The 57,226-nt window shown below is 62.5% G+C and carries 48 protein-coding genes, 3 tRNA genes and 1 pseudogene (1 of these 52 cut by a window edge); 20 read left to right on the top strand and 32 right to left on the bottom strand.

The features are described from left to right. The 10 genes from ccoO to fnr all read left to right on the top strand — a co-directional run. Positions 1-322 carry the 3' portion of a cytochrome-c oxidase, cbb3-type subunit II gene (gene ccoO, locus HF027_RS11860; RefSeq protein ID WP_168015948.1) on the top strand. The gene continues 287 nt to the left of window position 1, outside the view, so only the last 322 of its 609 coding nucleotides appear in the window; the start codon falls outside the window, past its left edge; its stop codon occupies positions 320-322. A gap of 2 nt (positions 323-324) precedes the next feature. Then, entirely contained in the window at positions 325-540 is a 216-nt protein-coding gene (locus HF027_RS11855) for a cbb3-type cytochrome oxidase subunit 3 (RefSeq protein WP_168015946.1), read from the top strand. Further along, the gene (gene ccoP, locus HF027_RS11850) at positions 537-1,460 is read left to right on the top strand and encodes a cytochrome-c oxidase, cbb3-type subunit III (protein WP_168015944.1); all 924 of its coding nucleotides are present in this window, start codon (positions 537-539) and stop codon (positions 1,458-1,460) included. Before HF027_RS11855 ends, ccoP begins: the two co-directional genes overlap by 4 nt. Before the next feature lie 126 nt (positions 1,461-1,586). Further along, on the top strand, positions 1,587-3,029 hold the full coding sequence (gene ccoG, locus HF027_RS11845) for a cytochrome c oxidase accessory protein CcoG (protein ID WP_245184773.1): 1,443 nt from the start codon (positions 1,587-1,589) through the stop codon (positions 3,027-3,029). Then, positions 3,026-3,547: a FixH family protein gene (locus tag HF027_RS11840; protein ID WP_168015942.1), complete on the top strand. Its 522-nt coding sequence runs from the start codon at positions 3,026-3,028 to the stop codon at positions 3,545-3,547. Before ccoG ends, HF027_RS11840 begins: the two co-directional genes overlap by 4 nt. 47 nt (positions 3,548-3,594) lie before the next feature. Beyond that, positions 3,595-6,081, top strand: a complete 2,487-nt coding sequence (locus HF027_RS11835) for a heavy metal translocating P-type ATPase (RefSeq protein WP_168015940.1) — start codon at positions 3,595-3,597, stop codon at positions 6,079-6,081. Next, positions 6,078-6,335, top strand: a complete 258-nt coding sequence (gene ccoS / locus HF027_RS11830; protein ID WP_168015938.1) for a cbb3-type cytochrome oxidase assembly protein CcoS — start codon at positions 6,078-6,080, stop codon at positions 6,333-6,335. Before HF027_RS11835 ends, ccoS begins: the two co-directional genes overlap by 4 nt. Continuing rightward, a complete protein-coding gene (locus tag HF027_RS11825; protein ID WP_168015936.1) occupies positions 6,332-7,063 on the top strand; it encodes a sulfite exporter TauE/SafE family protein in 732 nt (243 codons plus the stop codon). The genes ccoS and HF027_RS11825 overlap by 4 nt, the downstream gene beginning before the upstream one ends. A gap of 70 nt (positions 7,064-7,133) precedes the next feature. Further along, a complete protein-coding gene (hemN, locus tag HF027_RS11820; protein WP_168015934.1) occupies positions 7,134-8,537 on the top strand; it encodes an oxygen-independent coproporphyrinogen III oxidase in 1,404 nt (467 codons plus the stop codon). A gap of 164 nt (positions 8,538-8,701) precedes the next feature. Then, positions 8,702-9,448 carry a fumarate/nitrate reduction transcriptional regulator Fnr gene (gene fnr, locus HF027_RS11815; protein WP_168015932.1) on the top strand — a complete coding sequence of 249 codons (747 nt, stop codon included), beginning with the start codon at positions 8,702-8,704 and terminating at the stop codon, positions 9,446-9,448. A gap of 105 nt (positions 9,449-9,553) precedes the next feature. Here the strand turns inward: fnr and ttcA are convergent, their stop codons facing one another. The 3 genes from ttcA to HF027_RS11800 form a co-directional block, all read right to left on the bottom strand. Further along, positions 9,554-10,468, bottom strand: coding sequence for a tRNA 2-thiocytidine(32) synthetase TtcA (gene ttcA, locus HF027_RS11810; protein WP_168015930.1), 915 nt, complete (start codon positions 10,466-10,468; stop codon positions 9,554-9,556). A 172-nt stretch (positions 10,469-10,640) separates the two neighbouring features. Then, positions 10,641-11,258 (bottom strand): 3'-5' exonuclease, encoded by a 618-nt coding sequence (locus HF027_RS11805; RefSeq protein ID WP_168015928.1) that lies wholly within the window; start codon positions 11,256-11,258, stop codon positions 10,641-10,643. Between the two features lie 14 nt (positions 11,259-11,272). Then, the gene (locus HF027_RS11800; RefSeq protein ID WP_168015926.1) at positions 11,273-13,090 is read right to left on the bottom strand and encodes a putative nucleotidyltransferase substrate binding domain-containing protein; all 1,818 of its coding nucleotides are present in this window, start codon (positions 13,088-13,090) and stop codon (positions 11,273-11,275) included. Positions 13,091-13,757: 667 nt separating this feature from the next. Between HF027_RS11800 and HF027_RS11795 the strand changes: the two genes are divergently transcribed. The 4 genes from HF027_RS11795 (at position 13,758) to HF027_RS11780 (ending at position 20,669) form a co-directional block, all read left to right on the top strand. Continuing rightward, entirely contained in the window at positions 13,758-14,018 is a 261-nt protein-coding gene (locus HF027_RS11795; protein WP_136253629.1) for a DUF4212 domain-containing protein, read from the top strand. Between the two features lie 4 nt (positions 14,019-14,022). After that, on the top strand, positions 14,023-15,819 hold the full coding sequence (locus tag HF027_RS11790) for a sodium:solute symporter family protein (RefSeq protein ID WP_168015924.1): 1,797 nt from the start codon (positions 14,023-14,025) through the stop codon (positions 15,817-15,819). A 94-nt stretch (positions 15,820-15,913) separates the two neighbouring features. Further along, a complete protein-coding gene (locus HF027_RS11785) occupies positions 15,914-16,429 on the top strand; it encodes a hypothetical protein (RefSeq protein ID WP_168015922.1) in 516 nt (171 codons plus the stop codon). A gap of 283 nt (positions 16,430-16,712) precedes the next feature. Next, a complete protein-coding gene (locus HF027_RS11780) occupies positions 16,713-20,669 on the top strand; it encodes a hybrid sensor histidine kinase/response regulator (RefSeq protein WP_168015920.1) in 3,957 nt (1,318 codons plus the stop codon). Positions 20,670-20,825: 156 nt separating this feature from the next. Here HF027_RS11780 and HF027_RS11775 read toward each other — a convergent pair whose 3' ends face one another. The 3 genes from HF027_RS11775 to HF027_RS11765 form a co-directional block, all read right to left on the bottom strand. Next, on the bottom strand, positions 20,826-21,488 hold the full coding sequence (locus HF027_RS11775; protein ID WP_136253633.1) for a response regulator: 663 nt from the start codon (positions 21,486-21,488) through the stop codon (positions 20,826-20,828). Between the two features lie 308 nt (positions 21,489-21,796). Beyond that, the gene (gene acs / locus HF027_RS11770; RefSeq protein WP_168015919.1) at positions 21,797-23,746 is read right to left on the bottom strand and encodes an acetate--CoA ligase; all 1,950 of its coding nucleotides are present in this window, start codon (positions 23,744-23,746) and stop codon (positions 21,797-21,799) included. A gap of 159 nt (positions 23,747-23,905) precedes the next feature. Continuing rightward, positions 23,906-24,478 carry a SprT family zinc-dependent metalloprotease gene (locus HF027_RS11765; RefSeq protein WP_168015918.1) on the bottom strand — a complete coding sequence of 191 codons (573 nt, stop codon included), beginning with the start codon at positions 24,476-24,478 and terminating at the stop codon, positions 23,906-23,908. Positions 24,479-24,558: 80 nt separating this feature from the next. On the opposite strand from HF027_RS11765, the gene HF027_RS11760 reads away from it, so the two are divergent. Beyond that, on the top strand, positions 24,559-25,218 hold the full coding sequence (locus tag HF027_RS11760) for a YecA/YgfB family protein (protein WP_168015917.1): 660 nt from the start codon (positions 24,559-24,561) through the stop codon (positions 25,216-25,218). Between the two features lie 17 nt (positions 25,219-25,235). Here HF027_RS11760 and HF027_RS11755 read toward each other — a convergent pair whose 3' ends face one another. Continuing rightward, the gene (locus HF027_RS11755) at positions 25,236-26,357 is read right to left on the bottom strand and encodes a phospholipase D-like domain-containing protein (RefSeq protein WP_168015916.1); all 1,122 of its coding nucleotides are present in this window, start codon (positions 26,355-26,357) and stop codon (positions 25,236-25,238) included. 226 nt (positions 26,358-26,583) lie between these two features. On the opposite strand from HF027_RS11755, the gene plsB reads away from it, so the two are divergent. After that, positions 26,584-29,097, top strand: a complete 2,514-nt coding sequence (gene plsB, locus HF027_RS11750) for a glycerol-3-phosphate 1-O-acyltransferase PlsB (RefSeq protein WP_168015915.1) — start codon at positions 26,584-26,586, stop codon at positions 29,095-29,097. A 206-nt stretch (positions 29,098-29,303) separates the two neighbouring features. Here plsB and HF027_RS11745 read toward each other — a convergent pair whose 3' ends face one another. From HF027_RS11745 to ampD, 6 genes are all read right to left on the bottom strand, one after another. Continuing rightward, positions 29,304-30,137: a class I SAM-dependent methyltransferase gene (locus tag HF027_RS11745; protein ID WP_168015914.1), complete on the bottom strand. Its 834-nt coding sequence runs from the start codon at positions 30,135-30,137 to the stop codon at positions 29,304-29,306. Continuing rightward, the gene (tsaB, locus tag HF027_RS11740; RefSeq protein ID WP_168015974.1) at positions 30,134-30,838 is read right to left on the bottom strand and encodes a tRNA (adenosine(37)-N6)-threonylcarbamoyltransferase complex dimerization subunit type 1 TsaB; all 705 of its coding nucleotides are present in this window, start codon (positions 30,836-30,838) and stop codon (positions 30,134-30,136) included. The genes HF027_RS11745 and tsaB overlap by 4 nt, the downstream gene beginning before the upstream one ends. A gap of 280 nt (positions 30,839-31,118) precedes the next feature. Further along, positions 31,119-31,775, bottom strand: a complete 657-nt coding sequence (gene adk / locus HF027_RS11735) for an adenylate kinase (protein ID WP_168015913.1) — start codon at positions 31,773-31,775, stop codon at positions 31,119-31,121. Between the two features lie 315 nt (positions 31,776-32,090). After that, entirely contained in the window at positions 32,091-34,127 is a 2,037-nt protein-coding gene (aceF, locus tag HF027_RS11730) for a pyruvate dehydrogenase complex dihydrolipoyllysine-residue acetyltransferase (RefSeq protein ID WP_168015911.1), read from the bottom strand. 126 nt (positions 34,128-34,253) lie between these two features. Further along, the gene (aceE, locus tag HF027_RS11725) at positions 34,254-36,941 is read right to left on the bottom strand and encodes a pyruvate dehydrogenase (acetyl-transferring), homodimeric type (protein ID WP_168015909.1); all 2,688 of its coding nucleotides are present in this window, start codon (positions 36,939-36,941) and stop codon (positions 34,254-34,256) included. 358 nt (positions 36,942-37,299) lie between these two features. After that, positions 37,300-37,875, bottom strand: a complete 576-nt coding sequence (gene ampD / locus HF027_RS11720) for a 1,6-anhydro-N-acetylmuramyl-L-alanine amidase AmpD (RefSeq protein ID WP_168015907.1) — start codon at positions 37,873-37,875, stop codon at positions 37,300-37,302. Between the two features lie 214 nt (positions 37,876-38,089). Here ampD and nadC point away from each other — a divergent pair, with 214 nt between their 5' ends. Continuing rightward, a complete protein-coding gene (gene nadC, locus HF027_RS11715; protein WP_168015905.1) occupies positions 38,090-38,944 on the top strand; it encodes a carboxylating nicotinate-nucleotide diphosphorylase in 855 nt (284 codons plus the stop codon). Between the two features lie 148 nt (positions 38,945-39,092). Here the strand turns inward: nadC and HF027_RS11710 are convergent, their stop codons facing one another. The 4 genes from HF027_RS11710 to HF027_RS11695 form a co-directional block, all read right to left on the bottom strand. Next, the gene (locus HF027_RS11710) at positions 39,093-39,683 is read right to left on the bottom strand and encodes a GNAT family N-acetyltransferase (RefSeq protein WP_168015903.1); all 591 of its coding nucleotides are present in this window, start codon (positions 39,681-39,683) and stop codon (positions 39,093-39,095) included. Continuing rightward, positions 39,670-40,425, bottom strand: coding sequence for an acireductone synthase (gene mtnC, locus HF027_RS11705; protein ID WP_168015901.1), 756 nt, complete (start codon positions 40,423-40,425; stop codon positions 39,670-39,672). The genes HF027_RS11710 and mtnC overlap by 14 nt, the downstream gene beginning before the upstream one ends. Then, positions 40,422-40,994, bottom strand: coding sequence for a 1,2-dihydroxy-3-keto-5-methylthiopentene dioxygenase (locus HF027_RS11700; protein ID WP_168015899.1), 573 nt, complete (start codon positions 40,992-40,994; stop codon positions 40,422-40,424). Before HF027_RS11700 ends, mtnC begins: the two co-directional genes overlap by 4 nt. A gap of 63 nt (positions 40,995-41,057) precedes the next feature. Then, positions 41,058-41,675 carry a methylthioribulose 1-phosphate dehydratase gene (locus HF027_RS11695; protein WP_168015897.1) on the bottom strand — a complete coding sequence of 206 codons (618 nt, stop codon included), beginning with the start codon at positions 41,673-41,675 and terminating at the stop codon, positions 41,058-41,060. A gap of 120 nt (positions 41,676-41,795) precedes the next feature. On the opposite strand from HF027_RS11695, the gene tsaA reads away from it, so the two are divergent. Next, a complete protein-coding gene (gene tsaA / locus HF027_RS11690; protein WP_168015972.1) occupies positions 41,796-42,530 on the top strand; it encodes a tRNA (N6-threonylcarbamoyladenosine(37)-N6)-methyltransferase TrmO in 735 nt (244 codons plus the stop codon). A 202-nt stretch (positions 42,531-42,732) separates the two neighbouring features. Here the strand turns inward: tsaA and purC are convergent, their stop codons facing one another. The 4 genes from purC to dapA form a co-directional block, all read right to left on the bottom strand. Continuing rightward, a complete protein-coding gene (purC, locus tag HF027_RS11685) occupies positions 42,733-43,446 on the bottom strand; it encodes a phosphoribosylaminoimidazolesuccinocarboxamide synthase (protein ID WP_136253649.1) in 714 nt (237 codons plus the stop codon). Between the two features lie 61 nt (positions 43,447-43,507). Continuing rightward, positions 43,508-44,290 (bottom strand): MBL fold metallo-hydrolase, encoded by a 783-nt coding sequence (locus HF027_RS11680; RefSeq protein WP_168015895.1) that lies wholly within the window; start codon positions 44,288-44,290, stop codon positions 43,508-43,510. After that, complete coding sequence (locus HF027_RS11675) at positions 44,290-45,231, bottom strand: outer membrane protein assembly factor BamC (protein ID WP_168015893.1); 942 nt, start codon at positions 45,229-45,231, stop codon at positions 44,290-44,292. Before HF027_RS11675 ends, HF027_RS11680 begins: the two co-directional genes overlap by 1 nt. Before the next feature lie 34 nt (positions 45,232-45,265). After that, positions 45,266-46,150, bottom strand: a complete 885-nt coding sequence (dapA, locus tag HF027_RS11670; protein ID WP_168015891.1) for a 4-hydroxy-tetrahydrodipicolinate synthase — start codon at positions 46,148-46,150, stop codon at positions 45,266-45,268. A gap of 298 nt (positions 46,151-46,448) precedes the next feature. On the opposite strand from dapA, the gene HF027_RS11665 reads away from it, so the two are divergent. Continuing rightward, the gene (locus HF027_RS11665) at positions 46,449-46,922 is read left to right on the top strand and encodes a peroxiredoxin (protein ID WP_168015889.1); all 474 of its coding nucleotides are present in this window, start codon (positions 46,449-46,451) and stop codon (positions 46,920-46,922) included. Between the two features lie 73 nt (positions 46,923-46,995). Here HF027_RS11665 and HF027_RS11660 read toward each other — a convergent pair whose 3' ends face one another. Continuing rightward, positions 46,996-48,096, bottom strand: a complete 1,101-nt coding sequence (locus HF027_RS11660; RefSeq protein ID WP_168015887.1) for an AI-2E family transporter — start codon at positions 48,094-48,096, stop codon at positions 46,996-46,998. Next, positions 48,093-48,344 (bottom strand): sulfurtransferase TusA family protein, encoded by a 252-nt coding sequence (locus HF027_RS11655; RefSeq protein WP_168015885.1) that lies wholly within the window; start codon positions 48,342-48,344, stop codon positions 48,093-48,095. Before HF027_RS11655 ends, HF027_RS11660 begins: the two co-directional genes overlap by 4 nt. A gap of 131 nt (positions 48,345-48,475) precedes the next feature. On the opposite strand from HF027_RS11655, the gene HF027_RS11650 reads away from it, so the two are divergent. Then, on the top strand, positions 48,476-49,933 hold the full coding sequence (locus HF027_RS11650) for a M48 family metalloprotease (protein WP_168015883.1): 1,458 nt from the start codon (positions 48,476-48,478) through the stop codon (positions 49,931-49,933). A 333-nt stretch (positions 49,934-50,266) separates the two neighbouring features. Here HF027_RS11650 and nadA read toward each other — a convergent pair whose 3' ends face one another. The 9 genes and pseudogenes from nadA to HF027_RS15625 form a co-directional block, all read right to left on the bottom strand. Next, positions 50,267-51,295, bottom strand: coding sequence for a quinolinate synthase NadA (nadA, locus tag HF027_RS11645; RefSeq protein ID WP_168015881.1), 1,029 nt, complete (start codon positions 51,293-51,295; stop codon positions 50,267-50,269). Between the two features lie 460 nt (positions 51,296-51,755). Beyond that, positions 51,756-51,831, bottom strand: a tRNA-Lys gene (locus HF027_RS11640). A gap of 38 nt (positions 51,832-51,869) precedes the next feature. Continuing rightward, a tRNA-Lys gene (locus HF027_RS11635) sits at positions 51,870-51,945 on the bottom strand. Between the two features lie 19 nt (positions 51,946-51,964). Further along, positions 51,965-52,040 (bottom strand) — tRNA-Lys (locus HF027_RS11630). 62 nt (positions 52,041-52,102) lie between these two features. Continuing rightward, the gene (rluB, locus tag HF027_RS11625) at positions 52,103-52,960 is read right to left on the bottom strand and encodes a 23S rRNA pseudouridine(2605) synthase RluB (protein ID WP_168015879.1); all 858 of its coding nucleotides are present in this window, start codon (positions 52,958-52,960) and stop codon (positions 52,103-52,105) included. Continuing rightward, positions 52,957-53,931: an SMC-Scp complex subunit ScpB gene (gene scpB / locus HF027_RS11620; RefSeq protein WP_168015877.1), complete on the bottom strand. Its 975-nt coding sequence runs from the start codon at positions 53,929-53,931 to the stop codon at positions 52,957-52,959. Before scpB ends, rluB begins: the two co-directional genes overlap by 4 nt. 9 nt (positions 53,932-53,940) lie before the next feature. Further along, positions 53,941-54,903 carry a segregation and condensation protein A gene (locus HF027_RS11615; RefSeq protein WP_168015875.1) on the bottom strand — a complete coding sequence of 321 codons (963 nt, stop codon included), beginning with the start codon at positions 54,901-54,903 and terminating at the stop codon, positions 53,941-53,943. A gap of 173 nt (positions 54,904-55,076) precedes the next feature. Then, positions 55,077-56,918: a DNA repair helicase RadD gene (gene radD / locus HF027_RS11610; protein ID WP_168015873.1), complete on the bottom strand. Its 1,842-nt coding sequence runs from the start codon at positions 56,916-56,918 to the stop codon at positions 55,077-55,079. 141 nt (positions 56,919-57,059) lie between these two features. Beyond that, positions 57,060-57,226: pseudogene (locus HF027_RS15625) on the bottom strand (IS4 family transposase); the annotation flags it as partial.

Here is a 57,226-nt window from a genome sequence, read left to right as displayed (position 1 = left end):
TTTCCTGTGGGGGTCCAAGCGCACCGGACCTGACCTGGCAAGGGTCGGTGGTCGGTATTCAGACGACTGGCACCGGGCACACCTTTATGACCCGCGCGATGTCGTGCCGGAGTCCAAGATGCCTGCGTATCCCTGGCTGTTCGACAACACACTCGATGGTGAAAGTACCGAAACCAAGATGCGGGCACTGCAGAGCATGGGCGTCCCCTACACCGACGAGCAGATTGAAGGCGCCGGTAGCGAAGTGCGCGGCGAGCAAGAAATCACCGCGCTGGTGGCCTACCTGCAGCAGCTTGGAACCGTACTCAAGGGTGCGCGTTAATCATGGATATGGGCACCTTTCGCGGCATCACCACCTTGCTGATCCTGATCGCCTTTATCGGCATCGTGGTATGGGCCTATTCGAAGCGTCGCCGCCGGGACTTCGACGAGGCGGCCCATCTGCCCTTCGCCGACGAGCAGGAAGACACGCAGCGTGACGACTTTACCTCGCCCGACGAGGTGGATTCCCGACAGGACAGGGGAGACAAGAACACATGAATAACCTATGGGGCGATTCCCTTTCAGGCTTCTGGAGTGGCTGGATCATCGTCATCACGCTGGGCACCATTGCCTTCTGCTGGTGGATCCTGTTCGCCAACCGCAAGACCGACAAGGTCCCAGATGCCGAAGGCAACGTAGACACCACTGGCCACCAGGCCGATGGCATAGAAGAGTACGACAACCCGCTGCCGCGCTGGTGGTTTATGTTGTTCGTCGGCACGATCATCTTCTCGCTCGGCTACCTTGCCCTGTATCCGGGGCTTGGCAACTACGCCGGCCTGCTTGGCTGGACCCAGGAAAACCAGTGGGACAAGGAAGTGGCTCGCGCCGAGGAGCGCTATGCGCCGATCTTTGCCAAGTACAATGACATCCCGGTACCGGAGCTTGCCCAGGATGCCGAGGCGATGCAGGTCGGCGAGCGCATCTACCTCAATAACTGCGCGGTCTGTCACGGCTCCAACGCCCAAGGGGGCTACGGCTTCCCCAATCTGACAGACGACGCCTGGTTATACGGCGGTACGCCAGAAGCCATCAAGACCACCCTGACCAATGGGCGCAATGGCTTGATGCCTGCTTGGCAGCAGCTGGGTGAGACCAACATCAACAATGTGGCCAATTACGTGCTGGCGTTGTCCGGTGCCGACCATGACGCCGAGGCTGCCGCCAAGGGTCAGCCGATCTTCGCCGCCTCCTGTGTCGCCTGCCATGGACCAGAAGGCAAGGGCAACCAGGCACTCGGCGCCCCCGACCTGACCGATGACATCTGGCTCTACCGCCAACCTGGCCAACCGCTTCTCGAGGCCGTCCTGCAGACCTTACGCAACGGACGTAACGGCCACATGCCGGCTCAGGCGCCCTACATCGGTGAAGACAAGGTGCACCTGGTCGCTGCCTACGTCTACAGCCTCTCGAACTAACCCCTCTCGACCGCCAGGTGCGTCTCGCCGTCGCACCGGGCCTTCTTAAGGTTCCCGACCGCTACAATGGCCATGAGCCCGGCATACGCCGGGTCTCCCAGAGCCCCGAGCCGATGCGGTGATGCCATGTCCGACAGGATTCCCACTCAAGATGTAACGACAGACGCTGGCGTCGGTCATCACGACCCCGCGAACGCTACGTCGACCGATATGTACGCCAGCCGCCGTCATATCTACGTACGCGAGATCAAAGGCGTCTTCCAGCGTCTGAGGCGCGTCTCCAACTGGGTGCTGATGGGCCTTTTCTTCGGGCTGCCCTGGCTCTCCTGGAACGGCCAACCGCTGATTCTCTTCGACCTGCCCGCCCGCCAGTTCCATATCTTTGGAGGCACCTTCTACCCGCAGGAGTTTATGCTACTCTCCTGGCTCTTGATCATCTGCGCCTTCGGGCTCTTCTTCATCACCGTCTTCGCTGGCCGTGTATGGTGCGGCTATACCTGCCCACAGAGCGTCTGGACCTGGCTCTACATCTGGGTCGAGAAAGTCACCGAGGGACGCCGCAACCGCCGTATCAAGCTCGATCAGCAGCCCATGAGCCTCGACAAGGCCTGGCGCAAGGGTGCCAAGCACCTGATGTGGCTCGCCATCGCACTGGCAACCGGGCTCACCTTCGTCGGCTATTTTACCCCTATTCAAGGGCTGGTCGCCGACCTGGCACACGTTGAGGTTGGCGGCTGGGCACTGTTCTGGATCGGCTTCTTCACCATCTTCACTTACTTGAACGCCGGCTGGCTGCGTGAGCAGGTGTGCATCTACATGTGCCCCTATGCCCGCTTCCAGTCGGTGATGTTCGACCAGGATACCCTGATCGTCTCCTACGATGCCGCCCGCGGCGAGCCGCGGGGTCCACGCAAGAAGCGCCTTAGCCATGAAGAGGCGCGAGCGGCCGGTCACGGCGACTGTATCGACTGCGACCTATGCGTGCAGGTCTGCCCCACCGGCATCGATATTCGTGATGGCCTGCAATACGAGTGCATCAGCTGCGCGGCCTGCATCGATGCCTGCGACAGCGTCATGGACAAGATGGGCTATCCCCGTGGCCTGATCCGTTATACCACCGAGCATGCCCTGGAAGGCGGCAGGACCCATATCCTGCGCCCACGACTGATCGGCTACCTGGCCGCCCTGATCGTGATGATCGGGCTCTTTGCCTGGGCGGTGAACGACCGCCCTACCCTCGAGTTCGATATCGAGCGCGACCGTAACCAGCTCTACCAGATGACTCAGGACGGGCTGATCAGTAATGCGTATACCCTGACCATTCGCAACCTGGATGATCGCGCGCATACCTATCGCATCAGCATGCAGGGCTTGCCGGGTATTGAACTGATCGGCAACGAAGCGGTTACCATCGGCGCGGGCGAAAGCCGCCTGGTCACTCTGCAGGCCGCCGTCGACGCCGACGTCATCAGCCGACCCAGCCACGAATTACAGGTCATCCTCGAAGCCAGCGACGAGGATATCCGCCAGGCACGCGAAACCCGCTTCATCGGACAGATCAGGAGATGACCTTGACTTCACAATCGCCCCAGCCCTGGTACAAGGAATTCTGGCCCTGGATGATCCTTGGCGTGCTGGCCTCTTCGGTCATTGCCGGCACCACCTTCCTGGTGCTCTCGATCACCAGCTACGATGGCATGGTCGAGGACAACTATTACAAGTCAGGCCTCGCCATCAATCAGGTCATCGCCCAGGATCGCCGCGCCACCGAGATGGACATGGCCGCCGCGGTGCGTGTCGATGATCTCACCGGGGATGTGAACGTTGACCTTAGTGGAGAGGCCCGGCCTGAGCGTCTCCTGCTGACGCTGATCTTCCCCACTCGCGATGATCGTGATCAGCAGTTGATCCTCGAGCATGTCCGCGATGGGCACTATGTCGGCCAGGCGCCCAGACAGCTCGAGTACCGCTGGTACCTGCAGCTGGCCCCCGATGTTGAGTCGCCAGAATGGCGCCTGCAAGGTGAAGCCACCTTCCCAAGCGATAATGCCTTCCAGATGAAGGCTCAGGTGCCCGACGAGGGCTAAATGGCCATGATCGCATCGCGTGTTATTCCAATATTGCCCGCGACCCCATGAGTGTCGAGGCGACGTCACCGGCGGGCGTCGACACCGGCTGCTATCACTGTGGTAACCCAGTGCCTGCCGGTGCGCCCTGGCGGCTGGTACTGGATGGTCAGTCGCACCCGCTGTGCTGCCCGGGTTGCGAGGCGGTGGCCCATGCCATCGTCGAGGGAGGGCTCTCGAGCTACTACCGCTTTCGCACCGAGCTCCCCGAACCACCGGCGAACGATTCCAGCAGCTTATCCGCCCGCGCCGAGACCTGGCAGGTCTTCGACGACCCGGCACTGCAGAGTGAGTTCGTTCACGCCGATGGCGATAGCCTGACCGCGACGCTCGCCGTCGACGGCATCACCTGTGCGGCCTGCGCCTGGCTGATCGAGCACCGCCTGAATGCACTGGATGGCGTCACCGCCAGCGCCGTGAACCTGACCCACCACCGCCTGAGCGTCAGCTGGGACCCACAGCGTACCGCGCTCTCAAGGCTCCTCGCCGAGCTCGCCGCCATCGGCTACCCGGCCCAACCCTACGAGCCCGACCAGGCTCAGCAACGCCTCAAGCAGGAAGAGCGCATGAGCGTGCGCCGGCTGATCGTGGCTGCGGTGGCGATGATGCAGGTCATGATGTTTTCGGTACCGATTTACGTCAGCGACCCGGGCGAGCTGTCCACGGACTTCCTGGCGCTATTTCACTGGCTGTCCTTCGCGCTGGCAACGCCGGTGGTGCTGTTCTCGGCGGCGCCTTTCTTCCGTGGCGCCCTGCGCGACCTTCGAACCCGCACTCTGGGCATGGACGTGCCGGTCTCGCTGGCGATCGGCGGCGCCTATCTGGCCAGTGGCTATGCGGTAATCGCCGGTTACGGCGAGGTCTACTTCGATTCGGTCGCCATGTTCACCTTTTTCCTGCTCTTCGGGCGCTATATCGAGATGCGCGCCCGACGCCGCAGCGGCCACAGTGGCAACGCCCTGAGCGGGGTACTGCCCGCCTCGGCGGTGCGCCTTGAGGCCGACGGCGCCGAGCGCGTCCTGCCCGCCAATCGTCTGGTGGCCGGCGACCGGGTGCTGGTCCGCCCCGGTCACGGCGTGCCCGCCGACGGGGTGATCGAGGACGGCACCTCGAGCCTGGATGAATCGATGCTGACCGGCGAATCCCAGCCGGTCACTCGCCGCACCGGCGACACCATCACCGGCGGTAGCCACAACGTCGACAGCCCACTGGTGGTGCGTGTCACCCATGCCGGGCACGACGCCCGCGCCGCGGCGATTATCGACCTGACCGACCGCGCCTTCGCCAAGCGGCCACGCATCGCCGAGCTTGCCAGCCGCTGGGCACACTTGTTCGTGCTGCGCCTGCTGGTGGTTAGCCTGGGGGTCGCCATTGCCTGGACCTTCATCGACCCCTCCCGGGTACTATGGGTGACGCTATCCGTGCTGGTGGTCACCTGCCCCTGCGCGCTGGCACTGGCCACCCCCACAGCGCTGACGGCGGGCCATGGGCGGCTGAGCCGCCGTGGCTTCCTGATTACCCGTTCCCACGCCCTCGAGGGGCTCGCCCAGGCCGGTCGTGTCGTCTTCGACAAGACCGGCACCCTGACCACCGGCCACATGACGCTGGACGACACACGGCCCCTGGAAAGTCTCGCGCCCGAGCGGGCGCGTGCCATCGCCGCGGCGCTGGAGGCACACTCAGAACACCCCATCGCCCGTGCATTTGTCCCCTACCGAGATGCCACCATCAGTGCCGACGCGCTGGTCAATCGTCCCGGACAAGGGCTGGAGGGCCACCTGGAAGGGGAACGCTGGCGGCTGGGCAAGCCTGACTTCGCGGCCTTCCCCGATACGCCATCGCCGCCGGGGTCCGGGCGCTGGCTCCTGCTGGCTTGCAATGGGAAGCCAAAGGCCTGGTTCGCGCTGAACGACACCGTACGCGACGATGCACTGGCCACCGTGCAGGCCCTCAAGCACCTGGGGCTCACGGTCGAGCTGCTCTCAGGCGACCACGAGACAGCCGTTGCCGACCTCGCCCACCGGCTCGGGATCGACGACTGGCAGGCCGGCGCCAGCCCCGAGAGCAAACTCGCCCATGTCGAGGCCCTTCAGGCGCGCGGCGAGACCGTAGTCATGGTCGGTGACGGCATCAACGATGTACCAGTGCTGGCCGGCGCCGAGGTATCAATCGCCATGAACGGCGCCACCGACCTGGCCCGTACCCGCGCCGATGCCGTATTGCTAAGCCCGCACCTGTCTCGCATTGTCGAGGCGATCGAGGTCAGTCGCGACACGCGGCGCATCATTCGCCAGAATCTCGGCTGGGCACTTTGTTACAACCTGACCGCGCTGCCGCTTGCCACCTGCGGCCTGGTACCACCCTGGCTTGCCGCCATCGGCATGTCGGCAAGCTCGCTGGTGGTCGTCGGCAACGCCCTGCGCCTGGGTCGCGCCCGTAAAAGTGTGCTGGCCGACGCCACGCCACCCGCTCACCCTCAGATAGAGCCCGTATGAGCATTCTCTACCTGCTGATCCCGCTGTCCCTGATCCTGCTGTCACTGGCGGTCTGGGCCTTCTTCTGGGCCGTCAAGAATGATCAGTTCGATGATCTCGAGGGACCGGCGCATCGCATCCTCTTCGACGATGACGAGAACGATCTCTCGCCGGCGGCACGCCAGCGTCGCGCCCAGGACAACGCCGAGCCGCCGCACAACCCGGACGAGCACGACGATGATGAAAGCAACGACCGACAGGGTGGGACGCGATGAGCCCGACCGACCTTGATCTGCCGCCGCTGGCGGCGGCCTTCGTCTTCGGCCTGCTCGGCGGTGCCCACTGCATCGGCATGTGCGGCGGTATCATGAGTGCATTGAGCTTCGCCGTGCCGCCCAGCATGCGCCACCCTGCACGGCTCACGGGCCTGTTGCTCGGTTATAACCTGGGCCGTATCGTAAGCTACATGATCGCCGGCGCCCTGGTGGCCGGGCTCGGCACGCTGATCGGCGGCCTCGCCGGCGGTGTCCGCCTGGCACTCGAGACACTGGCCGCCGTGATGCTGATTCTGATGGCGCTGTATATCGCCAACTGGTGGAAAGGACTGCTCAGGGTAGAAGCGCTGGGGCGTCGCCTATGGCGCCATCTGGAACCCATTGGCCGGCGTCTGATGCCTGTAGTGAGAATGCCCCAGGCCGTGGCCCTGGGGGCAATCTGGGGCTGGCTGCCCTGTGGGCTGGTCTACTCGATGCTGGCCTGGAGTCTGGCCACTGCGGATCCTCTCGAGGGTGCTGCCCTGATGGCAGCCTTCGGACTGGGCACCCTGCCCGCCCTGCTGGCCACCGGCTTCGCCGCTCGCTCGCTCGGCAACCTGATCCGCCACCCGGCAACGCGCACCCTGGCCGCGACGCTGATCATCGCCTTCGCGCTGTGGCAACTGGCCGGTACCTGGCTGCCAAGTGCCGAACACGCCGCCACAGGCGGCCATCTCCACGGAACTTGACCTGGCGCAAGGGGCCATTGGCCCACCGCCACTAGACTGACAACAGTCTCATTCAGTGGAGTGACCAGTGATGTCCAGCCCCGCGTCCGCCCCCTCGTCTTCTCATGCCTGGGACCCGGCGCTGCTCAAGCGCTATGATGTCAACGGGCCGCGCTACACCTCTTACCCGACAGCGCCCGCGTTTCACGAGGGCTTTGGTGCAGACGATTTCGAAGCCGCGCTTGCGCGCAGCAACGCCGCGGCCCGCCCGTTGTCGCTTTACGTGCACGTGCCTTTCTGCCGACGCATCTGCTTCTACTGCGCTTGCAACAAGATCGCCACCAAGAACACCCAGCTCGCCGAGCCCTACCTGAGCCGACTCGATCGCGAGATGATACTGACCAGCCGTCATCTGGATACCTCCCGCGAGGTTACCCAGCTGCACTGGGGCGGCGGCACACCGACCTTCCTGACACTTGCCCAGATGGGTGACCTGATCGATCGACTGGATGCGCGCTTCGGGCTCAGCAGCTCCCCCGAACGCGACTACGCCATCGAGATCGATCCCCGGGAGGCCGACGTGCTGACCCTGCGCCACCTTCAAGCACTGGGCTTCAATCGCCTGAGCCTTGGCGTGCAGGATCTCGACCCGAAAGTGCAACAAGCCATTAACCGCGTCCAGCCACGGGTGCTGACCGAGAGCCTGATCGAGGAAGCTCGCCGACTGGGATTCCACTCCCTGAACCTCGACCTGATCTATGGGTTGCCGCACCAGACGCCAGCGAGCTTCGCTGCCACCCTCGCGCAAGTCATCGAGATGGCTCCGGCGCGGCTCTCGGTGTTCAACTATGCGCATATGCCCAGCCGCTTCGCACCGCAACGGCGCATCAGCGAGGCCGACCTGCCGGGCCCCGACGCCAAGTTGGCCATGCTGCAGGCAAGCATCGAAATGCTGGAAGATGCGGGCTACGTGCATATCGGCATGGATCATTTCGCGCTGCCCGACGATAGCCTGGCCCGCGCCCAGCGCCAGGGCACCATGACCCGTAATTTCCAGGGCTACTCGACGCATGGTGACAGTGATCTGGTGGGCCTGGGCGTATCGGCCATCAGCCGCATGGATGACTGCTACGCACAGAATCCCACCGCGCTCGCCGACTACGAAAGCGCGCTGGATGCAGGCCGGCTGGCCACCCTTAAAGGGGTCCGGCTGAGCCTCGACGACCGCCTGCGCCGCCGTGCCATCGAGCGGTTGATGTGTGACATGGCGCTCGACCTCACCGTGCTGAGCCGCGAATTCGACATCGACGCCGAGTCCTGGCTTGGCGATGCCCTGGTCCGCCTGGCGCCCAGCATCGAGGACGGCCTGATCGAGAAGCACTGCAGCCAGCTTAGCGTGACACCCCGTGGGCGCCTGCTGATCCGCCATCTGGCAATGGCCTTCGATGCCCGACTGCCCAGCCAGAGCGGGCAGCGCTATTCGCGCATTCTATGATCCCAATGTCTTAACAACGCTCATATCCACCTCCCTTCCAGGTCGCTCGCCGCATCGATGTTCGGGGTCTCGGCCCAAAGGACACTTTGCCTCGCCGGCGACCTCTTCCATAATGTGGCATGCGATGGACTAGACTATGAAGGCAAGACGTCAAGGAGAAAGACATGCCCTCGAATGCGCTCGCTCAACGAGGTCGCCTCACTGAAACGCGCTGCCAGACCTGTAGCCTCAGCTCGCTGTGCCTGCCACTGGCGCTTGAAGTCGAGGACATGGAGCGCTTCGATGCCATCATTCGTCGTCGCGCGCCGCTCAAGAAGGGCGAGACTCTGGTACGCCAGGAAACACCCTTCTCAAGCGTCTTTGCGGTTCGTTCCGGTAGCCTCAAGCAGCTCAGCAGTGCCGGCAGCGGTGATGAGCAGCTAACCAATTTTTACCTGCCCAGTGAACTGGTGGGACTGGACGGCATCGACGAGGAATACTACCCCGGCACGGTCGTGGCGCTTGAGACGACCACTGTCTGCGAGATCCCCTTCGATCGCCTGGATAGCCTATCCGAACACCTGCCGGAGCTGCGCGCCCAGATCTATCGCAGCCTCAGCAAGGAGTTGCGCGATGACCGGCGCATGCTACGCCTGCTTTCCCGCAAGACCGCCGATGAGCGGCTGGCAAGCTTTCTGGTCAACTTGTCGTCGCGCTTCCGCCGCCGTGGCTACTCGGCGTACAGCTTCCGGCTGTCGATGTCTCGCGCCGATATCGGCAATTACCTGGGACTCGCCGTGGAAACGGTCAGCCGCATTCTGGGACGCTTTCAGCAGCAGAATCTGGTGGCCGTGTCTGGCCGCGAGGTCAACATCCTCGATCTTGATACCCTCTGCGAGCTTACCAACGACGGCTGCTCAATCAACGACTAGCCGTCGCCGAACGCCCCACACAACGATGCACCATAAAAAACGCCAAGCCCGTGAGCTTGGCGTTTTTTATGTCGATGGGCCCAAGGCGCGTCGCCGTGGCGTCAGTCAGGCCTCGCGGCCAAGGTCGAAGGCATCGATGCGATTCTCGCGGCGCTTCGCCTGCTCGGCTTCCAGCCCCTTGAAGTCGAAGAGGTCACGATCGGCAAGCTGCGAGGGCGCCACATTGGTTACCGCCTTGAACATGCTCTCCAGTCGACCGGGATATTTTACTTCCCACTCGGCCAGCATCTCCTTGACCACCTGGCGCTGCATGTTGGGCTGAGAGCCACACAGGTTGCAGGGAATGATCGGAAATTCCATGCGCTGGGAAAATTCTTCAATGTCCGCCTCGCGGCAATAGGCCAGCGGACGAATCACGATGTTTTTGGCGTCGTCTGAAAGCAGCTTGGGCGGCATCGACTTGAGGCTGCCACCGAAGAACATGTTCAAGAACAGCGTCTCGAGGATATCTTCGCGATGGTGGCCAAGCGCCACCTTGGTCGCGCCGATCTCCTCGGCGAAGCCATACAGCGAGCCACGCCTAAGGCGCGAGCATAGCGCACAGGTGGTCTTGCCCTCCGGGGTCTTCTCCTTGACCACCGAATAGGTGTCACGCTCGAGGATATGGTAATCGACGCCCAGCTTGTCCAGGTATTCCGGGAGCACATGCTCGGGGAAGCCCGGCTGCTTCTGATCAAGATTGACCGCCACCAACGAGAAATTCACCGGCGCATTGCGCTGCAGGCTGCGCAGGATTTCCAACATGGTGTAGGAGTCTTTCCCGCCGGACAGGCAGACCATGACCTTGTCGCCTTCTTCGATCATGCCGTAATCGATGACGGCGTTGCCGACCTGACGCCGCAGGCGCTTCTGCAACTTGTTGAAGGCGCGCTTGTCGTCGGCGGCTGCCGCAGCGCTTGCCACATTGGAAGCAGAGGCATCGGAGACGGAAGAGGAGGTAGTCACGGCAGTATCGGTCATGATCGCAGCAAAAGTGGACGGAAATGAGCCGCCATCTTATCACTGGCACCCGGGGGCCGCGACCAGGCGTGAAAAGAAGCCAGCCTAACGGCCTCTCTACAGCTGACTTGAGGGCTGTAACGTCAGACCACAAGACTCGACTTCTAGGGAGTCGTCGAGCACGCCGGCCATATCACGCCGTGACGCGGCCGGCCTTGTTCAGGCGCACGTACATCAGGGCGGTTGTCACGGCGTCCCCAAGGGCAGTGTGACGGCCCATGACCGGGACCCCCAGGGCCTCGGCCATGGATTCGAAACGCAGGCTGGGTTCCAGCTCCGGGGTGGCGCGCCGCAGCGTCCGCGCATAACGCTGGGCGATATCGACGGTGGCGTTGGGCAAGTCGAAACCGAAGCGGGGGCGCAGCTGACGGTTGAGCATGGCGATATCGAAGGCCACACACCAGCCCACCAGCGGCCGGTTACCCACAAAATCCAGAAACTGCGTGAGAGCATCCTCGACGCTTGCCCCGCCCTCCAGATCGATGCCCCTAAGGCCATGAATGCGTATCGAGTCGCCCGTCAAGCGTGCCGGGCGTGACAGGTGAATATCCAACGATTCGCTGGTCAGCACGCGATCACCGCGCAGCTTGACCGCCGCGATCGACACCAGCTCATCGCGACGCGTATCGAGGCCGGTGGTCTCGCAATCGATGGCCACCATCTCGTCGCCGGTATAGGGATTGAACAGCCAACCGTAGTCGCCATCTGCCTGACGACGGCGGTCGGTCACTCGACGCCACGCTTTTAACATCCTGCCTCCTGCCATCAGTATTCGAGATGAAAGCGCTGAGTCAGGCGCTGCTTGAAGTCCTTGACGATATGTAGCGCCTCGCGGAGCAGGTCACGTTCAAGCGACGACAGCTGCTGCACGACCACACGATTCGGGTCGCGTTCGGCATTGATACCATCCAGATGCTCAAGCTGCTGCTTCAGGCGCAGCTCAGTGAAAAGGGATAGGGCTTCGCCCAGGTCCTCGGCAAAGCTCGCTTCGAGCCGACCATCGGCTACCAGGGCGTCCAGCCTCTCAAGGGTCGAGGTGGCGCGAATGCCACGTTCCAGAGCCATGGTGCGCACACCATGCACGATGGGAAAGATGCCGCCCTTCTTGATGTCGATACCGTGCTGGAGCTTTTTCAGGGAACCGAACAGGCTCAGCGGGGTGGAAAACTGCAGCGCCGCCCGAGCAAAGTAGGTGAGCAGCAGCTCATTGCCGGCACAGGCCTTGAACAACGCATCACGCACCTCGTCTAGCAAGGCAGTATTGCCACCTACCGCATGGGCATCAAGGATGATTGCCAGTTTCATCAGGCTCTCGCCGTCGCGTCGGTCGATCCAGCGAGTAATACGTTTTCGCCAGTCCTTGACCCGCCCGACCCACTCCGGGTTGGAGACCATGATATTGCCCGGGCAGCGCGGATAGCCAAGTGCTACCAGTGTCTCCGTGAACTCGCTCATCTCTTCGTTACAGTCGGGCCAGTCGGCATCATCGGCAAGGATGAGTCCGTTATCCTGGTCGGTCTTGAGAATCTGCTCGCCACGCCCTTCGCTGCCCATGACCATCAGACAGCTCTGGTGCTGCTTCGACGCATCGATCTTAAAGCCCCAGGCCTTATTCATGATGCGGCCATTCAGTGCTGCCAGTAGATCCATGGCAAAACGCAGCTTGACGCCCTGCATCATCAGCGCCTTGACCAGCTCGGGGGTGCGTGCGCTTGCTGCCGCCAGCTCATCGAGACTGTCCGCCTGCTCGACCTGCAGGCTGACCACGTAGCTGCGGCTCGAAAAGTAGCTGAGCACGTCAGTGAGTTCGACGACCCCCACGGCCCGACTGCCCTCGAGCACCACCACCCGCGCGACCTCGTGGCGGGTCATATTGACCAATGCCTCGAACAGATACTGATCGGGCCTGGCACTGACCAGGGAAAAATGGGCGATCTCGGTCACCGGGTCTTGCTGGTCCCGACCATCGATGACCAGCGCATTGAGCAGATCGGTCTTGGTGACCATGCCCAGCCGCGACGCCTGACAGACCAGCAGGCTGTCGGCACGGCTGTCACTGAGTGTGCGAACGGCCGTGGCGATGCTGGTATCGGCCTCGACAAGCAGTGGCGGACGCATGCACTCGGCAATGCGTGCCAACATGAAGCCGGCCATGCTCACGCCGCCCTCGGCTCGCCGCTCGGTCATCAGCCGCGTCTTGTCAGACAGGCGCTGGCGAAAGAATTCGGAGAAGGCGGGATAGCGCTCGCAAAGCCGCTCGAAGAGGTCGCGCGGCATCAGATAGCAAAGACACTCCTGCTCGGCCTTGAAACGATAGCGGCTCTTGCCGTTGAGGATACTGATGGCGCCGAATAAATCTCCCGCCGTGTAGTGGCCAATGCGTGCCGTCGCGGATGGCTCCGAGGTATCAAGCTCGGCCACCTCGCCCTTGTGGATCAGATAGACGTATTCGCCGGGCTGACCCGCGTCGAGTAACACCTCGTCACTATCGTAGTAGGCAAGATCCACGCCTCGCCTCACCAGATCACGCCCCTCGTCATCGAGAAGCGAGAAGGGGGGTTGAGAGAGATCGACATCGACCATGGCGATGACCTCGTATTGCGGCGGCTAGGTCGCCGCGGATGGTTGCACACTACATCGGCCGCATGGCGCGACCTTCGTATTATTCACATCAAGAAAACGGTCGGTGTCTTTGCAGGTGACGACAGTGATAATCGACCTGAATGCATCCGACAACCATCGTTTGACTGTCTTGCAGCATAGCAACAGCGTCTAGTGGACCGACACCTAGACCATCGTACAACCTTTTCTCTTTTAATGATGTGGATCAAAGCCGTGCTATACCATCGTCCTAACCTCGCCAGTAAAAGCCGACTTTAAAAAGCCACAACCCACAATAAGGCATTGAATATGAACAACTTTAGAAAAACCTTTCACAACAGCAGTGAGGCTTGATACCAAAGTCTGGGATTATTTTTTCAGGGTTTTTGACCAGTATCAGTGCTGACGAATGCATTGACCTCAATCCGCATTCCATCGAAGACAACGAAACAACAAACCAGCATCTAATAGAGGCACGGAACGAGAGTCGATGATGAGGTTCATGATGGCAACGCAACACTCAAACGACACGAATCCAGCTCAGGCTGGCAAGGTGTCACCGGGTGATGTGTCATTCATGATTCCGCTGAAACATCGCGCTTGAAATCGGTGCAATAACTTAATTCTGGAATATCCGGAGAGCATGACTATGGCAGATGACAAATCCAATGCTGCTGCTTACTGGTCGGCCAACGTACGTCTGATCACCGGCTGCCTGATCGTCTGGGCACTGGTGTCCTATGGCTGCGCCATCCTGCTGCGTCCGCTGTTGGCGGGCATCCCCGTGGGCGGGACCGACCTGGGCTTCTGGTTCGCTCAGCAAGGCTCGATCCTCACCTTTATCGGCATCATCTTCTTCTATGCATGGAAGATGAATCGCCTCGACAAAAAGTTCGACCTCGGGGAGTAACCGCATGAGTCAATTTGCCATCAACCTGTTATTCGTGGGCGCCTCCTTCGCCCTGTATATCGGGATCGCGATCTGGGCCCGAGCGGGTTCCACCAAGGACTTCTATGTTGCCGGCGGCGGGGTACATCCGATCACCAACGGCATGGCAACGGCCGCAGACTGGATGTCGGCGGCCTCCTTCATTTCCATGGCGGGCCTGCTGGCCTCCGGCGGTTACGCCAACTCTACCTTCCTGATGGGCTGGACCGGCGGCTACGTCATTCTGGCAATGCTGCTGGCGCCTTACCTGCGCAAGTTCGGCAAGTTCACGGTGCCAGACTTCATCGGCGACCGCTTCTACAGCAACACCGCACGCCTGGTGGCGGTCATCTGCCTGATCGTGGCGTCGATCACCTACGTCATCGGCCAGATGACCGGTGCCGGTGTCGCCTTCTCGCGCTTCCTGGAAGTCAGCAACACCTGGGGCATCTGGATTGCCGCCTTCATCGTCTTCCTGTATGCGGTCTTCGGCGGCATGAAGGGCATCACCTACACCCAGGTCGCCCAGTACATCGTGCTGATCATCGCCTACACCATCCCGGCCGTGTTCATCTCTCTTGAACTGACCGGCAACCCCATCCCGGGACTGGGGCTTTTCAGCACCCACACCGAATCCGGTGTGCCGCTGCTTGCCAAACTGGATGACGTGATCAATGCGCTGGGCTTTCGCGACTACACCGCCGACGTCGACAACAAGCTGAACATGGTGCTGTTCACCATGTCGCTGATGGTCGGTACCGCTGGTCTGCCTCATGTCATCATTCGCTTCTTCACCGTCCCCAAGGTCGCCGATGCTCGCTGGTCCGCTGGCTGGGCACTGGTGTTCATCGCTTTGCTCTACCTGACCGCCCCCGCCGTGGGCTCCATGGCGCGCCTTAACCTGATGACCACCGTCTATCCGGACATGGCAGGCCAGGTCGAGAACTATGATGAGGCTGCCACCAGCCCGATCCTCTACGAAGATCGTCCCGAGTGGGTCAGGACCTGGGAAGAAACCGGTCTGATCACCTACACCGACAAGAACAACGATGGCCGCATCCAGGTCTATAACGACAGCAACGAGGCCTTCGCTGATACCGCCGAGCAGCGCGGCTGGGAAGGCAGTGAACTTGACGTCAACAACGATATCCTGGTGCTCGCCAACCCCGAAATCGCCAATCTGCCGAGTTGGGTCATCGGCCTGATCGCCGCGGGTGGTATCGCAGCCGCTCTGTCTACCGCAGCGGGTCTGCTGCTCGCCATCTCCTCGGCGGTCAGCCACGACCTGATCAAGACCATGATCAACCCAAGAATCACCGAGAAGGGTGAAATGCTGGCAGCACGCATCTCGATGGCCGGTGCCATCCTGCTGGCGACCTACCTGGGCCTCAATCCGCCGGGCTTCGCCGCCCAGACGGTGGCACTGGCCTTCGGCATCGCCGGCGCCTCGCTGTTCCCGGTGCTGATGATGGGTATCTTCTCCAAGCGGATGAACAACGTGGGCGCCGTCGCCGGCATGCTTTCGGGCCTGGTTGCCACCCTGCTGTACATCTTCACCTACCTCGGCTGGTTCTTCATTCCGGGCACCAACACCCTGGCCAACACCCCGGATAACTGGATCCTGGGCATCTCACCGCTGTCCTTCGGTGCCGTGGGTGCGATGATCAACTTCGCCGTCGCCTTCAGCGTCTCAAGCGTCACCAAGGCGCCGCCGCAGGAAATCCAGGATCTGGTGGAAAGCGTTCGCTATCCGAAGGGTGCTGGCATGGCGGTGGATCACTAAGTCATAATGCACGCCTGACAGCGCCAACCGGCGCCACGGCATCACCCAATCGGGCTTCCAGCAGGAAGCCCGATTGCTTTGAGGAAACCCGAATATGATGTGGCACCTGATCGCGGCAGTCTTTGCAGGCCTTGGTGCAGCGGGTATCGCCCTGTTGCTGCGCACGCTCAGTGGCAAACGGCTGCCACGCTGGATCGTTCCGGCCTTCGGTGGGCTCGGCATGCTGGCCTACCAGATTCATGCCGAATACACCTGGTTCGAGCACAAACAGCAGCAGTTGCCGGCCTCGGCTCAAGTGGTCAGCAGCGAAAAAGGCAACATGTTCTGGCGGCCATGGACGTATGTGTTCCCGATGACCATGGCCTTTGAGGTCATCGATCAGGAGAACTTGATCAGCCGCCAGATGGACGACCAGCAACTCGTGGAGTTCATCCGCTATCGCTTCGAAAAACAGGCGATAGACCGGGTGACCACCCGCCCCTACCTGATGAACTGCACCACCCGCGAGCAGCTGCCGCTTGATAAGACCAGCGGCGAGCCGCAACTTGACGAACTCGAGCGTCTGGATGCCGGCAATCCGACGTTCAAGGCGGTATGCAACACCCCCTGACGCCGACGGTATCGACGTAAACAGCCACTTGTCATGGACTTTTCCATGGACTTGCCCATGGACTTGCCACCTCCCCTGTCATGCAGGCCTGCGCGGGCCTGCATACAACGCCCTCTTCCAAGCACCCTTAAGCCCCCTTCTAAGCCCCGCATAAGCCTGACGAAGAAACCTCTCAAGCTCTGAGCCTACCGCCTCGCTTGCCTGACGGATTCGATGCCCAGAACCGGCTGCCTTACAGGGCGCCATTGCCCTAGAATGGGCCGACATTCGAGGGAGAGCAGGCATGTTTCAAGGCTGGCTACTGGTTGCCATATCGCTTCTGTATATCGTCGTCCTTTTTGGCATCGCCTGGCGCGGCGACCGACGCGCCAAACAACATGGGCCAAGCCAGCGCCGTCCGTTGATCTACAGCCTGGCACTTGCCATCTACTGTACCTCCTGGACCTTCTATGGCGCGGTAGGCGAGGCCGCGACGTCTGGCTGGTCCTTCGCCAGCATCTTCGTCGGCCCGATCCTCACCTTCCTGCTGTTCTGGCCGGTGCTCTCCAAGATGATCCGTGTCGCCAAGCACCAGAACGTCACCTCGATCGCCGACTTCATCGCCTCCCGCTACGGCAAGACCCAGTCACTGGCCGCTTTCGCCAGCCTGGTCGCGCTGATCGGCACCCTGCCCTACATCGCGCTGCAGCTGAAGGCGGTGGCGGCAGGCTTCCAGGTGCTCACCCATAGCACCGACATGACCCGCGCGCCGCTGTTTGCCGACACGGCCTTCTATGTGGCGGCGGTGATGGCACTGTTCGCGATTCTCTTTGGTACCCGCCATACCGATGCCACTGAGCACCACGAGGGCCTCATTCAGGCCATCGCCTTCGAGTCGCTGGTCAAGCTGGCCGCCTTCCTGATTCTTGGCGCCTATGTCACTTGGGGGCTTTTCGACGGTCTCGGAGACCTGATGGGGCGCGCCAATACGCAGCTCGAGCTGCAGCGCCAGCTCGCCGAGCAGGATTTCGGCAACAGCTTCTGGGCACAGACCTTACTCGCGATGCTGGCGATCTTCTGCCTGCCGCGTCAGTTCCATGTTGCGGTGGTCGAGAGCACGCATCGCGACGATGCTCGTCGTTCCCGCTGGCTCTTCCCCCTTTACCTGGTGGCCTTCGGCCTCTTCGTGCTGCCGTTGGCTGCTGCCGGCCTGACGCTCTTTGCCGGCACCGGCGTCGATCCCGATACCTATGTGCTGGCCATTCCAATGGCCGCCAACAATGTGCCGCTGACACTTTTAACCTTCCTTGGCGGCTTCTCGGCCGCCACCGGCATGGTGATCGTCGCCACCGTGGCGATCTCGATCATGATCTCCAACGAGATCGTCATTCCGCTGCTGTTCCGCCTGCGCTGGTTCGATACCAAGGCAAGAGACTATGGCCGCCTGGTGCTGCGCGCCCGCCGTGTGACTATCGTCATCATTCTGGGGCTGGCCTACGGCTTCTATCAGCTGACCGCCGAGTTCAGCACCCTGGCCTCCACCGGCATGCTGTCGTTTGCCGCCGCCGCCCAGTTCGCCCCGGCACTGCTCGGCGGACTGTACTGGAAGCGCGGCAATCGTCTGGGCGTGATCGTCGGCATGAACCTGGGCTTCGCCGTCTGGGCCTACACCCTGCTGACGCCGGCGCTGATTCAGGCCGGCGTGATCCCCGGTGCCTGGCTCGCCGGTGGCCCCCTGGGTATCGGCTGGCTGTCACCCACCGATCTGTTCGGCCTCAACGTCGGCGACAACTTCACCCATGGCGTCATGCTGTCGCTGGGCCTCAACCTGTTCGGCTATATCTTCGTCTCGCAGATGACCCCTCAGCGTGTGGTCGAGCGTATCCAGGCCTCGCTGTTTGTCGATAGCGTGGAAACCCGCCAGACCCCAGTCAACCGACCCTGGACGGGGGCGACCACGGTGGGCGACCTTAAAGTACTGTGTGAACGCTTCCTGAGTGCCGATCAGGTGCAGCGCGCCTTCGATGACTATGCGCGGCGCAGCGGCAAGAAGCTCGACGATTCACAGCGCGCCTCCATCGACATCATTCAGTTCACCGAGCGCTTCCTGGCCTCGGTACTGGGTGCCTCCTCGGCGCGTATCGTCGTCAACTCGGCACTGCAGGGCCGCGGCATCGGTATCTCGGATGTGATCTCGATCGTCGATGAAGCCTCACAGGTACTCGAATTCAACCGTGCCCTGCTGCAGGCCACCATCGAGAACATCAACCAGGGCATCAGTGTGGTCGACCAGAACCTGCGCCTGGTGGTATGGAACCAGCGCTACCTGGAACTGTTCCGCTTCCCCGACCACCTGATCCGGGTCGGCGCCCCCTTCGACAAGGTGCTGCGCTACAACGCCCATAACGGCGAGTACGGACCGGGCGATCCCGAGGAGCATGTCGAGCTGCTGGTCAATAATATCCGCGAGGGCCAGCCCCACCGCTACGTCCGCTATCGCCAGGACAGCACCGTGCTCGAGGTGCAGGGCACGCCCATGCCGGGGGGTGGTTTCGTTTACACCTATCAGGACATCACCCGTCAGAAGCGGACCGAGGAGGCGCTGATTCGCTCGGAGAACAACATCCGCATCTACACCGACAACGTCCCGGCGCTGATTGCCTACTTCGACAAGGAATACCGCTACCTTTTCACCAACCGTGCTTATGAGCAGGTCTTCGGCATCGATCGCAACGCGGTGATCGGCAAACGCTTTCAGGAAGTAATGCCCCGGCAGGTGTCCGATGAAGGCCTGCCCTGGATGCGGCGAGCGCTGTCCGGCGAGCGGGTCAGCTTCGAGATCTCCCAGCGAGACGACGAGGGCGGAACCCGCTATCTGCTGGTCACCTACACGCCGCACTTCGGCGACAGTGGCACCATCCTCGGTTTCTTCGCGCTCTACCAGGACATCACCGAACGCCGGTTGGCCGAAATCGCTCTCAAGGAAACCAACGAGAATCTCGAGGAACGCGTCCGGGAACGCACCCTGGCACTCTCGGAGGCCAACGCCGCCCTGCGTCAGGAGAACCGGGTACGCGCCGAGGCCGAGCAGGCGCTGCGACAAGCCAAACAGGTGGCCGAGGATGCCAACGCCTCCAAGACCCGCTTCCTGGCGGCGGCGAGCCATGACCTGCTGCAGCCCCTGAATGCCGCGCGCCTGTTCACCTCGGCACTGGCCCAGCAGGACGACGCCGAGGATCTCTCCCGCACCATCGGCCATATCGACAACTCGCTGCAGGCGGCCGAAGAACTGCTCAGCACCCTGCTCGACATCTCCAAGCTCGATGCCGGCGCCCTGACCCCGCGCCGCAGCCACTTCGCGCTGAGCGAGATCTTCCGCCCGCTGCGCGCCGAGTTCGAGGTCATGGCCGAGGAGCGTGGTCTCGACCTGGTGGTGGTACCCACCGGCCAATGGGTCGACAGCGATGCCCAGATGCTTCGACGCATCGTGCAGAACTTCCTCTCGAATGCCCTCCGCTACACCCAGCAGGGACGGGTCCTGCTGGGCTGTCGTCGCCGCGAGGGTGGGCTGACCATCGAGGTCTGGGATACCGGCCCCGGCATTCCCGAGGCCAAGCAGGCCGAGATCTTCCAGGAGTTCCGCCGCCTCGATCAGACCTCACGGCACAAGGAGAGCGAGAAGGGACTGGGTCTCGGACTATCGATTGCGGACCGCATGAGCCGAGTGCTGGATCATCCGATCAAGGTGCGTTCCCGAGAAGGCGTCGGCACCGTGTTCTCGGTTTCCGTGCCGACGGTGACCGCCCAGCAGGAAAGCCCCCAGGAAGCCGAGGCGACGCCGCGTCGCGCCGGCAACAAGCTTGCCGGCACTCGGATCGTTTGTATCGACAATGAGTCGCTGATTCTTGAGGGGATGAAGGCCATGCTGACCGGCTGGGGATGCGAAGTGTTCACCGCCACCTCTATTGGTGGGGCCAAGTCGATTCTGCGTCACCTGGAGCACGACCCGGACGCCATACTCGCCGACTACCACCTGGATAATGAAGTCACCGGCCTGATGGCGCTGGACGCCTTGGCCGAGCGCAGCGAGGGACCGGTGCCCGGCATCGTGATCACCGCCGACCGCACCGAGGAAGTCGCCGAAGAGATCAAGCGTGCAGGCTACCAGCTGCTGCTCAAGCCAGTACGCCCCGCCGCCCTGCGCGCGCTGCTGACCCGCACCCTGCAGGCCAACCGGGCCAGCCAGCGTCATCAGAGCTGATCGTCGACCAATACACCACTAAAAGCTCAGCATTGACCACCAAAAAAGCCCGCCATTTCTGGCGGGCTTCTGGGGTCGGTGCAGTGATGTACCGACGGCTTCATGTCGCATGCCTGAAAGACCCGTTGTGCACAGCGTGGGCCTCTCAGAGGACGATCAGGACTCGACCTTGGGCGGCTCGACTTCGAGCTTCTGGGCGGCGATTACCGCCTGGGTACGGGAATGCACACCTAGCTTGCGCAGAATCGCCGTCACATGTGCCTTGATAGTCGCCTCCGAAACGCTCAGTTCGTAGGCGATCTGCTTGTTGAGCAGGCCTTCGGTGAGCATGTTCAATACACGGAACTGCTGAGGCGTCAAAGAGGCAATGGCCTCGGCGAAGCGTGACTCTTCTTCATTGGCCTCCCCCAGCACGTCGGCAAGCTCGGCAGGCAACCACACTTCCCCGTCGAGAATCTCACCGACCGCCTCGGCGATCAGCGACAGCGACGACGACTTGGGAATGAAACCCGAGGCGCCGTAATCGATGGCGCGGCGCACCACGTAAGGCTCATCACTGCCGGATACCACGGCCACCGGGACATCGGGATTCTGGCCGCGCAGCTGGATCAGTCCGGAGAAGCCATGGGCTCCCGGCATGTGCAGGTCTAAAAGGATCAGGTCGGCGTCCGGGTGGCGGGTTACCACCTCGGTGGTGGCTTCCATGGTATCGGCTTCCACGATCTCGGCCTGAGGCGCCAGCTGCCTCAACGCCTGGGTGAGAGCAGCGCGGAACAGCGGATGGTCGTCGGCGACGATGAATTTCTGGGCAAAGGCCATTGAGATTCCTCCGGATCCTCTTGTCAGCGACCGACGTGCCGGTAGACGCAAGTGAGTTCGCCGTTGTTTTACGGCATGTTACCCCATGGTAGCGGGTATTCCCAAGCATACCGGGAAATTGTCGACATTTACTTGTCATAGCACAAAAAACCGGCCGCAATGGCCGGTAGAAGATGGAGAGGGGCGCCAGGCTAGCGTACCCCCTGGCCCTTCGGAGCCAGCAGGCATCACACCTGCCAGACCCCGACGACGGGGCAGCGCCCCCTCCCTGCTTATATATCCCTTGTTACTTCGTTAACCGAATGCGCTCAGTCGCTCGCACGGTTGGCGATAAGCTCATCGACGACCGATGGGTCAGCAAGCGTTGAGGTATCCCCCAGGCCGTCGGTCTCGTTGGCGGCGATCTTGCGCAGAATGCGGCGCATGATCTTGCCTGAGCGGGTCTTGGGCAGGCCCGGCGCCCACTGGATCACGTCCGGCGAGGCGATCGGCCCGATGTCCTTGCGCACCCACTTGGTCAGTTCCTTCTTGAGATCATCGCTGGGATCGATGCCATCGTTCAGGGTCACATAGATGTAGATGCCCTGACCCTTGATGTCGTGGGGGAAGCCCACCACTGCGGCTTCGGCGACCGCATCGTGAGCCACCAGCGAGGACTCGATCTCGGCGGTACCCATGCGGTGCCCGGAGACGTTGAGCACGTCGTCGACACGGCCGGTGATCCAGTAATAGCCGTCCTCGTCGCGACGACAGCCATCACCGGTGAAGTACATGTTGTCGTAGGTCGAGAAGTAGGTCTGCACGAAGCGCTCGTGGTTGCCCCAGATCGAACGCGCCTGGCCCGGCCAGGAATCGAGAATCACCAGGTTGCCTTCGGTAGCGCCGGCCAGCAGATTGCCTTCGTTGTCGACAAGCGCCGGCTGCACGCCGAAGAAAGGCAGCGTGGCCGAGCCCGGCTTGAGGTCCGTGGCCCCGGGCAGCGGTGAAATCATGATGCCGCCGGTCTCGGTCTGCCACCAGGTGTCGACGATCGGGCAATTGGAGTTGCCGATCACCCGATAGAACCATTCCCAGGCTTCGGGATTGATCGGTTCGCCCACCGAACCGAGCAGGCGCAGGCTGTCACGCTTGCTCGAGTCCATCACATCGTCGCCATGTGCCATCAAGGCACGCACCGCGGTGGGAGCGGTATAGAGAATGCTGACGTTGTGCTTGTCGACGATTTCGCCCATACGACCATGCGTGGGGTAACTCGGCACCCCCTCGAACATCAGGGTCGTGGCGCCGTTAGCCAGCGGTCCATAGACGATGTAGCTGTGGCCAGTGACCCAGCCGACGTCGGCGGTGCACCAGTAGACCTCACCGTCCTGGTAATCGAAGACATACTGGTGGGTCATGGCGGCAAAGGTCAGATAGCCACCAGTGGTATGCTTGAGGCCCTTGGGAGTACCGGTAGAGCCGGACGTGTAGAGAATGAACAGCGGATCCTCGGCGTTCATCTCTTCTGCGGGGCAATCGGTTGACTGGCCATCGACGCGCTCGTGGAACCAGACGTCACGGCCTTCCTTCCAATCGATATCGCCGCCGGTACGCTTGACGACCAGCACCGACTCGGCAACCTCGGCGCCATCGCGCGTCAGGGCCGCATCGACGTTGTCCTTGAGCGGCACCTGCTTGCCGCCACGCACGGACTCGTCGGCGGTGATGATCAACTTCGACTCAGCATCGATGACGCGCTGAGCCAGGGCATCCGGCGAGAAGCCGCCAAATACCACCGAGTGAATGGCACCCAGCCGGGCGCAGGCCAGCATGGCCATCGCGGCCTCGGGGATCATCGGCATGTAAAGGGTGACGACATCGCCCTTCTTCACGCCCATTTCCTTCATGGCATTGGCCAGCTGACAGGTGCGGGCATGCAACTCGCGATAGGTCAGGGTCTTGGAATCGCTCGGGTCGTCGCCTTCCCAGATGATCGCCGGCTGATCGCCACGGGTTTCAAGGTGGCGGTCGAGGCAATTGGTGCTGACGTTAAGGGTGCCGTCCTCGAACCAGCGGATATCCACGTTGTCCCTGGCGAAGGAGACATTCTTGGCTCGGGTCGGCGACTTGATCCAATCGAGTCGCTGGGCTTGGTCGACCCAGAACCCTTCTGGATCATCTACCGACTGCTGATACATGGCCAGGTATTTGGCATTGTCGGCCCAAGCGTTGGCGGCGATATCATCGCGCACCGGATGGACATGTGGCTGTTCGCTCATGTAGGAACCTCGTCCAGAAGAGTGCCAGAAATGGAGTGTCGCCGGCCGCGGTTACCTCTTGCCGCCGACCCGGAAAACCACTCCAGCATATACCTGTGCTCGCGGCTGCGCCTTTTAGACATTGGTAGACACTCAATTCTATTGCATAACAATAGCTTATCAACATCCATCGGATGTCTGAGTGGCGATATAGACCAAGGTCTGGGCACATTGTCGACAACGATACGCCTGGCCACGCAATGCCTGACGATGCCGACGCGTGCTGAAGAAGTGCTCCTGACAGCCACAGGCATAGCGATAGGGCGAAGGGCTCGCCCGGGCCACATCGAAGCGATGCGTAGTGCTGGGTGCAAGCCCGAACAACTGCCGCATGACGGTCTGCCATTCGCGGCCATGGGGACGCAAGCGTGGCCCTTCCTCGAGGTGCCAGACCAGCCAGTGGGCCATTTCATGGGGCACCACCTCGACGAGAAACGCCTGACGGTTCTCGTCGAGAAGCTGTGTGTTGAAACGCAGCCCGCCGCGGCCAAAATGGGCCTGGCCGGCGCTCTTTCCCCGCAGATCGAGCCACACCTTGGGACGAGGCAGGCCAGGATGAACCTCGCGGCACAGTAGCCAGGCTGCTTCGACCCGCCGATGAAGGCACGCCGTTAAGGCCTCGGCGTCCAATGACGCGAGTTCCGAAGGGCTCGGTGTGGGCAAGACAGGGACAGGATGAGATCGGGTGGTCATGGGATGCTAGAATGGCGCGCCATGGCAGGTGCGTAAAGTGCCTCTTATTCTCCCTGGTGAGACCGACGACGAGATCCCCGATGTCCGAGACCCCCGTTCCCACGCCCCTGATCGACGACGAGGCACTCGACCGCCTCGATGACTTCCTCGAGTCCGACCGCGTCGATGCCGACGCGCTGGATGTGATTGGCGCCCACGGCTTCCTGGTGGCCCTGGCCGTCGCCCCCCGCGAGACACCTGCCTCGAGCTGGGTGGGCGAGCTCTTTCACGGCGAGCCGGCGTTCCAGGATAACGCCGAACGCGACGAGATCCTGGGGCTTCTCGAAACCCTCAAGGCCAATGCCATCTCGACCATGGAGCAGGGCGGGCTGCCGGAGCTGCCCTTCGATCTGGAGCTTGGGGGCATCGCCCCGGCAGAGACCCCGGTCGGCGATTGGTGCGCAGCCTTCATGGAAGCGGTATTCCTCGATGAGACGGCCTGGTTCGAGGGCGACGAAGAGAGCGCGGCGACCCTGCTGCTGCCCTTCATGGCACTGTCGGGACTGTTCGACGACGAACCCGACATGGCGGAACTTGCCGGCGACGAGGCACGCCTCGAGTCGTTGGTGCGCCAGCTGCCCGAGTTGGTACTGGATCTCTACCTCAACTATCGGGTGCCACCCGAAACCTCCAAACCGACCCCTCGCAAGAAGAAACCGGCCGGAAAGAGTGGCAAGGGAGGCAAGGGAGGCCGGCGCTAACTCGAGAACGTCGCCTCTCAGCGCAGCCGGGTAAGCAGCGCATCCATGCAGCCCCATAACCATTCGCGCAATCGCTGCAGCCTGGGCCGACTCGCCCAGCGTGTCGCATCGACTTCCTGGCTTGCCAGGAAGTTGCGCTCGAAGAGCGACTGCACGTCTTTAGCGAAGCGCGGGTCCCGTACTTCCTGATTAGCCTCCAGGTTCCATTGCAGGTTCCAGTGGTCGAAGTTGCAGGAGCCGATCGCGCTCCAGTCATCGGCCAGCGAGAACTTGGCGTGGATGAAACTCGGCTGGAACTCGAAGATGCGCACACCGGCGCGCAGCATCCGGCCATAGAAGCGCTGGCCGGCATAGCGCACACCGGGATGATCATGATTCGTCCCCGGCAATAGCAGACGCACATCAACCCCTCGCCGGGCCGCTTTTACGAGGCGATTGCGCAGGGTCAGGGTCGGCACGAAATAGGGCGTGCAAATCCATACCCGATCTTGCGCTGACGCGAGTTGTGCAAGCAGCGAGCGGCGAATGGCCTGGTAGCGATAGCCCTGCCCCCAGACCACGCGCCCGAGCATTCCCTGAGCATCTCGATGTGCCACCGGCGCGACGCGCAGCCGACGAACCAACGCCGCATCGCCCTCGCCACGACTCAACGAGGAATCCCAAAGCTTGGAAAACAGCCGCACCCAATCGGCAACCACCGGCCCCTCGATACGGACGGCCACTTCGTACCAGGCGCCGAGGAAGGCATCTACCGCACCAAAGCCGCCGGTGAAGGCCAGTTTTCCATCGATGACCAGGAGCTTGCGGTGATCACGGGTCAGGTTGTGGGCAAGCGACCGCCAGGCCAGCGGGTTAAAGAATCGCAGCGCCACACCGCGTTCTTCGAGCCGCCGCCTGTCGCTCGCCTCGAGCCCCATGGCGCCGTAGCCATCGAGCAACATCAATACCGTTACCCCGCGCGTCGCGGCCGCTCCCAACGCCTCGATCAGGGAATCGGACAGCCGGCCGGACTCCATCAGGTAAAGCTCGAGGATTACCGACTCGCGCGCCTCCTCAAGGGCCCTGAACATCTCGGGCAGAAATTGTTCCGCTTCCGCCAGCAGCGTAAAGCGATTACCGTCGCGCCAATTCCCTTGCATACCTGCATCCTGTGGTCGGGCGCTGCATCGCGCTTTTTGATGAGTGTCCGTTCATGCGAGCCACCCAAGCGTCACACGCGTGAAACCAGCCTGCACCACTCGCTTGCCCAGGCTGTCTTTGCTTCCCGGAGCGCAAGGCTTGTCTCCCTTGCGGTCACCCCAGGCCCATACAGGCTCCTGTTACGGGCGCTATACTAAGACCCCTAATATTCCATAAGGTAAGGGAATGCCCTGGACCTCTGCCCTATCCCGTCTGTTTCGTCGCCCCCTTCGCTCCCTGCTACGAGGGCTGATCAAGGCCTGGGTCGATGTCCGCCTGATGGAACCTGACCCCGCTTCGCTTGGGCTGTCTTCGACGGCGAGGACAGTCTATGTACTGCCACATCCGGCACTATCGGATCGCTTGCTGCTTGAGACCCTGTGCGCGCGGCATGGGTTGCCTGCCCCCGACCTGCCATTCCCTGATCAGCGATCTTCCCTGCAACACTGGGTCGCTCTGCCGGGACGGCGCCGCAAGCGAGCGGCCCCTTTCCTTGGCTACCTGGAGTGGCTAGAGGCTCATCCCGGAAAAGATATTGAGCTTCTGCCGGTCAGTGTCTTCTGGGGGCGCGCGCCGGGCAAGCGCTTCGGCTTGTGGTCGATGCTTACGGCCGATGGTTGGGCACTGACGGGGCGCCTCAAGCGCGCCCTGGCGGTACTGGTGCATGGGCGAAACGTTGAGGTGCACGTCGGGGCGCCGCTTTCGTTACGCAGGCTGCAGGATACCCGCCCCGACGCCCTCACCAACCGCAAGGTGGCAAGGCTGTTGAGGGTCCACTTCAGGCGCCAGCGCACTCGGGTGCTGGGCCCTGATCTTTCTCATCGGCGCACCCTGATCGACGGCGTGGTGGCAAGCCCTGCGGTGCAACACGCCATCGACGAGACCGCCGCTGCCGAGGGCCTGGCAGCGGCACGCGTCGAGCGTCGCGCCCGGCGGTATGGCCGCGAGATTGCCTCCAATATGTCCTACCCTGTGTTGAGACTGCTCGATGGGCTGCTCGAACGCCTATGGACGCGGCTCTACGACGGTGTCGATGTTCACGGCATCGACGAGGTCAAGGCCCTGGCCGGCGATCACACCCTGGTTTATGTGCCCTGTCACCGCAGTCATATCGACTACCTGCTATTGTCCTACGTGCTCTTTCATGAGGGGCTGATGCCCCCGCATATCGCCGCCGGCCGCAACCTCGACATGCCCGTTATCGGACCGCTGCTACGCCGCGGCGGCGCCTTCTTCCTGCGCCGCAGTTTCAAGGGCAATCCCCTTTACCGAGCGGTATTTCAGGAGTATCTGGACCGACTGCTGTCCCGCGGCCACCCACTCGAGTATTTCATCGAGGGGGGCCGCTCACGCAGTGGCCGCCTGCTCGACCCACGACCCGGCATGCTGGCCATGACGTTGCGCTCCCACGCCCGAGGCGTAACCACCCGCGGCCATTCTGGAAAACTCGCCTTCATACCAGTGGCCATCGGCTATGAACGCATTATGGAGAGCAAGAGCTACCGGGCGGAACTTGCCGGCAAGGCCAAGCGACGCGAGTCGCCGCTGGCTCTGTTCAGAGTGATGGGCCGGCTGCGCCAGCCTTTCGGCCGGGTCAGCGTGACCATCGGCAAGCCCCTGTTGCTGAGCCCCTTCCTCGATGCCGAGACCCCGGAATGGCGCCAGCCAAGCGAGGAACATTGGCAGGCGTCTGCGGTGCCACGACTCGGCGAGGAACTGACGCTACGTATCAATGCTGCCGTGCCCCTCAATGCCGTCAACCTGGTCGCCCTGGTGCTGCTGGCCACGCCGCACCAGGCCATCGAACGCGGCCTGCTCGAACACCAGCTCAGCCTGCTTACCGACCTGAAGAGAGCGGAGGGCACGCCGAACAGCGCCGTAGAAAGCGCCTCAGAAAGCGCTTCGGAAAGCACCACACTTCCCGTCGGCACAGCCGATGAGTGGATCAACCATGCTGAGGCGCTGGGATTCATCCAGCAGCGTGACCAGGCACTAGGCAAACTGGTGTTGGCGAACCCGGAACAAGTGAGCCTGCTGAGCTGGTACCGCAACAATGTGCTGCATCATTTTGCCCTGGCAGGGCTTGTGGCCTTCGCCTTTCGCAATAACTCAAGCTTCAACCTGGAGGAGCTGCATGCCCTGCTGGCACCGGGCTGGCCGGTGCTGGTGCGTGAGCTATACATCACACCGCCGAAGGATCTGGCTGACGCACTCGGCGCCACGCTTTACCAGTTGGCCAACAAGGGGCTGCTGGTCCGTGATGCACAGCAAGAAGAAGCCGACACCTGCGCACCCCGCTGGCAGCGCCCTTCAGCCAGGCTTGCCGCCAACGAACAGCTGCACCTGCTGGGCCGCCAGGTACAGCCCTCGCTGGAGCGGGGCTACCTGCTGCTGGCAAGCCTGCTGCGCTTGCCAAGCGCCAGCCTGACCCGTGAACAGCTCGCCGAGCAAAGCGGTCTGCTGGCCGAGCGGCTGGCCTTGCTGTCAGGCCTGGACACGCCGGAGTTCTTCGATCGACGACTGTTTTCGGGACTGGTGGGGAGTCTGGAGGCCGATGGCTGGATATGGCAGGACGAAGCAGAGCGGCTCTGCTACGGCGCAGCGCTTTCAGAGACCGCCGAGCAGATTAACACCCTCTTCGACCCGGCCTTGCGACACCGCCTGCAACAGCTCGCGGTCCCTGCTGAAAAGACGGGGTGAGCCTCAGCGCCGTCTAGGCTTTGTCCGAAAAGTCGACGAGCGAAGGATAGACAAGGCAAAAATCAGCGAAAAAAGGACCGGGCTCGCGTTCGAGTTTACAGGCCGTAAATGAGTATTTTGACCGGGCTCGCGCACGAGCTGATTTTTAACGCCGTATGGCCGAGCGCAGACACTTTTCAGACATGGCCTAGCCTTCAAAGCCGCGGCTATAGATCGCGCAAGGAGCGATGCACGTACAGGTCATAGCGGCTGGTCTTGCCCTCGATAACGTGATGCGGTGCCGGGCCTTCAATCGGCGGCGCCCTGCGCGGGCGCTTGACCACCACCCGATGGCTGGCGATATCCAGGGCAGCTTCGAGCAAGCGTGGCGCATCCTCATCGTCGCCGGCAAGCTCACGGAAGAGCCGCATCTCCTTCTTCACCAGCGCCGACTTGTCGCGGTGGGGAAACATGGGGTCGAGATGTATCACCTGAGGGGAGAGGCCAGTGTCAGCAATGGCCTTTGCAAGCCCCTGACTGGCATCGGCATGCGCCAGCATGAGTCGCTTTACAATCGGTGCCGTCTCGGCGTCGCGCTGGGCGCGCGCCAAGGCATCCTCGAGCAGCGCATAGATCGCCGGCACCCTTTCGATCATCAACACCTCGGCACCCAGGCTCGCCAGCACGAAGGCGTCGCGACCGAGTCCTGCGGTCGCATCGACAATGCGTGGAGAGGCTCCGCCCTTTCCCGCGCCCAGGCCGCAGGCCTTGGCAATCAGCTGGCCACGTCCACCGCCGAAGCGACGGCGATGAGCCGCCTTGCCGGCCACGAAATCGGCGGCCAACGGCTTGCCATAGCGCCGCTCATCGCCGCCAAGCACCAGCCGGCCCTCGGCTTCCATCAGCGTGAGACGCGGCCCGGGTACATCCAAAAGCGGCAGGCCAAGACGTGTGGCAAGGTCCACGAGACCCTCGCCGCAGACAACCACCGGCGGCTCATCGTCGCCTGACCGTCGCTCCTGCCCTGCCAGGGCCACTTCAGTTTCCTGCGCGTCGCTCATCGACTCTTCTGCCAGGCCACCTGATCACGCAGGTAGACCGGCTGAGCGAGGTGTGGCGCCACGCCGCCGCCTTCTGCCAGGATCTCGGCCGCCAGCAGCACCATGTCCTCGGCCGCTGGCTGCATGTCGGGCAGGTGCTGGCTGACGCCAGCCTGAACCGTTACCGGCAGCGATTCCCACTGCTCCCAGCCGGAGCCCACGCCGACCCAGTCGGCTTCTTCATGCCCGGCCGGCAGGCTCAACCGCTCGGGCGACAACAGTCCTTCCTCCGCGAGCCGGGTCAGCTGGCCGTCATGGCAGCGGTAGGCGGCGGTGTAAAGCTCGCCCATACGGGCATCGATCACCGGCAACACATGGCGCAGATGGTGGCGACGATGCCCCGCCAGCGCCAGCGCCTCCAGGGTCGAAACGCCGATCAGCGGAACCTCGAGACCGAAGGCCAGTCCCTGGGCAACGCCCGCAGCGATGCGCAGGCCGGTGAACGAGCCCGGGCCCTGTCCATAGGCCAGGGCGTCCAGGTCCGCGAGTGTCAGGTCAGCCTCATCGAGGAGCTCGTCGATCATCGGCATCAGCCGCCGCGTGTGTTCGCGGGGCGCCAGCATGAAGCGGGTCAGTAATTGATCGTCATGGCCGTCGCGGCGAATAAGCAGGGCAGCGGAACAGGCGCTCGAGGAGGCATCCAGGGCCAGCAGGGTCGGCATAGCGGTATCGACGTCAGGAGATGTGATACGCATTATACGCCGCGCCCAAGGGTGCGGGGAATGGTGCGTAAAAGAGGACTATCCAGGGACGGAAGTCACGCGGGGAACGCACGTGAAAAGGCAGGGGTGAAGCAAGGAACGGGGAACAAGTACCGAAGGGAATTCAGATGCGTAAATAGGCATACAAAGTGCCAGGGGTAAATAGCAATGCCAGCTGTGTGGTGGCGTCTAAACCATCGAGGGCTCGCCATGGCGAGCCCTCGACAGGTGCCAAAGGCGTTCAGCCTTCCAGGGCGTCGATCACCTGGCGGGTGATGTCATCGACACTGCCCACACCCTCGACCCGGTGATAGACCGGGGCGACTTCGGGTTCTTCCTTGGCCCACTGCTTGTAGTAGTCGACCAGCGGCGCGGTTTGCTCATGATAAACCGACAGGCGGTTACGCACCGTGGACTCCTGATCGTCCTCGCGCTGGATCAGTGCTTCGCCGGTGACGTCGTCCTTGCCGATTTCCTTGGGCGGATTGTATTCGACATGGTAGACCCGGCCAGAGCCCTGATGCACACGACGCCCCGCCAGACGCTTGACGATTTCCTCGTCATCGACGGCGATCTCCAGCACATGGTCGATCTTGACGCCGGCATCCTTCATGGCATCCGCCTGAGGCAGGGTGCGCGGAAAACCGTCGAACAGGAAGCCATTGGCGCAGTCGGGCTGGCTGATGCGCTCCTTGACCAGGGCAATGATGATGTCGTCGGACACCAGGCCACCGGTCGTCATGATTTCCTTGACCTTGACGCCCAGCTCGCTGCCTTCCTTGACGGCGGCGCGCAACATATCGCCGGTAGAGATCTGCGGAATGCCGAAGCGCTCGCAGATGAACTGGGCCTGGGTGCCCTTGCCGGCCCCGGGGGCGCCCAACAGGATCAAACGCATCAGAATGGCTCCTTGAATGACTTAACGTGAGAGAGGATGACGGAAAAGTGTAATGACCGCAGACAATACCGGGGCCACGCCTGTGAAACAAGCGACGCCCGACCAAGGCCGTACGATGTTCAGGGTGATCATCCTCACCGGTTCGGGGGGAATATCCCAATAGAACTTTGGTCTGCTTCGCTTCTTTCCTCGCCCTCACCTCGTTAAACGAGGCCTGGCATCAGCGGCGAAAGGCACAAATAAGGTAAAAAAAACGGCGCCCGCAGGCGCCGTTTCGATGGCCGGCCCTCGGGCCAGCGGGTCATGCCGGATAGATCACAGCAGCAGGCGACGGATATCCGTCAGCATCTGGCCGAGGAAGGCCGTGAAGCGGGCCCCGTCGGCGCCATTGACCGCCCGGTGGTCGAAGGACAGCGACAGCGGCATCATCAAGCGCGGCTGGAAGGCCGCGCCGTCCCATACCGGCTTCATCGACGCCTTGGAGACGCCGAGGATGGCGACCTCCGGCGGGTTGACGATCGGCGTGAAGGCGGTACCGCCAATCGACCCGAGGCTCGAGATGGTGAAGCAGCCACCGGTCATCTCGTCACGCTTGAGCTTCTTGGTCTGGGCCTTCTTGGCCAGCTCGATGGACTCCTTGGCCAGCTCGATCAGCGACTTCTGGTCGGCGTTGCGGATCACCGGCACCATCAGGCCATCCGGCGTATCCACGGCGATGCCGATATGCACGTACTTCTTGTGCACCACGGTCTCGCCGTCGCTCTTCAGGCTGACGTTGAACTGCGGGTACTTCTGCAGCGCCACGGCACAGGCCTTGACCAGGAACGGCAGCGGGGTGAGCTTGGCACCCTGCGCCTCGGCCTCGGCCTTCATCGACTTGCGGAAGGCCTCCAGCTCGGTGATGTCGGCCTCGTCGAACTGGGTGACGTGCGGGATGTTAACCCAGCTGCGATGCAGGTTGGTGGCGCCCATCTTCATCAGGCGACCCATCGGCTTCTCTTCGACCTCGCCGAACTGGCTGAAGTCCTGATCCGGGATCGGCGGAATGCCTGAGCCGCCGGCGGCTGCCGGTGCCGCGGCGGGCGCCGCCTTGCCCTGAGACTGGGACATCACCTGCTTGACGTAGCCGTGCACGTCTTCCTTCAGCACCCGGCCCTTGGGACCGCTCGCCTTGACCCGTGACAGATCGACCCCCATTTCACGCGCCAACATGCGCACCGCGGGACCAGCATGCACGCGCTTGCCGTCACTCGGTTGTGAGCTGGGCTCGGCGTCCTGCTTGGGCGCCGAGGCCTCTTTCTTGGGCGCTGAGGTCTCTTTTGGAGTCGAGGACTCTTTCTTCGCTGCGGAAGACTCCTGCTTCGACGCCGCCTTTTTGGGGGCGGGTTTCGCACCGGCCACCTCGACATAACCGATCAAGTCGCCCTCGGAGACGGTATCGCCTTCCTTCACCGCGAGTTCGACCAGCTTGCCCTTGAAGGGGCTCGGCACGTCCATCGACGCCTTGTCGGACTCAAGCGTGATCAACGCATCTTCTTCGTTGATCTCGTCGCCCTCGGCAACCGCGACCTCGATGATCGGCACGTTCTCGCTACCGCCGATATCGGGAACGCGAATCTCCTTACGCTGAGGTTCGCCTTCACCGGCATCCTGTGAGTCGTCGTCCGCGCTCTGCTCAGACGCGTTGTCGCTGCTGTCATCGGCAGCCGGTTCGGATGCCGACTCGGACTCGCCGTCATCCTCGCCATCTTCACCCGCGATTTCCATGGTACCGATCAGGTCGCCTTCGGAGACGGTGTCGCCTTCCTTGACCGCAAGCGAGACGAGCTTGCCGCTATACGGGCTAGGCACGTCCATCGAGGCCTTGTCGGACTCTAGCGTGATCAGCGCATCTTCTGCATTGACCTCGTCGCCCTCGGCGACGGCCAGCTCGATGATCGGTACATCTTCGCTGCCGCCGATATCCGGCACCTTGATCTCGACAGTGCGCTTGCCGCCCGAGGCTTTCTTGGCCGGCTTGTCATCGCTCTTGGGCGCAGCAGTGTCCTTGCTTGCCGGGGACGCCGGCTTCTCGTCTTCGTCCTTGGAGGCTGTCTTTTCGTCCTCGCCGCCGCCCTCGGCTTCGAGTTCGAGAATATCGTCGCCTTCGGAGACGGTATCGCCTTCCTTGACCAGCAGCTTGACGACCTTGCCGCCCTTGGGCGCCGGGACATCCATGCTGGCCTTATCGGACTCGAGAGTAATCATGGTGTCTTCGGCGGCGATCACATCGCCTACCGACACCGCGATCTCGATGATTTCGACATCGGTGCTGCCACCGATATCGGGAACTTTGATGATTTCGCTACTCAAGGTCGCGCTCCTTTCCTAATCATGCTCGCTGCAGGCGCAAAATGGGTCAGGGAGGGCGAGCCAACGCAGCGTAATTGCCGTGTCATTGTCACTCGCCCGTCGCCTTATCAACCCCTTACGGGCGCTTCAGGAATCCAACGGATTCGGCTTTGTCGGATCGATGCCATACGTCTTCATGGCATCAGCAACGACCTTGCGGTCGATCTCACCACGTTCGGACAGCGCTCTCAGCGCGGCCACGGTGACGTAATAGCGGTCCACCTCGAAGAAGCGACGCAGCTGCTCTCGCGTGTCGGAGCGACCAAAGCCGTCGGTACCCAGGACATGGAAATCAGTGGGCACCCAGGCACGAACCTGGTCAGCGTAGAGCTTCATGTAGTCGGTCGATGCGATCACCGGACCTTCACAGCCATCCAGCTGCTGTGTGATCCACGGCTTCTCGCGCTTGTCGTCCGGCTCGAGGAACTGGCTGCGATCATAGTCGAGCGCTTCGCGACGCAGTTCGTTGAAGCTGGTCACGCTCCAGACATCGGCCACGACGCCATGCTCGTCAGCCAGCATCTCGGCGGCGGCCTCGACTTCGCGCAGGATGGTGCCACTGCCCATCAGCTGAACACGCGGCGCCTTCTTGCTGCTGGCCTTGCCTTCCTGCAGACGATACATGCCACGCACGATGCCTTCTTCACTGCCTTCCACCATCTCGGGATGAGTGTAGTTCTCGTTCATCACCGTAATGTAGTAGAAGCAGCTTTCACGATCCTGATACATCCGCTTCATGCCGTCCTGCAGGATGACCGCGACTTCGTGGCCATAGCAGGGGTCGTAAGAGCGGCAGTTCGGCACGGTCGACATCAGGATATGGCTGTGGCCATCCTGATGCTGCAGGCCCTCACCGTTGATGGTGGTTCGACCGGCGGTACCCCCAATCATGAAGCCACGCGCCTGCTGGTCGCCGGCTGCCCACACCAGGTCGCCGATACGCTGATAGCCGAACATCGAATAGTAGATGTAGAACGGAATCAGCGTCATGTCGTGGTTGGCGTAGGCGGTTGCCGCCGCGATCCAGGCCGCCATGGAGCCGGCCTCGGTGATGCCTTCCTCGAGAATCTGTCCCTTCTTGTCCTCGCGGTAGTACATGATCTGGCCGGCATCGACCGGATCGTACTTCTGGCCACCGGAGGCGTAGATACCCAACTGGCGGAACATGCCTTCCATACCGAAGGTGCGTGCCTCATCAGGGATGATCGGCACCACGCGGGAGCCCAGCTGCTTGTGCTTGACCAGGCCGTTGAGCACACGCACGAACGACATGGTGGTCGACACTTCGCGATCGCCCGATCCCTTGGTCTGGGAGGCGAACATCTTGTCGTCGAGGCCGGGAATCTCGAGAGTTTCGTATTCCGTGCGGCGCTTGGGCAGGAAGCCACCCAGTTTCTCGCGCTGCAGGAACAGATATTTCATCTCCGGTGTATCTTCGTCCGGACGATAGTACGGAACCTCGCCGTTCTCGAGCTGCTTGTCGGTGATCGGCACACCAAAGCGGTCACGGAATTTCTTGAGCGCTTCGTGTTCCATGGACTTGATCTGGTGGGCCTCCATATCGGCCTCACCGCTACCGCCGCCCATGCCATAGCCCTTGACGGTATGCGCGAGGACCACGGTCGGGCGGCCGTCGGCGTTGTTGACCGCCTCATGGTAGGCCGCGTAGACCTTCTGCGGATCGTGACCACCCCGGTTAAGACGGAAGATGTCTTCGTCGGAATAGTCCTCAACCAGCTTGGCCGTTTCTTCGTACTTGCCGAAGAAGTGCTCGCGGGTATAAGCGCCGCCATTGGCCTTGTAGTTCTGGTACTCGCCGTCGACTGCCTCGTCCATGCGCTTTTGCAGCATGTCATGCTTGTCGCGCTCGAACAGCGGATCCCACTGACCGCCCCAGACCACCTTGATGACGTTCCAGCCGGCACCGCGGAACACGCCCTCGAGCTCATCCATGATGCGCGAATTGCCGCGCACCGGACCGTCGAGACGCTGCAGGTTGCAGTTGATCACGAAGATAAGGTTGTCGAGGTTCTCGCGGCTCGCGAGGTGCAGGGCGCCCAGGGATTCCGGCTCATCGCACTCACCGTCGCCGAGGAATGCCCAGACCTTACGGTCACGCATGTCGGTCAGCTCACGGGAGTCCATGTACTTCATGACGTGAGCTTGATAAATCGCCTGGATCGGCCCGAGGCCCATGGAGACGGTCGGGAACTGCCAGTAGTCGGGCATCAGATAGGGGTGAGGATAGGACGGCAGACCACCACCCTCGGCTTCCTGGCGGAAGCTATCCATCTGCTCTTCGGTCAGCCGGCCTTCCATGTAGGAACGTGCATAGATACCCGGCGTCACGTGACCCTGGATATAGATCAGGTCACCCTTGTGCTCGCCATCGTCGGCGCGGAAGAAGTGGTTGAAACCCACTTCATACAGCGTCGCACACGACTGGAAGCTGGCGATATGCCCCCCGAGTCCCTTGTGCTTCTTGTTGGCCCGCAGCACCTGCGCCATGGCATTCCAGCGAATCGCCGAGCGCAATTTGCGCTCGATGAACATGTCGCCGGGGATCTTCGCCTCACGATGCACCGGAATGGTGTTCCGGTGGGGCGTGTTTACAGAGAACGGCGGAATACGGCCATCGCGCCGCAGGCGATCAGCCAGTCGACTCAATAGATACTGAGCACGCTCTTCGCCTTCCCGATCAACGACCGATGCCAAGGACTCCAACCATTCCTTGGTTTCGGTCGGATCGAAATCTTCTCTTGCCTCCAGACTCATAGACGTCTCTCCGAATGAAGATATTGTGTCGGTCTGCCCTCACCCGGGAGGAGGGAGGGGCGTGTGGCGCTCTTCAGTGCGGGCGTGACCTTCTATGGATCACGTCTCCAGAATAATGGCATGTAGTGTCCTTACATAGCGATACTCGCAATGCCCGGAATCTGGCCACGAAGATACCGCAAAGACTAGCCCCTGCCAATTACGACAATTCTGGAAATTATTTCCGTAATAAATATTGCATTGCAACACAAAGGCCTAGCGCACCTGCTACTCAGACCTGGTCGAGAGCTCGACCCTGTAGGTAAACTACAACCAAATTGAGCGACTTTCACACTGTGCCGGGCCCGGTAAGCGTCGTTCAACTGTGCTGGGGTGTGGATAGTTTCGCCAGACACTGGCGAAAATAGGCCCAGTCAAAGGCGGGGCCAGGATCTGTCTTGCGCAGTGGCGCAATACGGGCATGGCTTGTGATGCGCTCGGGCGTGAACAAGGGGTAATGCGCCAGAAGGTCACGGACCACGCCAGCAAGCGTCAAGTACTGAGCGTCGCGATAAGCGGTCTGCTCGTCGCCCTCGAGTTCGATACCGATCGTGAAGTCATTGAGTTGCCCCCGCCAGGCGGCACCATCGAACCAGCAGGAGCGGCCGGCGTGCCAGGCGCGCTGCTCAAAGGGCACGAATTGCACGGCTTCACCATCGCGACGAATCAGTAGATGCGCGGAGACCCTGAGGTCGGCAACCTGCGCGAAGTAGGGATGCGCTGAGGGATCGAGGCAATTGGTGAACAGTTGCTCGATGGCATCGCCGGAAAAAACGCCCGGCGGTAGGCTGATCGAATGCAGCACCAGCGCCGAGACTTCTCCGTCGGGGCGGTCATTGACGTTAGGTGACGCCACCTGACGCGCTGGCGCCCAACACCCTTGCTCGATACTCATGCCATATTCCCCATAAGACGTATCTCCTCATTGTCCTGGATTCAGCCGCCAGCGACGCTCGCCATTGAAGCCTGCCACCGACGTGAATCATGGACACCTGCGATGTGACGCGCCAGGCGTCGATTCCCTATAATAGAAGATCGTCGCATTGATACATCCTACAGGCACCGCTGCCCAGCGCCGGTGCTGCCCACGCCAGGGAGCCCAGGCCGCCATGCATTATCACGAAGCCCTCGCCGAAGAGATCCGCACCAGCGCCGCGCGCTTATTAGCCGAGGACGTCGGCCCCGGCGACATCACCGCTCAGCTGATTCCTGAACGCCAGTGGGCTACCGCCCGAGTGATCACTCGCGAGGACGCCGTACTGTGTGGCGTCGCCTTCGTCGATGAGCTGTTCCGCCGTCTGGACCCTCGGGTATCGCTCAACTGGCAGCATGCCGATGGCGACCGATTGGCCGCCGGCGACACCCTGCTTGAGCTCGAGGGCCCGGCACGCAGCCTGCTGACCGGCGAGCGCGCTGCGCTGAATCTCTTGCAGACGCTCTCCGGCACGGCAACACGTACCCGTGCTTACGTCGATCTGATCGAAGATACCGGCGTGCGCCTTCTGGATACGCGCAAGACCCTCCCTGGCCTTCGCCTCGCACAGAAGTACGCCGTAAGCTGTGGTGGTGGCCACAATCACCGGGTCGGTCTCTATGACGCCTTCTTGATCAAGGAAAATCATATCGCCGCCTCCGGCGGGATCGAAGCGGCCGTCAAGGAAGCCCGCGACATCGCAAAAGACCTGCCGGTCGAGGTCGAAGTCGAGACCTTTGAAGAACTCGATCTGGCATTGGCAGCCGGCGCCGATGTAGTGATGCTCGACAACTTCTCGCTGGAGGATTTGCGCGAGGCCGTGCGCCGAGGCAACGGCCGCGCCACCCTAGAGGCCTCTGGTAACGTCAGCGATGTGACCCTGCGCGACATTGCAGAGACAGGGGTCGACTGCATTTCCAGCGGCGCCCTGACCAAGGACGTCCAGTCGATTGACCTGTCGATGCGCATCCTGGTCACTGAGACCCGCTAAGCCGTGCGCTAATCAAGCGTCGAGCCAGACCCGCTGACAGTGGCCGGCGGTCCGGCTCGACGCCCATGTTCGATTTCCGTGTTCGACGATAGGTCGCACAACGCGACGCCACCAGTCGGGGGGTAAAACGCAGGCGTCGCTTTGCTACTCAGGTTTCGACCAGATCCAGCCGCTTGACCAGGCGGATTCGTTGCAGGTGCTCGCCACCGCGCTCCACCCATTCTTCGCCTTCCTGCTGCCAGCCTCGCTGGAGGAGACGCGGGGCGAGCATCAGGCTCGCCCCAATCCGCATCCGCGACAGCCCCTGTTCCAGAAACACCCGCTGCGCATGCAGCAACAGCGTACTGCCGATGCCCCGGCGAGCCAGGGAAGGCCAGACATAAAGCGTCTCGATATACCCGGCACCATCGATGCTCGGGCCAATTTCCAGAAACCCGACGCAGCGGCCATCACAGGCCGCCACAATGGTCTTGCGAAGCAGCTGACGTGCCGACCAGGCGCTACCCTCACGCGGCAGAACGGATGCCCAGGCACGCCGCTGTTCGACGCTATAGTGTTCGGCGGCCCCCTGCATCACCGCGTGATGGAAGACCTCTGCCTGGTCGGCACCATCATCCGGCACCGCATCGCGATAGACGATGCGCGCCTTACCGGCACGTGGATGGCTATCCGTCGCCTTGCCAGCAGGGCGGCTGCCAGCAGGGCGATCACCATCAGGATAGCGCTCAATGACTGACATCAGACCCTCCTGACCTGTCGCTCACCGCGCCTGAATGATCATTGTCGCGCCCCACAACACCCCCTTTTTCCGGCACCACCTCGTCGAAACGCTCTGCCACCGGATGCTCGCCAGTCACCATCCCAGGCTCACGCACCAGCTGGCAGGTGACAAACCCAGCCCCACTGGCCGCATCGAGTTCGGCGACCACATCCGAGAGGAAGAGGATCTCCCCGGGTGCCATGCCAATCGCCTCGGCGATCCGTGCATAGCTCTCGACCTCGCGCTTGGGTCCGGTAGTGGTATCAAAATAGCCCGAGAACAGCGGCGTGAGATCCCCCACATCACTATGGCCGAACAACAGCCGCTGAGCCTGTACCGAGCCCGAGGAATACACAAAGAGCGCATACCCCTCGGCCTGCCAGCGCGCCAACGCCTCGGCGGCATCCGGGTAGACGTGACCGGTAAAATCACCCGCCTTATAGCCCGCCTCCCAGATCATGCCCTGTAACACCTTGAGCGGCGTGGCCTTGCGGTCCTCCTGACTCCAGTCTTCCAGAATCGTAAACAGCCGTTCCAGATCCGCGGCGGGCTCGCGAGCTTCCTCTCTCACCGCCTCGAGCTGTGCCGCGACCTCAGGTTGTTGATGGTAACGACGCAGGAAATCACCGAGATGGTGGCGGGCATAGGGGAAGAGCACCTCATGAACAAAGGCGATGGACCCGGTCGTGCCCTCGATGTCTGTGACGATGGCGCGAATCATGCCGCATCTCCCCGACCGGTCGGCAAGGCCTCGAAGCGCGGGAAGCGCGAGGCGATAGACTCGCCGGTGAAGTCGGCTACCCAACCCTCGGGGTTGGTGAAAAGTCGAATAGCCGTGAAGTGAGGCTCAGGCCCCATATCGAACCAGTGAGGCGTACCCGCCGGTACCGAGATCAGATCATCCTGGCAACAGCCGACCGCATAGACGCGCGATTCAAGATGCAGGTAGAAGACGCCTTCACCTCGCACGAAGAAGCGTACCTCGTCTTCGCTATGACGATGCTCATCGAGGAACTTGGCGCGCAGTGCCTCCTTATCCGGGTGATCCGGGGTCAGGCCGATCACATCGGCGGTGGCGAAGCCGTCCTCGGCCTTGAGGCGCTCTACCTCTTCATCATAAGCGTTGAGCACTACCTTGGGATCGGCATCGGGGGCCAGGTCAGCCTTGGTGGGCCAGCGCTCGAAGCGTATACCGTGAGCCGCCAGCTCAGACGCGATACGCTCGCCGTCGTGGGTCTGGAGCAGCGGCTGCTCCGGGTCGTGATCGTGGTAGACGTTGAGAAAGCTCATGGCAGTGCTCCATCAGGCAAGGTGATGACGGGCCGCAGCGGGCCGCATCACGGACCGTCCCGCTCAGCGGGCGCGGCGCATCATTAGTTCACAGTCGAAAAGAAAGTCTAGCGCCTCGACCTGGCGTAGGCATCCGGCCATATCACGAGCCCAGGTATAGAGGCCGTGACCACGGATCAGGTAGGCGCGAGTATTCAGGCCTTGCAGTCGCCCCCGTACCACCTCGGCAAGTGCATCGATATCCTGGCTATTATCGACGATCGGTACCTCGAGCAGCGTATCGTGGCGCGTCACGCCCTCAATGGCCTTCTGCAGCTCAAAGCCCTCGAGCGTCAGGGTGTCACCCTCGATCAGACGCGACAACACGGTGGCTGCCCGGGAATGGGTGTGCAGCACCGCCCCGGCCTCGGGGTAGTCCTGGTAGAGCTGACCGTGCAGGCGTGCCTCATCGGAGGGCTTCTGTGGACTGCCCACCGGCGAGACATCGAAATCGGTGACCATGACATCGGCCGGGGTCAGTTGCCCCTTGTGGCGCCCCGACGCGGTCACCGCCATATGCGCGCCGTCCAGACGCAACGAAAAGTTGCCGCCGGTGGCCGGCACCTGACCGGCTCGGTATAGCGTGTCGCCAGCATCAACGATGGTCTGCTGGGCAAGCGCCAGCTGCTCGAGATCAATCACCGCGGTATCTCCCCTGAATATGCCGTCAGCCTACCGAAGCCTCGCCCCGCCGCCAATCCTGCTGGTGACGCCCCTTGGGGCCCCGTGCGCTACCCGGGCAGGCACGGCATAATGGCGCCCATGACTGCTCCCCCTGATTCTCGCGCCGACGCCTTCGCCCTCACGCCCATCGGGCGTATCGAGAGCGACTATCCGGATAAGTTCGGCATTCCCCGCCAGCCGGGACTCGCCCCGGCGGCTCGCGGCCGCCTGGTGCTGCTGCCACCCTATGACGACCCGCTGACGGTGCGCGGCCTCGATGCCTTCAGCCACCTCTGGCTGACCTTTGTCTTTCACCATAGCCCCGAGCGCTGGACGCCGCTGGTGCGCCCACCAAGACTTGGCGGTAATGCCAAGATGGGCGTCTTCGCCAGCCGCAGCACCCACCGGCCCAACCGTCTGGGGCTATCGCTCGTCGAGCTCAAGGGCATCGATACCTCGCAAGGTGGCGTAGTCCTGGAACTGGCCAGCCATGACCTGCTGGACGGCACCCCGGTGCTCGACATCAAGCCCTACCTGCCCTGGGCCGAGGCTCACCCCGACGCCAGCGCCGGCTTCGCGCCAGATGCCCCCCCCCAGTGTGCGGTCGACTTCTCCGTAGAGGCCGAGGCGACCCTGGCCCAGCGAGAAGACGCCGCCTCACTGCGCGCCCTGATCCGTCAGGTGCTGGCCCAGGACCCGCGCCCCGCCTACCGCAAGGGAGCCGAGTCGCGTGTCTACGGGGTGCGCCTGCGCGACGTCGATGTGCGCTTTCGCGCCCTGGTCAATGAGGCAGGCGAGACGCGCCTGGACGTCGTCGAGATCGTGGCGGTATAGCGCTTCGACATGATGAGCTGTCCCGGCGCCAAGGCGTCGCGAGGGCGCTATGAACCCATCCCTGGGCGCTACTTTTGCCATCCCTGGCAAAAGACCCTCGTGCCGCCTGTCCCCGGCGCTCATCGTCCGTGCCGCTGACCACATGCAGAAACGACGAAGGGCCCCGCAAGGCCCTTCGTTAAGCATGGCGCGCTGGCCGTCCTCAGTCGAAGCTGATGCCGATACGACGACCCACTTCCTCATAGGCCTCGATCACGCCGCCCAGGCCCTGACGGAAGCGGTCCTTGTCGAGTTTCTCGCGGGTCTTGGCATCCCACAGGCGGCAGCCGTCCGGCGAGAACTCGTCGCCGAGCACGATCTGGCCCTTGAAGACGCCGAACTCAAGCTTATAGTCGACCAGCAGCATGCCACCCGCCTCGAACAATGCCTTCAAGACGTCATTGACCTTGTAGGTCAGCGCCTTCATTTCCTTAAGCTGCTCGGGAGTGGCCCAGCCGAAGGTCTCGGCCAGCGATTCGTTGATCATCGGGTCATGCTGGGCGTCGTTCTTCAGGAACAGCTCGAAGGTCGACGGCGTCAGCGCCTGGCCTTCCTCGACACCCAGGCGCTTGCACAGGCTACCGGCGGCAATGTTGCGCACCACGCACTCCACGGGGAGCATGTCGAGCTTCTTGACCACACATTCGGTGTCCGAGAGCAGGCCGTCGAAGTGCGTCGGGATGCCGGCTTCCTGAAGCTTGCCCATGATGAAGGCATTGAACTTGTTGTTGACCATGCCCTTGCGCGCCAGGGCTTCCATCCGCTCACCGTCGAAGGCGCTGGTGTCATCGCGGAATTCGAGGATCAAGCGATCCGGGTCGTCAGTGTGGTAGACCGACTTGGCCTTGCCGGCATAGAGCTCTTGACGCTTTTCCATGAGGGGTCTCCGAATCGGGAGGTAACGGATAGGTGCTGAAACGGGTACTTCAGAACGAGTGCTAACGAAGGGTCTGCCAATCCAGGCCCTGATCCTGGGCGGCGACCACCAGCCGTGATTCATCGCCATCGAGCAGCGGTACCAGGGCCTCCAGGGCGAGCTCGGGGCGGTTGTTATGTTCCGACAGATGCGAACAGACGATGCGCTGCAGCCTGTCGAGCCCGACCCCCGCCAGCAGCGTTGCCGCCTGCGGATTGGCTAGGTGGCCCCAGTCGCCGCCGACACGGCGCTTGAGACGCGGCGGATAGGGCCCGTCCGCCAGCAGTTGCCGGTCGTGGTTGCACTCGAGGATCAGGGCATCGCAGCCGGCGAACGCCTGAACCACATGCGCGCTGGGGTGGCCAAGATCGGTCACCACCCCCAGCCGCCGACCATGGGCACTGACGTGAAATTGTACCGGTTCCCGAGCGTCATGGGGCACGGTCACCGGCATGATCTCAAGGCCGCCAATGGCAAACATCGCCTGTGGCGTGATCCACTCGTGGCGAGGCACCTGCTTGAGGCGACCAGATAGCCAGGTGCCCGGGGTCAGGTAGACCGGCAGTGCATGGCGCCGCGCCAGGGCCCCCACCCCACCAATATGATCGCCATGCTCGTGCGTCACCAGCACGGCGGCGAGTTGCCTGGGGTGGAGCCCCAGACGGGCGAGCCGCCGCTCGGTCTCGCGCAGGCCGAAGCCGCAATCGATGAGCAGATGGGTCTCGCCATCGCTGACCAGGGTGGCATTACCCTTGCTGCCGCTGCCCAGCGACGCAAAGTGCAGGGCGCGTGCCGCTGGCGGCATCAGCGCAACAGCGAGGCCAGCCGGCCCAGCAGGTCACGCACGCCATCATCATCAAGCGCCGGCTCGCCGGCGGCAGCCACGGTCAGCCGCGTCTGCCCCTCGGCGGCGGGCACTACCTTGAGCCGTGCTGGGCGTGGCGTCTGGTCGCTAAAGAGCCCACCGATAAGGCCCGCCTGGCGCTTGGCCAGGGGAAGATAGGCGACCTGGAAGTCACCCGCGGCGGCATCCTGACTCACCAGCTGCTGCTCCGGCTGATCAAAGTCGCGCTCGAGCAGATGACTCAGCTCCGCCCACACCTGATCGGGGTCGGCTTCAATCAGCAGCGCACGCTCTCCTTCGTTACCGACGAGACGCACCAGCGATGCTCCGGCCCCTTCACGGCTGGCAAGATTGGAGGCCATGGCGGTCTGCCCACGGGCGCCTAGGTAGTTGGCCAGGGCATCCAGGCAACCGTCGAGCGCACGGTTATTGCGTTCGCAGCGCACCTGACTGGTGTCACCCAGGCCGTCACGAACGGCGATCATGCCATCGGACGTTGTCAGGCGTCGCGACGCATCGTCGCGCTCGGTGACGGTCAGGCGTTGGCGCTCACCGAACTCGACGACATGCGGCCAGACTACCTCCGGCGGGTCATTGACCGTAAGCCAGCGGGCGTCGCCCATACTGCGACGCTCGACATAGTCGCGCACCGCGACCGTCGGCTGGGGCCTTGGCGCAGTAAATTCGTCATCGCTGGCGCGATAGGGCCGATTGGCCTTGGGCACCGGCATCGCCTCACGGGTCTCGTAGAGCTCGCTACCGGCCGGCAGCGTCAACGGCTCGGCGCTCTTGGCCTGCGTGTAGGCCTCACTGCGGTCATCGTAGTAACCGCCACTGGAACAACCAGCCATTGCCAGGGCAATAGCCGCTACCAGCGGCATCCAGTTCGTGGCAGCTTTCATGCATCCACCTTAATTGTCAGCCAGCGAGGGGCTTTCAGTCGTCACTGACGCCAGCCAGCTGCAGCGCCTCGCTGACCGTTGAATGATACTTCTCGGATAGCCAGGTCAACGGCAGGCGAATGCCTTGATCGGCGTAGCCCATATGATTGAGCGCCCACTTGACCGGAATCGGATTGGCCTCGATCCCCAGCTGGGTATGCAGCGGCATCAAGCGGGTGTTGATCTGATGCGCCTTGTCGCTATCGCCGGCGACAGCGGCTGCACACAGCTCGTGCATGGCGCGCGGCACCACATTGGCGGTCACCGAGATATCGCCATGGCCGCCCATCAGCATGAAGTCACAGGCCGTGGCATCGTCGCCCGAGTAGAGCATGAAACCGGAGCCCTTGAGGCGCTCGATCAGATCCTCGGCACGCTCCAGGTTACCGGTGGCATCCTTGATGCCGATGATGTTGTCGACCTCGGCCAGGCGCAGCACGGTCTCGTTATAGATATCCGAGCAGGTGCGGCCGGGCACGTTGTAGAGAATCACCGGCAGATCACTGGCCTCGGCGATGGCCTTGAAGTGCTGGAACAGGCCTTCCTGGGTGGGCTTGTTGTAGTAGGGCGCCACCGTCAGACAGTAATCGGCACCAACTTCCTTGGCGTAGCGGGTAAGCTCCACCGCCTCCGTGGTGTTGTTGGAACCCGTGCCCGCGATAACCGGGATGCGGCCATTGACCTCTTCCACCACGGTGCGAATCACATCGAAGTGCTCGGCAAAGGACATGGTGGTCGGCTCACCGGTGGTGCCGGCGGCGACAATGCCATCGGTACCATGCTCGAGATGGAAGCGCACCAGGCGGCGCAGAGCCTCCCAATCGATCTCTCCGTTTGCCTTCATCGGCGTCGCCAGGGCGACGATACTGCCTTTGATCATTTTCTTTCCTCTACAAACGCCTGCGCATCAGCCGCCGCAGAATAGTGGCGCTAATGAATCAACCGGGATTGGAACCAGGGACTAGATGGTACTCAGGCCGCTAGAGCCTGTACAGAACCCAGCGCAAGGACTTTTCCGCTCGGCCTCGTTGCCTTCAACACGGCCTTTACAGCATCGCCCCAGTGACGTGTAATTCTTGCACAATTTCAAGGGTCGGCCTCCAGTAGGCTCGGCGCCTTGCGATGGCGTCACCACGCCGTTAGACACGACGATTTCAGATACCTCACAGGAGTCTCCCATGAGCGTCAGCATCGGTAACCCCGTCCCCGACTTCACCGCCACCGCGACCGGCGATACCACCGTGACGCTGTCCGAACTGAAGGGCAAGCAGGTGGTGATCTACTTCTATCCCAAGGCCAGCACCCCGGGCTGCACCACCGAAGGCGGCGACTTTCGCGACCGCAAGGAGGCCTTCGATGCCGCCAACACAGTGATACTGGGCGTTTCTCGAGACGGCATCCGGGCTCAGGAAAACTTCAAGGCCAAGCAGGCCTTCAACTTCGAACTGATCTCGGACAAGGACGAAGCCGTCTGCAGGCTATTCGATGTCATCAAGCTGAAGAAGCTTTACGGCAAGGAGCATCTCGGCATAGAACGCAGCACCTTCCTGATCGATACCGAGGGCAATCTCGCCCGCGAATGGCGCGGCGTCAAGGTCAAGGGCCATGTCGACGAGGTACTCGAAGCGGCACAGGCCCTGCACGAGGGTTAACGCCCATTATCTCTGGCCCTTCCCCCCTTTGCTCCCCGTGCCTGCCATGCGGCAAGGGAGCAAAGGGATGGCGTCAGGGGCTCGGCAATTCGTCACTCAGCGGGTTGTCGACGTGCTCTTTGATACCCCGCGGCCAGGCATAGACCATGGCCTTGAGCAGGGTTGCCAGAGGAATCGCGAAGAAGATCCCCCAGAAACCCCAGATGCCGCCGAAGAACAGCACCGCCAGGATGATCGATACCGGGTGCAGGTTGACCGCCTCGGAGAACAGGATCGGCACCAAGACGTTACCGTCCAGCGCCTGAAGCACGCCATAGGCGATGATCACGTAGAGGAACTGTTCGCCGATACCGAAGTGAAACCCTGCGACTGCTGCCACCGGCAGCGTGGCAACCGCCGCGCCAATGAAAGGAATCAGCACAGACAGCCCCACCAGCATGCCCAGTAATGCCGAATACGGCAGGCCGAAATAGGCAAAGATCAGGAAACCGCTACTGCCGACGATCACGATTTCGATGAACTTGCCGCGGACATAGTTGGCGATCTGGGCATCCATTTCATGCCAGATGCGGGTCATCAGGTCACGCTTGCGCGGCAGTAACCATAGCATGAACCCCACCAATCGCTCCCGGTCCTTCAACATGAAGAACACAAGTATCGGCACCAGAACAAGGTAGATGATCAGGTCCATCAGATTGCCAAGCGAGGCAAGCGATAGCGTCAGTGCGCGCTGGCCAAACTGGGTAAGCTCTCGGCCGGCGGCATCGATCCAGCCCTGAATCTGATCCGGCGTGACCAGGTTGGGGTAACGCAGCTGCATCTCGTCGAGGAAACTCTGGCCACTGGCGAACATGCGCGGAATCTCCTGCACCAGGCTGACCAGCTGATTCCAGATCAGCGGCATGACCACCAGCGCCATGGCCAACAGAATGCCGAGAAAGCCCAGGAACACCGCCAGCACTGCCACCAACCCTGGCACACGACGTCGAGTCAGCCAGTTCACCGCTCCTTGCAGCAGAAACGCGATCACCAGCGCCGTGAAGAAGGGCGCCAGCATGCCGCCAAGCAGCACCACCGCGGCAGTACCGGCGATCAGCAGCATGAGCAGGATCACCGCCTCTTCGTCCGAGAAGTAGCGCTCGAGCCAGCCCGAAAACAGTGTCTTCAACGTCATGCCGAGCGTTCCCCCTCGCCCTTTCTCAGCCAATAATGGTATACCTCGCCACGGGTCTCACGGGCGGGCATCTCATGGGCGCTCTGGGCAATAAAGGACTCGAAGTCCCGCCAGGAACCGGCATCGGTCGCGATCACCTCGAGCACCTGCCCGACTGCCAGCTTCGACAGTGACTGCTTGGCCTTGAGCAGCGGCAGCGGGCAGGGCAGGTTACGGGCGTCGAGTACATCGTCTGGTTGCAGGGTCATGCCGTCTCCCGAAACAATGGGGATGAAAATGGGGCCGCCCGACGGCCCTCTGTACACGGCACTTTAGCGGATAGGTAGCGGTCGGAGAAGAAGACCCGCCTCCGCCCGGGCGCTCATGCACAAGGAACATCATGCCATTACTCTGGAAGGCCTGGCGACACGCCACCGCCGCGCTGGTCCTGGCCGGCGCCTTGATCACGACTCAGGCCCAGGCGCTGGAGTTCGATCTGCCGCAGCTTGGCTCAGCCACCAGCGGCGTCAATCCGAGCGAAGAATACCGCCTGGGCCGAACATGGCTCAGGCAGTTTCGTGCCCGGGCGCCACTTTGGCAGGACCCGATCAGTCAGCACTATGTCGATACCCTGATCGCAAGGCTGCTGCCCGAAAGCGGCTTCCTGGGCAGCCAGCCACTGGTCACGCTGGTCGATAGCCGGATGCTCAATGCCTTTGCCGTGCCCGGCGGCGTTGTCGGAGTCAACGCCGGCCTATTTGCCTTCGCCAAGAACGAGGCCGCCCTCGCCTCGGTGCTGGCCCACGAACTGGGCCACCTGTCGCTGCGCCACTACGCTCGCCAGAAGGCCCGGGCCGAGGCAACCCAGCTGCCCACCATGGCCGCAATGCTGGCCGGCATGCTGATCGCTGCCGGCGGCGGCGGCGACGCAGGCATGGCCGCCGCCATGGGCTCCCAGGCGGCTTTCTTCCAGGACCAGCTGGCCTATTCTCGACGCTACGAGCAGGAAGCCGACCGCCAGGGCCTTCAGGTACTTCGTGACGCCGGCTATGACCCTCAGGCGATGGTCGACATGTTTCGCGCCATGCAGCGCCAGGCAGCCCTGCAAGGCGGCAACCCGCCGGAATTTCTGCTCACCCACCCGCTCACCGAATCACGCATCAGCGATATCCAGGCCCGAGCCCAGACACTGGAAACCGACGAGCTGCGCGACCCGGGCCCTCAATACGACATGGTGCGCGCCCGCGCCCTGCTGACCATCCATCAGGGGGCGCCCTCACAAGCCACCAGCCTGCTCGCGCAGGATGACCCTGCTCCGGCAGCCAAGCGCTACCTGGCGGCCTTGATACGCGCCCAGCAAGGCGATCTGGCAGGCGCCCTCTCGACGCTCGACACCCTGGCGAATGAGTGGCCAGACCTGTCACTGATCCCGACCACTGCCGCCGAACTGGCGCTGGATGCCGGTCAACACAGCGAGGCACTCTCGCGCAGCCAGCGACTGCTACGGCTGATGCCGGACTACCTTCCGGCACGCTTGATCAAGGCAGAGGCACTGTTGCAGCAGGATGCGAAGGCCGCCTTCGACACCCTGCGCGCCCTCGCCGAGCGCCACCCCGAAAACCCACAGATATTCACCCTGCTAGCCGAGGCCGCCGGGCGCAGTGGTCGCGAGGCCTGGAGCCATCTTGCCCGCGCCGAACAGCTACAGCTGACCGGAAGCATCACCCAGGCCATACGCCAGCTGGACATCGCCGAAGACGTGGCCAAGCGACGGGGCGACACCGGCATTACCGGGCGCATCGAAGAGCGCCGCAAGGCATTCGAGACCTACCGTGAGGACCTCAAGGACTTCCAGTAGCTGATTCGGCGCGAGACACCTCGGTTGCCGCGATTCTTGCGCGTGTCAGTTACTTGTCAGTTACTAAGGGGAAGGGCTAAGGGCCAAGAGTTAAGGACTAAGGGCCAAGGACTCAGGCACCGTCAGACAACCGCCCGCGCTTTGTACGCATGCCTTATGCCTACACAAAAAAGCGGCCCGTACCGAGGCATCGGTGCGGGCCGCTTTTTTCTTGTATCAACTACCGGTATCGGACCAATCACGGATATCGGATTGGCCACGGGTATAGGGAGCCGCTACAGGGCGATCGGCGGCAGATGAATCCTTCTCGGCGCGCCCGACCAACTCTGGAGGTCAGCTCTGGAAGTTGAGCATCCGCTCCAAGGGCTTCAGCGCCTTCTCGCGCAGATCATCATCTACCTGGATTTCACCGCTCTGCTCGCGCAGGGCAGCAGCCAGATTATCCAGGGCGTTCATGGCCATCCACGGGCAGTGGGCGCAACTCTTGCAGGTCGCTCCCCGTCCGGCCGTCGGCGCCTCGAAGAGGGTCTTGTCCGGCACGGCCTGCTGCATCTTGAAGAAGATGCCACGGTCGGTGGCCACGATCAGCTTGTCGTTAGGCAGCTCCTTCGCCGCCTTGATCAGCTGCGAGGTAGAGCCCGCCACATCGGCGAGTTCCACCACGGGTGCTGGTGACTCGGGATGCACCAGCACCGCGGCCTCCGGGTAGAGTGCCTTGAGATCCTCGACACCCTTGGCCTTGAACTCCTCGTGGACGATGCAGGCACCATCCCAGAGCAGCATGTCGGCGCCGGTCTGCTTCTGGATATAGCCACCCAGGTGCTTGTCCGGGGCCCACAGGATCTTCTCACCCCGGGCCTTCAGATGCTCGATCACATCGACGGCGATCGAGGAGGTCACGACCCAGTCGGCGCGCGCCTTCACCGCCGCTGAGGTATTGGCATACACCACTACCGTGCGATCGGGATGGGCATCACAGAAAGCGGCGAACTCATCAGCCGGGCAGCCAATGTCCAGCGAGCAGGTCGCCTCAAGGGTCGGCATCAGCACGCGTTTTTCCGGCGACAGGATCTTGGCGGTCTCGCCCATGAAGCGCACGCCGGCAACGACCAGCGTCGAGGCCTCATGGCGGGCACCAAAGCGGGCCATTTCAAGCGAATCGGCCACACAGCCACCGGTTTCCTCGGCGAGCTGCTGAATGGCGTCGTCGGTGTAATAATGCGCTACCAGCACGGCATTTCGCTCGTGCAGCAAACGCTTGATTTCGTCGATGCGCGCTTCATCCTCGGCGGGTATCCGCGTCGGGCAGTAAGCGCGGGCCAGATGCTCTCGCACATCGGCTCGGGAAGTCATTATCGTCATCGTGTCTACCACTGTGACTGGCAGGGGCTCCCCCTGCATGGCACCAGATGCATCAACCCATGTGCTCTCTGCACGTGCCGATGCTCCAGAGGGCCTGATGGTGCGGCTCCCGCATCACCTACCCAACGTTCATTTTAGCTTTAATTATGGCGGTTGTCGTCGTTTTCAAGAGCCGTGGCGCCCCAGACCGCCTGCCATACGGCATGACGACAGCGATATCTTCCGCCCCACTCAGCCCTTGATCGCCCTGCCATGCGCCTCGCCTGGAGCCTGACCGCTACCGCGGCCGGTGCCGAACACAACGAATAACTGACATCTATGTCATCGTTGCAGCCGTGGTGAAGCCGTCATGGTCACGGCAGCCATTGGGCCTTGGCCTGAGCACTCCAGGGGCACACCAGACCATCGCCCATAACAAAATGCCCCGACCTCAAGGAGGCCGGGGCATTTTGTCGCAATCTGGTGGGTCGTGTAGGATTCGAACCTACGACCAATTGGTTAAAAGCCAACTGCTCTACCAACTGAGCTAACGACCCGCAGTCACATCCCGAACGGGGACATGCAACGGCGGTAATGGTGGGTCGTGTAGGATTCGAACCTACGACCAATTGGTTAAAAGCCAACTGCTCTACCAACTGAGCTAACGACCCGCCGCCGGGCCGTCGAGTATGGTGGGTCGTGTAGGATTCGAACCTACGACCAATTGGTTAAAAGCCAACTGCTCTACCAACTGAGCTAACGACCCGCTCGACAGGGCGCATAGGTTACTCGTATCACCCTGTCTTGGCAAGCCTTTTTCGTAGCTTTTCAGCGCTTACGTGTGGGTCCCGGCTTGCGCATGCCCTGCACCGGGCGACGCTTGCGCTTGTCGCGACTCCAGCGGTTCTTCTCGTCCGGAGTAAGCTCCGGCACCTTGCGCGACTCGAGGCCAGCCAGCGCCGACAAATCGTCGACCTCGGCCTGGGTCAACTCGGTCCATTCGCCGGCCTTGGCCCGCTTATCCAGGAAGATATTGCCGTAGCGCACCCGCTTGAGGCGACTCACCGTCAGCCCCTGGGACTCCCACAGGCGGCGCACCTCACGGTTGCGGCCTTCCATGATCACCACATGGAACCAGGTGTTGATGCCTTCGCCGCCGAACTCCTGGACGTCGGAGAAGTGCGCGGGACCGTCGTCGAGCATCACGCCCTCGACCATGGTCTTGACGTGCGCCTGGGTGACCTCGCCCATGACCCGCACCGCGTATTCGCGCTCGACCTCGGTGGAGGGATGCATCAGCCGGTTGGCAAGCTCTCCATCGGTGGTGAACAGCAGAAGACCGCTGGTGTTGATATCCAGACGGCCGACGGCCACCCAGCGCTCGCCCTTGAGCCGCGGCAGACGCTCGAAGACGGTACGACGGCCTTCCGGGTCCTTGCGGGTGCACAGCTCACCTTCCGGCTTGTTGTACATGATCACCCGCCGGGTACTTTCCTCGGCGGTCTTCAGGTTGACCGGCCGGTCATCGAGGCTGACCCGGTCACGGGATTCGATGCGATCGCCGAGGCTCGCCACCTGGCCGTTGACCTTGACGCGACCGGCACTGATCGCGGCTTCCATCTCGCGGCGCGAGCCGAAGCCGGCGCGGGCCAGCACTTTCTGCAGTTTTTCGCTTGTGGTGTTCATGACTCTGAGGGTGTCTCATCAGTTGAGTGATCCGTTCCCGCGCGGCCGTCTTCATCGACGGTCGACGCTTGGCGGGCGCGGTCGGCCAGGCGTGCTTCGAGATCAGCGAAGCTAAGCCCGGCCTGCGTGGACGCCTTCCCGGCGTGTGGGTCCGCATCGGTCGTCCCGGCCGTTGCGTGTTCATCTTTGGGCGCCGCGGCGCCCGATTCAGGGGCTTTCTCCCCGTCCTGATGCGCGGGCGATGCGGCCTCGTCGGCGGCGTCGCCAGCGCTTGTCTCTTGAGTGGCGGTGTCTTCGTTGCCTGTCGCCTCGGTACCTGTCTCTTGCGTGCTCACCGCCGCGTCGTCTTGCTCGGCGTCATGCGTCGCAGCGCCGTCGGCTTCACCGCCCTGGGCATGCTGCCCGCCGTCAGCCGCCTGTTCGAGCGCATTGAAGCGCGCCTCGAAGTCCTTCAACTCATGCATCGGCGGCAGACCCTCAAGGGTCTTGAGACCGAAGTCATCGAGAAAGCCGCGGGTCGTGGCATACACCGATGGCCGCCCGGGCACATCACGCTGGCCGACGACCCGAATCCAGCCCCGCTCGGTCAGGGTACGCATGATCGAGGTGGATACCGCGACCCCGCGCACCTCCTCGATATCGCCGCGGGTTACCGGCTGACGATAGGCAATCAGCGCCAGGGTTTCCAGTAGCGCCCGGGAATAACGCTGCGGGCGCTCGTCCCACAGCCGCGAGACCCAGGGCGACAGGCGCTGACGAATACGCAACTGAAACCCCGATGCCGTCTCGATGAGCTCAAGGGCACCGGACTCCAGACGCTCGCCGAGCCGGCCAAGCGCTTCTCGCAGGTCGCCTCGTGGCGGCCGCTCATGATCGTCGAACAAACTCTCCAGGCGCTCCGTCGACAGCGGCTCGCCAGCGGCCAGCAGGGCCGCTTCGAGAATCTGATCGAGAGGATAGCGCTCGTTCATGTCGCGGGCTTACTCCTGCTCATTATCGGTGAGCGACATAGGGTCATCGCGGTCATGGATGTCATCGACGGCGAAGGGGCTCTCGTCCGCCTCGGATACCTCTTCACCCTCGTCAGGCTGATAGGCCTGCTCGGGCTCGGCGAGCCGCGCGCGAACGTGAATCGGCGACAGCGGTGCATTCTGCACGATCTCGATCATCGCCTCCTTGGCGAGTTCGAGCAGCGCCATGAAGGTCACCACCACCCCGGCCTTGCCCTCTTCCAGGGTAAACAGCGCCTCGAAGGGGGTATAGCGCTGATGATGCAGCGCCTCCATGATCCTGAGCATGCGCTCGCGAGTCGACAGCACCTCGCGGCTGATGTTGTGATCCTGGTTAAGCTCTGCGCGCTTCATGATGCCTGCCAGGGCACCGAGCAACTCGTCGAGCTCGACATCTGGATGCACCACCCGCGTCTCGAGCTCGGGCAGTGCGGCGGTCGCCGGAAACCAGTCGCGGCCGACACGGGGCAGCTCGCCGAGCGACTCGGCGGCCTCCTTCAAGCGCTCATACTCCTGCAGACGACGGATCAGCTCGGCCCGCGGGTCGCCCTCGTCGTCTTCATCGTCACCCTTGGGCGGACGCGGCAGCAGCGTGCGCGACTTGATCTCGGCAAGCATCGCGGCCATCAACAGATACTCGCCGGCAAGCTCGATCTGCATGGCCTTCATCAGCTCGACATACTCGATGTACTGACGCGTGATGGCCGCCACGTCGATCGACAGGATATCCAGGTTCTGACGACGAATCAGATACAGCAGCAGGTCAAGCGGCCCCTCGAAGGTCTCGAGAAAGACCCTGAGCGCCTCGGGAGGAATGTACAGATCCTCCGGCAGCTCGGTGATCGGCTGGTCAAACAGCCGCGCGAGGATATCCGCCTGATGGGCGGCGGCAGCTGGCTCGTCGTCACGCGACGTCTCGGCTATCTCGCTCACACCGTGGAGTGTCTCCTGCCATCATGAACCGGCCCGCATGACCGGCAAGGTGGCGCAGTCTACCAAGAGTCACGCCTCTAACGTAAGCCAGCCGTGGCGTTGGGCATCACAATGCGCGTCGAAAGGGATGACGAGACGGATGGCGAAGCCGTGCCGAGAACCGCTCGCCCGCATCAAGCGTCCGGGCCGGCGGCCTCTGCCTTGCGATAACGCCCCTGGTAATCGAAAAGCTTGTCGCGTACCTGCCAGAAGCGCCCTACCTTGCGCCCGACCACGAAGTCGGGCGCCTTGAGCCGAGCCTCGCCCTCAAGCACTTCCTGAATGCTCGTCGGTCGCCAATCGGTTCCCGGCGCTCTCAGATGCCGGGCAAGAAAGGCCTGATGGAAGGCATACCGCTGTGCCGGGGTCTCCAGTGCAAACCACTCGGCAAGCGACGTGCCGTCTTCATCGAAATAGCTGATCTTGAGCCGCTCCAGGCCACGACCGTTACGGGCCGCTTCGAGTTGCATGCCACTGACTCTCAGCACCCGCGCATCGCGCAGCTTGAGCGCCTCGCGCAGCTTGTCATCCGGGTCGACCAGGCGCTCACCGCAGTGACCGCAGGCACGGGCCGCGATGTCGTTCTCGCCGCCGCACTGATCACAGATCTTGAAACGAAAGCGGAAGTCGCACTGCTCCATTGCCGGCGTTGCCGATGTTGATTCTGTGCTCGCGGGCGGCGCAGAGGCGCGTTCCACAAGCCCCTGACAGCGCCGGCCGAAGTGCTCGATGACCAGTTCGCCGTCCATGCGCCCCCAGAACAGGTTGGCATGGCCGCACTGAGGGCATTCCACCTGCACCGGTTCGGTATCGCCGGCCGGGCGCGGCGCGGCGACTTCCGGGGCATAGAGATCCCAGGGGTTGCCGGCGTAGTCGAGAATCAGGCAATCCTGCTTGCCCGGCGCCAGTCGCAGGCCCCGGCCGATGATCTGCTGATAGAGGCTCACCGACTCGGTCGGACGCAGGATCGCGATCAGATCCACGTGCGGCGCATCGAAACCGGTGGTCAGCACCGAGACGTTGACCAGATACTTGAGTGCGCCGGCCTTGAAGGCGCCGATCAACCGCTCGCGTTCATCAGACGCCGTCGTTCCGGTGATCAGTGCCGTCTCGGCGGCGGGCAGCATGCCGGTCACTTCCTCGGCATGCGCGACGGTCGAGCAGAACAGCATCACCCCGGTGCGGTCCTCGGCACGGGCCATCACATCGGCGACGATGCCGGGCGTGGCCCGGGCGCCCTTTACCACCTCGTTCAACGCCTGATCGCTGAAGCTACCCCCGACACTCGGCACCAACGCCGAGAAATCATAGCCCTCGATCGCCACATCGATACGCTTGGGTTCGCTCAGATAGCCCTGGCGCACCATCAGCCGCAGCGGCTGCTCGAAGACGCAGTCCTTGAAGAAGCAGTCCTCGTCGCCGCGCACCATACCATGATGGTGGCGGTGGTAGATAAAGCCCTGCCCCAGGCGATAGGGCGTGGCGGTCAGCCCCAGCACCTTGAGCCGCGGATTGGCATCATTAAGGGCGCCGATCACGCGACGGTAGCTGGCGTCTTCACTAAGCGAGACCCGATGACACTCGTCGATCACCACCAGCGTGAAATCTCCCGCCGAAAACGTCTCGAGATCATTGATCACCGACTGTACCGAGCCGAATACCACCTGGCGCCCGGTCTCCTTGCGCTTGAGCCCGGCGCTGAAGATGTCCGCCGAGAGCCCATAGGCCTCGTACTTGGCATGGTTCTGCTCGACCAGCTCACGCACATGAGCGAGCACCAGCACGCGGCCGCGGGCGATACGGGCGAGCTCGGCGATCACCAGCGACTTGCCGCTGCCAGTGGGCAGCACCACCACGGCGGGGTCGTCGCTGGCACGGAAATGCGCCACGGTACGCGCCACCGCCTCGTGCTGATAGGGACGCAGCGTCGGCGCATCGAGGGCGGGGGCGGTAGCAGGCGCGGCGGTTTGAGTCATGGGTGCATTCTACCTGAGCACCGCCCAAGCGTAGAGAGCGCACTTCGGCATGGCAGTGCACCGGTTGCCACTAACATGGGGCATAGAGTGCCGCTTTCGAGGCATAAAAAAGCGCCGCCCTCGGGGCGTAATGCCAGTCAGTTAACGCTGACTGGCATTTCTCTTGGTCGGGTACTTCTGTGGTCGGCGCCTGACTGATCGGGGGTAAGATCGCTCGCGTCGCTCAGGCAGGACGAAGGCAGGCGCCATCTCCAGCATCGACTGAATCACACCGGGCACACGCCCCGGCGAGACCCAGGGGAGGACCG

The organism is Halomonas salinarum (genome assembly GCF_012062845.1).
GTDB lineage: Bacteria > Pseudomonadota > Gammaproteobacteria > Pseudomonadales > Halomonadaceae > Onishia > Onishia salinarum.
This window is presented reverse-complemented; position numbering and strand designations above follow the sequence as displayed.

Excerpts from the sequence above, each read along its gene's own strand:
- HF027_RS11855 (WP_168015946.1), top strand. The coding sequence starts at position 325 with ATGGATATGGGCACCTTTCGCGGCATCACCACCTTGCTGATCCTGATC.
- ccoP (WP_168015944.1), top strand. The coding sequence starts at position 537 with ATGAATAACCTATGGGGCGATTCCCTTTCAGGCTTCTGGAGTGGCTGG.
- ccoG (WP_245184773.1), top strand. The coding sequence starts at position 1,587 with ATGTCCGACAGGATTCCCACTCAAGATGTAACGACAGACGCTGGCGTC.
- HF027_RS11840 (WP_168015942.1), top strand. The coding sequence starts at position 3,026 with ATGACCTTGACTTCACAATCGCCCCAGCCCTGGTACAAGGAATTCTGG.
- HF027_RS11835 (WP_168015940.1), top strand. The coding sequence starts at position 3,595 with ATGAGTGTCGAGGCGACGTCACCGGCGGGCGTCGACACCGGCTGCTAT.
- ccoS (WP_168015938.1), top strand. The coding sequence starts at position 6,078 with ATGAGCATTCTCTACCTGCTGATCCCGCTGTCCCTGATCCTGCTGTCA.
- HF027_RS11825 (WP_168015936.1), top strand. The coding sequence starts at position 6,332 with ATGAGCCCGACCGACCTTGATCTGCCGCCGCTGGCGGCGGCCTTCGTC.
- hemN (WP_168015934.1), top strand. The coding sequence starts at position 7,134 with ATGTCCAGCCCCGCGTCCGCCCCCTCGTCTTCTCATGCCTGGGACCCG.
- fnr (WP_168015932.1), top strand. The coding sequence starts at position 8,702 with ATGCCCTCGAATGCGCTCGCTCAACGAGGTCGCCTCACTGAAACGCGC.
- ttcA (WP_168015930.1), bottom strand. The coding sequence starts at position 10,468 with ATGACCGATACTGCCGTGACTACCTCCTCTTCCGTCTCCGATGCCTCT.
- HF027_RS11805 (WP_168015928.1), bottom strand. The coding sequence starts at position 11,258 with ATGTTAAAAGCGTGGCGTCGAGTGACCGACCGCCGTCGTCAGGCAGAT.
- HF027_RS11800 (WP_168015926.1), bottom strand. The coding sequence starts at position 13,090 with ATGGTCGATGTCGATCTCTCTCAACCCCCCTTCTCGCTTCTCGATGAC.
- HF027_RS11795 (WP_136253629.1), top strand. The coding sequence starts at position 13,758 with ATGGCAGATGACAAATCCAATGCTGCTGCTTACTGGTCGGCCAACGTA.
- HF027_RS11790 (WP_168015924.1), top strand. The coding sequence starts at position 14,023 with ATGAGTCAATTTGCCATCAACCTGTTATTCGTGGGCGCCTCCTTCGCC.
- HF027_RS11785 (WP_168015922.1), top strand. The coding sequence starts at position 15,914 with ATGATGTGGCACCTGATCGCGGCAGTCTTTGCAGGCCTTGGTGCAGCG.
- HF027_RS11780 (WP_168015920.1), top strand. The coding sequence starts at position 16,713 with ATGTTTCAAGGCTGGCTACTGGTTGCCATATCGCTTCTGTATATCGTC.
- HF027_RS11775 (WP_136253633.1), bottom strand. The coding sequence starts at position 21,488 with ATGGCCTTTGCCCAGAAATTCATCGTCGCCGACGACCATCCGCTGTTC.
- acs (WP_168015919.1), bottom strand. The coding sequence starts at position 23,746 with ATGAGCGAACAGCCACATGTCCATCCGGTGCGCGATGATATCGCCGCC.
- HF027_RS11765 (WP_168015918.1), bottom strand. The coding sequence starts at position 24,478 with ATGACCACCCGATCTCATCCTGTCCCTGTCTTGCCCACACCGAGCCCT.
- HF027_RS11760 (WP_168015917.1), top strand. The coding sequence starts at position 24,559 with ATGTCCGAGACCCCCGTTCCCACGCCCCTGATCGACGACGAGGCACTC.
- HF027_RS11755 (WP_168015916.1), bottom strand. The coding sequence starts at position 26,357 with ATGCAAGGGAATTGGCGCGACGGTAATCGCTTTACGCTGCTGGCGGAA.
- plsB (WP_168015915.1), top strand. The coding sequence starts at position 26,584 with ATGCCCTGGACCTCTGCCCTATCCCGTCTGTTTCGTCGCCCCCTTCGC.
- HF027_RS11745 (WP_168015914.1), bottom strand. The coding sequence starts at position 30,137 with ATGAGCGACGCGCAGGAAACTGAAGTGGCCCTGGCAGGGCAGGAGCGA.
- tsaB (WP_168015974.1), bottom strand. The coding sequence starts at position 30,838 with ATGCCGACCCTGCTGGCCCTGGATGCCTCCTCGAGCGCCTGTTCCGCT.
- adk (WP_168015913.1), bottom strand. The coding sequence starts at position 31,775 with ATGCGTTTGATCCTGTTGGGCGCCCCCGGGGCCGGCAAGGGCACCCAG.
- aceE (WP_168015909.1), bottom strand. The coding sequence starts at position 36,941 with ATGAGTCTGGAGGCAAGAGAAGATTTCGATCCGACCGAAACCAAGGAA.
- ampD (WP_168015907.1), bottom strand. The coding sequence starts at position 37,875 with ATGAGTATCGAGCAAGGGTGTTGGGCGCCAGCGCGTCAGGTGGCGTCA.
- nadC (WP_168015905.1), top strand. The coding sequence starts at position 38,090 with ATGCATTATCACGAAGCCCTCGCCGAAGAGATCCGCACCAGCGCCGCG.
- HF027_RS11710 (WP_168015903.1), bottom strand. The coding sequence starts at position 39,683 with ATGTCAGTCATTGAGCGCTATCCTGATGGTGATCGCCCTGCTGGCAGC.
- mtnC (WP_168015901.1), bottom strand. The coding sequence starts at position 40,425 with ATGATTCGCGCCATCGTCACAGACATCGAGGGCACGACCGGGTCCATC.
- HF027_RS11700 (WP_168015899.1), bottom strand. The coding sequence starts at position 40,994 with ATGAGCTTTCTCAACGTCTACCACGATCACGACCCGGAGCAGCCGCTG.
- tsaA (WP_168015972.1), top strand. The coding sequence starts at position 41,796 with ATGACTGCTCCCCCTGATTCTCGCGCCGACGCCTTCGCCCTCACGCCC.
- purC (WP_136253649.1), bottom strand. The coding sequence starts at position 43,446 with ATGGAAAAGCGTCAAGAGCTCTATGCCGGCAAGGCCAAGTCGGTCTAC.
- HF027_RS11680 (WP_168015895.1), bottom strand. The coding sequence starts at position 44,290 with ATGCCGCCAGCGGCACGCGCCCTGCACTTTGCGTCGCTGGGCAGCGGC.
- HF027_RS11675 (WP_168015893.1), bottom strand. The coding sequence starts at position 45,231 with ATGAAAGCTGCCACGAACTGGATGCCGCTGGTAGCGGCTATTGCCCTG.
- dapA (WP_168015891.1), bottom strand. The coding sequence starts at position 46,150 with ATGATCAAAGGCAGTATCGTCGCCCTGGCGACGCCGATGAAGGCAAAC.
- HF027_RS11665 (WP_168015889.1), top strand. The coding sequence starts at position 46,449 with ATGAGCGTCAGCATCGGTAACCCCGTCCCCGACTTCACCGCCACCGCG.
- HF027_RS11660 (WP_168015887.1), bottom strand. The coding sequence starts at position 48,096 with ATGACGTTGAAGACACTGTTTTCGGGCTGGCTCGAGCGCTACTTCTCG.
- HF027_RS11655 (WP_168015885.1), bottom strand. The coding sequence starts at position 48,344 with ATGACCCTGCAACCAGACGATGTACTCGACGCCCGTAACCTGCCCTGC.
- HF027_RS11650 (WP_168015883.1), top strand. The coding sequence starts at position 48,476 with ATGCCATTACTCTGGAAGGCCTGGCGACACGCCACCGCCGCGCTGGTC.
- nadA (WP_168015881.1), bottom strand. The coding sequence starts at position 51,295 with ATGACGATAATGACTTCCCGAGCCGATGTGCGAGAGCATCTGGCCCGC.
- rluB (WP_168015879.1), bottom strand. The coding sequence starts at position 52,960 with ATGAACACCACAAGCGAAAAACTGCAGAAAGTGCTGGCCCGCGCCGGC.
- scpB (WP_168015877.1), bottom strand. The coding sequence starts at position 53,931 with ATGAACGAGCGCTATCCTCTCGATCAGATTCTCGAAGCGGCCCTGCTG.
- radD (WP_168015873.1), bottom strand. The coding sequence starts at position 56,918 with ATGACTCAAACCGCCGCGCCTGCTACCGCCCCCGCCCTCGATGCGCCG.